The following is a 57671-nucleotide window of genomic DNA, read 5'->3' as shown; positions in this document are numbered from 1 at the left end:
GGTTGGCGACATCGTCCTGGGTCAAATCGTACACCGCGATTGAGTACATATCGCGCGTGCCCACCGGCTGATATTTTACGCCCGCTTCATATTGCTCTGAGGTGGTCGGTTTCAGCTGATTGCCCTGCGGATCGGTTAACGAGGCTGGCGTTATCGCCTGGCTCCAACTGACGTAAGGCGAGATGCCGTTCTCGAAGGCATACAGCAGCGCGGCGCGGCCGCTGATGTGATCGTCCTGACGACGGCTGGTGCCGTTTTCCGACACAATGCGGTCATAACGTCCCGACAAATCCAGATGCCAGCGATCAAGCTGCAACTCATCCTGCAGATATAAACCGGTTTGATAGTAGCGGCGCGTCTGCGATGTCCAGTCGAAGTCCGGCATGATGCCCACTTCTTCGCCGCTCCACGCATTCAGCGCGCTGGCGGCACCGCTGGCTTTGGTGATGTCATTTTTATAGCGATGGTATTCCGCGCCCAGCGTCACGCGATGCTGCACCGCGCCGGTAGCAAAATCGGCCTGCAAGCGGTTGTCATTCGCCCATGCGCTCAGTGATGAACGCTCGCCGGAGTAGTAGCGGTTCAGCAGGTCAGGATTCGTTGCGTTCCAGCCAATCTGATAAACCTGATCGAGATCGGTATTCGAGTGGCTGTAACTGCCGGTGGAGTACACCGACCAGACTTCGTTGAAGCGATGTGAGAAGTCATAGCTGTAAATCTGCTCGCGACGTTTGAACTGATCGAGCGAACTGTCGCCTTCGTAGAAACTGTCGCTCAACTTGCGGCCGTTATGGCTGTAAAGCGTGCCTTCCGCCGGTACCGAACCGTGATAGCCGCCTGAGGGATCTTTCTGCAGGTAGGCGCGCAGCACTAAGTTGGTATCTTCACTTGGCTGCCACATCAGCTGTGGCGAAATCGCATATTTCTCTTCGCGGGTGTGATCGTACTGCGTATCACTGTTGCGCGTGATGCCGGTTAAGCGAAATGCCCACTGATCGTTGATGGCGTTGGAGTAATCAAAGGCAGCGCTGTTGGTGGCGTTGGTGCCGCTCGACAGGCGGAAGTGGCCCTCTTCGGCAAACTGCGGACGCTTGCTCACCATGTTCACTAATCCGCCCGGCACCGTTTGGCCGTAAAGCGCGGAGGAGGGACCTTTGATCACATCAATGCGATCAAGGAACCAGTTGTCCACCTGCAGGATGTTGAAGCTGCCGCCGTCACTCATCACGCGCAGGCCATCGAGGAAGGTGTTGTCGACATCGCCGCCGTGGAAACCACGCAGCGCGATGGTGTCGTAACGCGTGGCGGCCCCGCCGAAGTTGGTGAACACCCCTGGCGTGTAACCCAGCGCCTGGTTGAGATCCTGCGCGCCCTGATCTTCCATCTGCTGACGTGTCACTACCGAGATTGACTGCGGCGTGGTAATCAGCGGTTGATCGCTTTTGCTGGCGCCGCTGCTGCGCGTGGCGAGATAGCCCTGCGTCGGCGAGGTGGCGCTCTCTTGCGGTTGCGCCGTGACGACAAGCGACTCTTCGGCGAAGCTTGCAGCGGGTAAAGCCAGCGCAAGCGTGCACAGAACGCGGCCACGGTTAAGGGTAAACAGCGAGGTCATGAGAGGTTCCTGATATTTAAATGGGAATAGCTATCGATATTAGATTGAGAATTATTATCTTTTGTGGCGAATGTTTCAAGATGTGAGGTTGTTGTAAATGGGGTGTGAGGAAAATACACAGGCAGGGCGGAATTCGATATGAGGCTGTAGGGTGCGCATTAATGCGCACACGGGTTAATGGTCGCCATAAATGGCGACCCTGCTACGGCTACGTATTGACCAGGAAAAACGTTACTTCGCGCTACTCAAAACCGGCATATTCGGGATATCGCCGGCGTTATTACAGGTTTTGTCTTTCGGACAGTACTTATCCAGCAGCTTCAGCGTCACGCCGTTGGTCCAGCCGAAGCCATCCTGCAGCGGATATTCGCCGCCGCCACCGCCACCCAACTGCGCGCCTTCAACCACATATTTCTCGACCAGCTTATGCTCCTTGTCGTAGGTGGCCTGCACGTTCTGCAGGAAGCGCTGACCAATCTGCTGCGCCAGTTTCGGCTGTTTGTAATGCTCAAGACCTTCCACCGCCACCCATTGCAGCGGCGCCCAGCCGTTTGGCGCATCCCATTGCTGGCCGTTATTCACCGTGGTGGTCACCAGACCGCCCGGTTTCAGTAGCTGTTTTTCAACAGCGGAAGCGGTGCGCTCAGCTTGCTTATCGCTCGCCACCTGCATATAGAGCGGGAACAGCGTGGCGGCGGTCAGCTGCGAATGAACCTGCTTCTTCTGGAAATCGTAATCGGCGTACCAGCCTTTTTTGTCATCCCAAAGATAGCGATTGATCGCCGCCTGACGTTTTTCGGCATCCGCCGCGAACTGTTTGGCTTTGTCATCCTGCTTATCCAGTTTGGACGCTTTAGACAATGTCTGTTCGAGGTGGAAAATCAGGCTGTTGAGATCGACCGGCGCCAGTTGCGTGGTACGAATCGACGCCAGATTGTGCGCATCAGTGAACCAGCGCGAACTGAAATCCCAGCCCGAAGCCGCGCCCGCACGCAGATCGCGATAGACCTGCTGCTTATTGCGCTCCGGCGCTTTATTCGCGGTGTTGACGTCATCCAGCCAGGATTCGGTACGCGGCGCATCGCGATCGTCCCAGTAACGGTTAAGCAGCGTACCGTCGCTGAGTTTAATCACGCGTTTGCTGGCCTGGCCGGCCGCCACTTTGTCGCTGTCCGCCATCCAGTAATCGTACTCTTTCTGCAGCTGCGGCAGGTATTGGCGATAGACATCGTCGCCTTTGTGCGTTGCCAGCAGGTCAACCATCAGGCTGAAGAACGGCGGCTGCGAGCGGCTGAGATAGTAGCTGCGGTTACCGTTGGGAATATGGCCATATTTGTCCAGCTCGGTGGCGAAGTTATCCACCATATCCTGCACGCGATCCCAGTGATCGCTCTCCGCCAGGCCGAGCATGGTGAAGTAGCTGTCCCAGTAATACACTTCGCGGAAGCGTCCGCCCGGCACCACATAAGGTTTTGGCAGCGGCAGCAGCGAATCGTACTGACTGGCACTTTGCGCGGTACGCGTCAGCACCGGCCATAAACCGTTGATGTGCTCACGCAGGCTTTGCCCGGCGGGCGGCACATATTTGTCACCCTCTTTTGGCAGCGTGAAGTTGCTGTCGACAAAATGCTTGAGATCGAAGTTGCGCTGGTTTTTTTGCATCTGCCAGTCGGCCAGAATCGACGAGGGATTGGATTTCGGCACCGCATCGGCGAAGGTTTTCTGATCCGGATAAAATTTAGCCTGCTGTACCGCATTGAACAACGGTCCCAGGCGCACATCCGGTGGCTGCGGTTGGTTGCTGAGCATGCGGCTTTGATCGTCGGCGTGTGCGGCGCTGGCACCGGCCAGCAACGCGGCGCTAAGTAAAAAGGTCAGACGCGCGGGCGTGAATACGGCATTTTTTATCATCGGTTTTTCTCCTTGTCCGAAAAGGTGGTGTGCTAACGCATTGACCACCCGACAACTTTAGTCGTAATCGCGCCGCTTAGCCTTGTACAGCGGTGGAAATGTGAAGCGCCCGGAATTAATCACGCGAGAAATTGCATCAAGGCTAAGGTTTTTGCTTGCCCTGTTCGGTTATTTGCCTGAGGCTGAAGCAAAAAAAGGAGAGTCGAATGGAGATTATCTGGTATCACCCGTCGCTGGCGCCGCAGGGCTGGCTGGAAGGCTTGCATCAGCGTTTACCTGAGGCACGCGTGCGTTACTGGCAGCCGGGCGACAATGCACCGGCCGATTACGCGGTGGTGCGTTCGCCGCCGGTTGAGATGCTGGCGGGCCGTCAGCTGAAAGGCGTGTTTGCTATGGGCGCGGGCGTGGACGAAATCCTCAAGCAGCTGCGTGACAACCCACAAATGTTGGCTGACAATGTGCCATTATTCCGTCTGGAAGATACCGGCATGGCGCGCCAGATGCAGGAATACGCCAACTGGTGCGTGCTGGGCTGGTTCCGCCGTTTCGAGGAGTATCGTCAACTGCAGCAGCAGGCGAACTGGCAGGAGCTGGATGGTGTCGATCGCGAAAATTTCACCATTGGCGTGCTCGGCGCGGGCGTGTTAGGCCGTAGCGTGCTGGAAAGTTTGCGTCAATGGGGCTTCCCGTTACGCAGCTGGAGCCGTTCGCCGAAGCACATCGACGGCGTGCAAAGCTTCCATGGCCGCGATCAGCTCAATGCCTTCCTTGATGGCACGCAGGTGCTGATCGATCTGCTGCCTACCACGCCGGTAACCACCAACCTCATCGATAGCCAACTGCTCAGCGCGTTGCCGCGCGGTGCCAGCTTCCTTAATCTGGCGCGCGGTGCGCATGTGGTGGAAGCCGATCTGCTGGCAGCGTTGAACAGCGGTCAACTGGCCGCCGCCGCGCTGGATGTGTTCCAGACCGAGCCGCTGCCGCCGCAGCATCCGTTGTGGTCTCATCCGCATGTCACAATCACGCCACATACTGCAGCGATTACCTTGCCAGCCGAGGCGATGGATTACATTGCGGATGCCATACTTGCTCTGGAGCAAGGTCAACAGCCGGGTGGTTTGGTCGATCGCCAGCGCGGTTATTAATTCACATTGGGTCAGGAGATGAAGATGTATCCCGTTGATTTACATATGCATACCGTTGCCAGCACGCATGCTTACAGCACGCTGCATGATTATGTGGCGCAGGCGAAACAGAATGGTTTGAAGCTGTTCGCGATTACCGATCACGGCCCGGACATGGCTGATGCGCCGCACTATTGGCACTTCGTCAACATGCGCATTTGGCCGCGGGTGATTGATGGCGTTGGCGTGCTGCGCGGTATTGAAGCCAACATCAAAAATCAGCAGGGCGAGATCGATTGCAGCGGCCCGATGCTGGATGCGCTGGATCTGATCGTCGCGGGCTTCCACGAACCGGTTTATGCACCGCGTGATAAAAAGCATCACACCGAAGCGATGATTGCGGCGATGGCGGGCGGTTTGGTGCATATCATTTCGCATCCGGGCAACCCGAAATTCCCGGTGGATATCCGCGCAATAGCCGAAGCCGCCGCGCATTATGATGTGGCGCTGGAGATCAACAACTCCTCCTTTACCCATTCGCGCCTCGGCAGCGAACCGAACTGTCGCGCCATTGCCGAAGCGGTGCGCGATGCGGGGGGGAAACTGGCATTTGGCTCCGATTCGCATACGGCGTTTACGCTGGGAAATTTCGAACACTGCCTGCGCATCACCAGCGAAGTGGATTTTCCTGAAGATCGCGTGTTAAATGTCACGCCGCGTCGCCTGCTCGATTTCCTCGAACAGCGCACCGGTAAAACGATTGCCGAATTTGCTGATTTTTAACTTTTTTGCCTCAAGGAATTCTGTTGCATGAATGAGTTTTCCATTCTCTGCCGCGTCATCGGCTCGCTGTTTAATCGCCAGCCGCAGGATCCGCTGCTGGTGCCACTGTTCACTCTGCTGCGTGAAGGCAAACTGCAACAGCAGTGGCCGCTGGAGCAGGATGAACTGTTGACGCGCCTGCAGCAGAATAGCGATCCGCAGGCGCTGGCCGCCGACTACAACGCGCTGTTTGTTGGCAGCGACTGCAGCGTGCCGCCGTACGCATCCCAATGGCCGAACGGGGTTGCTGAAGCAGACGTGCGTGCGTTTCTCAGCGCGCGCGGCATGCCGCTGAGCGAAGCGCCCGCCGATCACTTTGGCGTGCTGCTGCTGGCGGCATCGTGGCTGGAAGATCAGTCGGCGGAAGATGAATCCGCCGCGCAGCTGGCGCTGTTTGATGAGTATCTGCTGCCGTGGTGCGGCGCGTTCCTCGGCAAAGTGGAAGCGCACGCGACCACCGCGTTTTATCGCACGCTGGCAGCGCTGAGCCGTGAGGCGATTCAGGCGATGTACGACGAGCTGAACGAAGAGCAGGGCGACGAGGCCTAATCGTCACCAGCTGGCTGCGCTGCTGCCGAGCTTGACGCCCGGCGTCGCGCAGATCATTGGCGTGCCGGGCAAATACGCTGCGGCACGCAATCTCTCGGCAATTCCCCACTGATTAATCTCTATCGCGCTCAACGCGTCATCGTGCTGCGCGTGGATACCGTTTTGCACATTCTCGGGCGCGGCACCGAACTGCTGTAATAGCCGCGCAGTGCGTGCCAGCGAGAGGCGCGCCTGCCAGCCAACGCCATTGATCAACCGCTGACGTAAACCTTCCAGCACCGCCGCAGCCATCAGATAGCCAGTGGCGTGATCGAGCGCCTGCACCGGCAGCGGCGTTGGCTGGTTATTGCCGCTCCAGCGCATGCCTTGTTCGGCGATGCCGCAGCCCATCTGCACCAGGCTGTCGAAGCCGCGCCGGTTGCGCCACGGCCCGCTCCAGCCCCACGCATTGAGGCTGACATCCACTAAGCCCGGCGCCAGTTTGCGGCGCGTCTCAGCATCCAGCCCGAGTTTTTCCAGCGCATCAGCGCGATAACCGTGTACCAGCACATCGCTGTGCTGCAACAGCTGGCGCAGCTGCTCGCGCCCGGCGTGGGATTGGAGATCAAGCCGCGCACAGCGCTTGCCGCAGGTGATCTCCTCTTCCAGCGTCGGTTCATGCCAGTCGGGCGGATCGATACGCAGCACTTGCGCGCCGAGGCTGGCGAGAAAACGCGTCGCTACCGGACCGGCGATGATGCGCGTGAGGTCCAACACGCGCACGCCGAGCAGCGGGCGCGCGGGTGATAACGACCAGGCAGGCGCGGGTGCAGCGTCGGTGGCCTGTTGGGCAATCAACGCTTCCTGCTGCACGGCGCGGCCTTGCGGATGTTGCAGCCATTGCGCTTCGCTACGCATCTGCGCGGCGCAGCCGCCAGCATCAATCACCGCCTGTTCCAGCGTCGCGGCGGGCCAGCGTGCCACCGCATCGGCCAGCGCGGCACGATTGGCATGCTGGCCGAGCACGTGCTCCATCGCCGCACGATGATGAGCCGCATTGGTGTGCAGACGAATCCAGCCGTCGGCGCTGGCGTAATCACCGGCAAATTCATCCCATAGCGCGGCAGGCGGTCGATTAAGCGGAATCAGGCTGTGCTGAAACCAGCGCGAGGCGAGACGAACATTGATGCTGACCGGCGCGGCCTGGCCGAGCAGATCGCTCAACGCCTGGCTGGCAAGACCAATGCTGGTGGCCGCCAGTTCGCTGACGGCGAAGGCAGAAGAAAAGGTGTCGGGCTGGAGAAAAGTAGGCGAGGGAAGCGGGTCCGCGCCTCGCAATCCCTGCCACATTTGCTGCCACAGTGCGGCAGCACGTTGAGAATCCATGTTGAGTCTCCGGAAAACGCGCGAGACTCAAGCATAGCAGAGCGGATTAACGGCGGCGCAAGCGCGGGAAACGCGCGTGCATCCGCAGGTTGCGCAGGTTGATTACCGCAATGGCGGTGCCCAGCACCACCAATGAGGCGCCGAGAATCTTAAAGCTGTTCATGCTGTCACCTAAGACAAAAACGCCCATCAACACCGCCAGTACCGGTGTCAGCAGCGAATAAGGCATGATCAGGTTGACGTTGTACTTCTTCAGCAGCGCGTACCACAGCGTGTACGCCACAATTGACGAGGCGAGGGCGCTATACAGAATACCAAACCAGCCGCGCCAGCCCGCATGGCTCAATGCGTAAAACTGATTGGATTCGGTCAGCCACGAAGCGGCACCGACAATCGGCACCGCAAGGAAGGAGATCCAGCCGGTCAGCGTCAGCGGTTTTATCGGCGGTGATTTTTTCACAATCATATTGCTGATTGCCCAGCCAAACGCGCTGCACAGCAGAATACACAGCACCCACCAGGCCGGAATAGTCGGGCTGCCCGACAGCACCGCGACGCCGCTCAGCGAAATGGCGATGCCGATCAGTTGCACCAGGCGTAATTTCTCTTTCAAAATCACCATCGCCAGCAGCATGGCAATCGGCGTGCCGAGCTGAACCACGATGGCGCCGGTGCCGGCATCGGTGTAGCGCATGCCGACAAACAGCAGCGAGAAATGCATAAAACCGAAGGTGAATGCCAGCGTTAACAGCCACGGCAATTGTGCGCGCGTGATGCGGCAAAACGGCACCAGCACAACCGCTACCACTACAAAGCGCATCCAGGTGAGAAACAGCGGCGGAAGTTCCAGCAATCCCCACTTCACCGCCACGTTGTTGAAAGCCCAGATGGAAACCACCATCAGAACCATTAAAAAATGCCGCACTGCCACAAGGTCTTCCTTAAGCATCAACAAGGATTATCACCGGCTAATGATGGCATGAAGCCGTCGACTTCGGACATGTCTGACAAAACTTTTTTCGCATAAGCATTAGCTTATGCAGGAAAAAAATAAGACATGTCGTTGATTTACTGTCAAAGTGGATGTCCGAAAGGCGACCATAACGAGGACCGTATTCGGCATGACACACACCCGCGCTTTACCTCTTGCTCTGATTCAACTCGAAGTCCCGCCGCCGCAGGTTGTGGCACAAATTGGTGAACAACCCCGCTGGTTTATCGACGCGCTGCAATTGCAGCCCGATGACTATGTGATTGTGCGTCCGCATCTGGGTGATGATTTACCGGCCTTTGACCGCGTCAGCGGCGCGATCCTCAGTGGTTCGTGGGCGATGGTTACCGATCACGCCGACTGGAGCGAACGCACCGCCGCCTGGATTCGGGGCGCGCTGGAAGCGGATCTGCCGCTGCTTGGAGTCTGTTACGGACATCAATTGATGGCGTATGCGCTGGGTGGCAAAGTGGGCGATAACCCGCATGGCTGGGAGCGTGGACTGAAACCGCTGACGCGCAGCGCGCAGGCGCACAACGATCCGTGGCTGGCTGCGTTACCAGGCGAATTTCAGGCGTGGTTATCGCATCGGCAATCGGTGTTAACACCGCCGCAGCATGCGCAGGTGCTGGCGAGTTCGGCGCAGGATGGCTGTCAGATTCTGCGTTATTCGCCGCAGGCGCTGTCGGTGCAGTTCCACCCGGAATTTACCCGCGACATTATGAGCGCCTGTTTACCGGCGGGCGTGAGTGAGGATGATACGCAATTGGTGGGGGAAGATTGGTCGCGCGAACTGTTGCGCCGCTTCTGGCTGCAAACGCGGCCGCAGCCGCGCGCACAGGCTCAGGGCGCGTAGTTACGCGTGCAGCGATAAACCCACGCGGGTGGCATGTTTTTCAGCACCCGCTGGCGTTCCCAGGTGAAGTAGCGTGACAAATTTGGCTGGGTGAACGAGGTGTATTGAAACTGCACGAATACGCCGCGTGGACCCAGCGCATCATGCACCGCGCTGAGAATGTTGTCGCGCGTGGCGGGCGGCAATGACAGCAGCGGCAAGCCAGAGAAAATCACATCATATTCCCCCGCAAGATATTCCGCCGAGCAGGCGCGCACCTGCATACGCGCATCGGGCAATCCCCGCAGGCTTTTCACCAGTTCCGGGCTGATTTCGAATACATCAAGCTGTGCTTGCGGTGACATACGCGACAGCACGTGGCGTGTGAGTACGCCGTCACCGGCGCCGAGTTCGGCGATACGCAGGCTGTTATCCCAATTCACCGCATCGCACATGGTGCGGCACAGCGCGGCGGAAGAGGGCGTGATGCTGCCCATTTTGCGCGGGTTACGGATGAATTGCTGAACAAAGTTCGCTTTGGCGCGCATTAACGTCAGGGCTGAAGCCAACATCTGTTTCTCCTGGTTAGTATCCTGCTTCATATTGACCACATATTTCGGCCATGTTCCGCTTTTTGCGACATAACCGGGAAAACTCGGAATTATCTGTAGCGGCTTACGCACGCCACATTTCCTTCGATGCGGTCACAGTTTCCCCTTCTACGATCTGACAGGCTGGCGTTGATCGCTCAATGTTAATAACAGGTTTCATAGTTGTTAATCGCCACTCTGTCCGCAAGGAGAAACACCATGCGTTACGCTGCCCCGGGAGAACAAGGTTCTCTCATTACTTTGCAATCGCGTTATGGCAACTTTATCAACGGCGAATTTGTTGCGCCGGTGAACGGTAATTACTTCGTCAACACCTCACCGATTAATGCTTCCACCATTGGCGAGTTCCCACGCTCGGATCGTGCCGATATCGATAACGCCGTGGCTGCCGCCCAGGCCGCTGCCGATGCGTGGGGCAAAACCTCACCGCAGGCGCGCTCGCTGGTGCTGCTGAAAATTGCCGACCGGCTGGAAGAGAATCTGGAATACATCGCGGTCAACGAAACCTGGGATAACGGCAAGCCGGTGCGTGAAACGCTGGCAGCGGATCTGCCGCTGGCGGTCGATCACTTCCGCTATTTCGCTGGTTGCGTGCGTGCGCAGGAAGGCACCGCTGCTGAAATCGATGAGTTCACCGCTGCCTATCATTTCCACGAACCGCTGGGTGTGGTCGGGCAAATTATTCCGTGGAACTTCCCGCTGCTGATGGCGGCATGGAAATTGGCACCGGCACTGGGCGCAGGCAACTGCGTGGTGCTGAAACCGGCCGAGCAAACGCCGCTGTCGATTACGCTGTTTATGGAAGTGATCAAAGATCTGTTGCCGCCGGGCGTGATTAATGTGGTGCACGGCTACGGTAAAGAGGCGGGCGAAGCGCTGGCGTCACATTCGGGCATCGCCAAAATCGCCTTTACCGGTTCCACCGCCACCGGCGGCCATATTCTGGAGCTGGCGGCGAAAAGTCTGATTCCGTCCACCGTTGAATTGGGCGGGAAATCGCCGAATATCTTCTTTGAAGACATCATGGATGCCGAAGAGAGTTTCATTGAGAAAGCGGCTGAAGGCGTGGTGCTGGGCTTCCTTAATCAGGGTGAAGTTTGTACCTGTCCGTCACGCGCGCTGGTGCAGGAATCAATCTTTGAGCCGTTTATGGCGGCGGTGATGAAGCGTATCAAATCCATCAAACGTGGCGATCCGCTTGATACCGAAACCATGATTGGCGCGCAGGCGTCGCAGCAGCAGTTCGATAAAATTCTCTCCTATCTGGAGATTGCGCAGCAAGAGGGCGCGCAGGTGCTGCACGGCGGCGGCGTCGAGAAAGTGGGCGAGGAGTTGGCCAGCGGCTACTACATCCAGCCAACGCTGTTGAAAGGCGATAACAGCATGCGCGTGTTCCAGGAAGAGATCTTTGGCCCGGTGGTTGGCGTGCTGACCTTCAAAGATGAAGCGGAAGCGCTGGCTATCGCCAATGACTCGATTTACGGGCTTGGCGCCGGCGTCTGGACGCGCGATATCAACCGCGCCTATCGCATGGGCCGCGCGATCAAAGCCGGTCGCGTGTGGACCAACTGTTATCACCTCTATCCGGCACATGCGGCGTTTGGCGGCTATAAGAAATCGGGGATTGGCCGCGAAACCCACAAAATGATGCTCGACCATTATCAGCAGACTAAAAACCTACTGGTGAGCTACAGCACGCAACCGCTTGGTTTCTTCTAACTAATAACGGCAGCGGAACAATACCGCTGCCGATTCATCTCCTCGTCATCTCGTGACTGCAGGATAAGATTACTGCACAAGAATCTTCTGATCGAAGTGGCGTGTTTAAGCCATGTCTTGTGGTGTTTAAAGGGGGCGGTTGGGCAGAATGGTCCACCTATTTTCAAGGAGAACCCATGAACACGTTGTACAACTATCTCGAACAGCAAGACGATCTGCTGGACGCTGTGGAACAAAATATTATTACCGTGAACCTGCCGGGTCGTCAGGCGATCTACGTAATTGGTCAGAACGATGCTGACTTGCTGATCGAAGTTAAAGCACGCGAAGCGGCGGCTGCGCAACGAATGGAAACGCTGCGTCAACTGGAGAGTCAGTTTCGTTTTTAACTGTGTTGCACTACCTTATTCGATGACCAATTCGCCAGAAATATCGCAATAAAAAAGCCGCTATCACACGATAACGGCTTTTTTGCGTTGCGATGCGTAGATTACTTCACGCAGGCGGCACAGTTGTTATGAATCTGCTGGAAGAAGTCGTTGCCTTTGTCATCCACCAGAATGAACGCCGGGAAGTTCTCCACTTCAATTTTCCAGATCGCTTCCATGCCGAGTTCGGCATACTCCACGCATTCCAGACTCTTAATACTCTGCTGTGCCAGCACCGCTGCCGGGCCGCCGATGCTGCCCAGGTAGAAGCCGCCGTGTTTATGACACGCATCGGTAACCTGCTTGCTGCGGTTGCCCTTCGCCAGCATCACCATGCTGCCGCCGTTGGCCTGCAGCAGATCAACATAAGAATCCATACGACCTGCGGTAGTTGGGCCGAGTGAACCGGAGGCATAACCTTCTGGCGTCTTCGCCGGACCTGCGTAATAGACCGGATGATCTTTGATGTACTGCGGCAAACCTTCGCCGTTATCAATGCGCTCTTTCAGCTTGGCGTGCGCAATATCACGCGCCACGATGATGGTGCCGTTCAGTGACAAGCGAGTTGAGACCGGATAAGCCGACAGCAGCGCCAGGATCTCGCTCATTGGCTGGTTCAGATCGACATGCACCACTTCGCCTTCGCCCTGCTGACGCAGTTCTTCAGGAATGTAGCGGCCCGGATTGTCTTCCATCTTCTCAATCCAGATACCTTCGCGGTTGATCTTAGCTTTGATGTTACGGTCCGCAGAGCAAGATACGCCCATACCTACCGGGCAGGATGCGCCATGACGCGGCAGGCGCACCACGCGGATATCGTGCGCAAAGTATTTACCGCCAAACTGCGCGCCGAGGCCCAGCTCCTGCGAGGCTTTCAGCAGTTCTTCTTCCAGCTGAATGTCACGGAAAGCCTGACCGTGTTCATTACCTTCGGTCGGCAGCGAATCGTAATAGTGGGTTGAGGCCAGTTTGACCGTTTTTAGCGTGGCTTCTGCTGAAGTACCGCCAATCACAAACGCGATGTGGTAGGGCGGGCACGCTGCAGTACCCAGCGACATCATCTTATCGACCAGATAATTCTTCAACTTGGCTGGCGTAATCAGCGCTTTGGTTTCCTGATACAGATAGGTTTTATTGGCGGAGCCGCCACCTTTGGCAATGCACAGGAATTTGTATTCGTCGCCATCAACGCTGTACAGGTCGATCTGCGCCGGCAGATTGGTGCCGGTATTCACCTCTTTATACATATCCAGCGCAGCATTCTGTGAATAGCGCAGGTTATCTTCAATAAAGGTGTTATAGACGCCTTGCGACAGCGCCGCTTCATCGCCGCCGCCGGTCCAGACGCGCTGGCCTTTTTTGCCCATGATGATAGCGGTGCCGGTATCCTGACAGGTTGGCAGCACGCCTTTGGCGGCGATTTCAGAGTTGCGCAGGAACTGCAGGGCAACGTATTTGTCGTTCTTGCTGGCTTCGTCGTCGGCAAGAATTGACGCGACCTGCGCCTGATGCGAGGCGCGCAGCATGAAGGAAGCATCGTGGAATGCCTGCTTCGCCAGCAGCGTCAGCGCTTTGGGATCGACTTTCAGGACTTCTTCGCCATCGAAGTTGGCCACCGAGACGTAATCCGTGCTCAGCAGGTAGTATTCGGTATCATCTTTGGCGAGAGGAAAGGGATTCTGATAATAGAAGGGTTTGTTCGACATGTTGGCTCACTTAGCTTCGTGTTACCCGCCAGCATGACGGGCGACAAATTAGGCAGTCTGTTATTCGATTTTCTCTCGCCAGCCCTCCGCAGGGGCTGACTGGCGAGCATCATAACATTTTCACGGTAATGCGCGGCTCCGTTTTTAACATCGAAGCAACATCATCAGAACATCATCACCATCCATGGATAGGCGACAACCATCAGAAGAACCAGGAACAGCGCGCCGAAGATGGTGCCCAGGCGCCAGTAATCTTTGGTTGGCAGATAGCCGCTACCGTAATAAATCGGGCTTGGGCCGGTGCCGTACGGGGTGATAATGCCCATCACACCCAGAGAAACACACATCATTAAGCAGAATACCGGCATGTTGATGCCCGGGATTGAGGCGGCGATAGTCAGCATGGCTGGCAGCAGCGCGGTGGTGTGCGCGGTGGTACTGGCGAACAGGTAATGCAGCAGGTAGAAGGCGATTAACAGCACTACGGCAGAAACCTGAGGATCGTAACCGTGCAGCAGCATCGCGCCTTCTTTACCCAGCCAGGCGATGAAGCCGACGCGCGCTAAACCATCTGCCAGCGCAACCAGCGTGGCGAACCAGGCAAAGGTGTTCCATGCGGCTTTATTGCTGGTGATGTCATTCCAGTTCAGTACACCGGTCCACAGCATCAGCACGATGACTAACAGCGCGGCCATTGCCGGTTCAATCCAGGCGGTGGCGAAGATCCACATCATCAGCGCCGCAACCACAAAGCCCAGCAGCAGGATTTCATTACGTTTCAATTTACCGAGTTTTGCCAGCTCAGCAGTGGCCCAGCGCGGCACTTCGTCATTCACCTTCACTTCTGGCGGATAGAGCCAGTAAGCCAGCAGCGGCATGGTGAGAATCAGCAGCACGCCGAGCGGCAGGAAGGCGAGGAACCACATGCCCCATGAAATTTCAAAGCCCACCACGCTTTTTACCAGCGCCAGCGCCAGCAGGTTCGGTGCCAGAGCTGAAAGGAACATTGAACTGGTGATACAGGCGGCGGTGATGGCGACCCACATCAGGTAAGAACCAATCTTACGCGCGCTTGGGTCGTTGGGTTTTGAACCGTACAGCGGCGGCAGGTTAGCAATGATTGGATAGATGGTACCGCCACTGCGCGCGGTGTTGGATGGCGTAAACGGTGCCAGCAACAGGTCAGCGAAGGTAATGGCGTAACCCAGCGTCAGGCTGCGACGGCCAAGATACTTCACCAGAATCAGCGCCAGGCGACGACCGAACTGAGTTTTATCGTAGCCGGCGGCAAACATAAAGGCACCGAAGATCAGCCAGACCGTGGAGTTGCCGAAGCCGCTTACCGCCCATTTGAACGACTGCGCAGCGGTTTTGAACTTGGGATCCGCCAGTTCTGCCGGGCTAAACAGCACCCACTGGCTGAACAGCGCAATCACCACCACGCCGGTTAAACCGATAACGGCGCCCGGCAGCGGTTCGAAAATCAGTCCCACAATAACCCCGACAAAAATGGCGAAGAAGTGCCATGCGTAAGGTTCCAATCCCGCAGGAGTCGGCACCAGCAGCAACAGCACAGCCACAATAATTGGCAGGCACAACATTATCAGGCGGTTCTTTTTCTTCCCTGGTGCCGCGGGAGGCGCAGTAAGGGATTCACTCTGGGTTGTTTGTGTGTTCATAGTTTTGTCTGCAAGTTATGGAGAATGCGTATATACGCCCCGAACCAAGCTGGTTTTTTTAGTTGCAAAACTCTTTTAACAGATTAGTCGTGACATTTAAAACTGAGTTTTAATAAATCGCTATTAGCAAAATTCGATGCGCGAATTATCTATTGGATGTGCCTATGATGCGATTAATTAAAATATCTATTTTGATCCAGATCAATAAAATTTATTCGTGGTTTTTTTGCTTTAAGCATGCATGCCTTAATAAACGAACCATTAGGTGAAAATTAACTGTGTGAGGTGAATAAAACGGCACAAATCAAGCAAAAAAAAGAGAAAGGAGACGATTTATCTTTATGATAAGGCTGGATTTGTTTTAAATGTAAGGAAAAAGTTGATTTTTGTCAAGTCTTGGTTAAAACTTAGCTCAGCGCAACTTTCAGCAATGGGTATCAAATATTATTTCCATGCGTAAAACTTATATAACTAACGAATAAGGTTATGTAAGTAAATAAAATGGTATATTTACGCCATGAAATCGGACCACTCAAATAATTATAAATTTCTCCGAATCGCCAAAGAATTGAATACAAAGTTTCTTAATTCTGGAGTTGCTCATCATGAATACGCTCACCCCGATTCTTAATCCGCTTACGCTACCGAAAGGTGCGGTCCTTAAAAACCGATTGGTTATGGCGCCGATGACCACCTGTACCGGTTATTACGATGGCGGTGTTACCAGTGACCTTGTCGAATATTATCGCGTGCGTGCCGGCAGCATCGGTACCGTCATTGTAGAGTGCTGCTTTATTGATAACCGTGGACCTGCATTCCCAGGTGCGCTCGGTATCGACAGCGACAATAAAATCCCCGGTCTGGCGAAAATTGCCCACGCCATCAAATCGCAAGGCTCCAAAGCGGTTCTGCAGATCTATCACGGCGGCCGCATGGTGGAACCGGCGCTGATCGGCGGTAAAACCCCGGTCGCACCAAGCGCCATCGCCGCACCGCGTGACGGTGCTACCAAACCTCAGGCGCTGACCGCAGAAGAAGTGGATGTGATGATCACCAAGTTTGGTGATGCGGTGAACCGTGCGATCAAAGCCGGCTTTGACGGCGTGGAGATCCACGGCGCCAACACTTATCTGATCCAGCAGTTTTACTCGCCAAACTCCAACCAGCGCGACGACAAATGGGGCGGCAGCCGCGACAATCGCGCGCGTTTCCCACTGGAAGTGCTGGAAATCACCCACAAGATGGCGGACCGCTTTGCTGCGGCAGACTTCATCATCGGTTATCGCTTCTCACCGGAAGAATTGGAAGTGCCGGGCATCCGCTGGGACGACACGCTTTACCTGCTGGAGAAACTGGCGGAACGCGGTCTCGATTACGTGCACTTCTCGGTGGGACAGCTGCTGCGTCCGTCGATTGTCGATACCCAAGACCCAACGCCGCTGATCACCAAATACCTGGCGCAACGCTCTCCTAATCTGGCGAAAGTGCCGGTGATTGGCGTTGGCGGCATCGTCAATAAAGAAGATGCCGAGAACGCGCTGGAGCACGGTTTCGATTTAGTAGCAGTCGGTAAAGCCTGCATCGCTTATCCGGACTGGACCGATCGCGTCATCAAAAATCAGCACATGGAGCTGTATATCGACAGCACCAAGCGCGAAGAGTTGACCATTCCTGAACCGCTGTGGCGCTTCTCGCTGGTGGACGCGATGATCCGTGACACCAGCGATACCGGCCGTAAATACAAAGCGGGCGTCTATCAGGCGAAAGTGGAAGCCGAAGCGCTGAAGCTGAAAATCAACGTCACGCTCGACACCGACCGTATCACCGATATCTCGCTGGTGCCGGATCCAAGCCTCGACGTCGACTTCACCAGCACCTTCGAAAGCCTGCGTGAACGCATTCTGGTGGCGAACAGCCCGCACGTGGATGCCATCACTGGCGCTACTACGCAGAGTGAAGCGCTGAAAAAAGCGGTATCGCGTGCCATGACCACCTCAAGCAAAGAGTATGTGATTGAAGAGGGCGGTAACCCGAACGCACCGGTCAATTACGATGTGGTGGTGGTGGGCACCGGCGGCGCCGGTCTGGCGGCGGCGATTCAGGCGCATGACGATGGCGCACGCGTGGTGATCATCGAGAAGATGCCCACCATCGGCGGTAACACCATCAAAGCCTCGGTCGGCATGAACGCGGCAGAAACCCGTTATCAGAAGCTGAAAGGCATCGAAGACAGCAAAGAGCTGTTCTACGAAGAGACGCTGAAAGGCGGCAAATTCAAAAACAATCCGGTGTTGCTACGCGAGTTTGTTGAGCAGGCGCCCGAAGCGATTGAGTGGCTGGCAGCGAAAGAGATCGAGCTGTGTGATATCACCATCACCGGCGGCATGAGCATCGACCGTACGCACCGTCCGGAAGATCGTTCTGCAGTCGGCGGCTTCCTGATCAGCGGCCTGGTGAAAAACGTTAACCAGCGCAATATCGAAGTGCTGCTGGAAACCTCGGTAGCGGAAATTCTGGTGGAAAACGGCGCGGTCACCGGCGTGAAAGTGGTGGATGAGTACAACGACAGCCGCATTATCAATGCCAAAAGCGTGATTGTGGCGACTGGCGGCTTCAGTGCCAACCGCGAAATGGTGGTGAAATACCGCCCTGAGCTGGACGGTTTTGTTACCACCAACCACAAAGGCGCCACCGGCAGCGGCATCGCCATGCTGCAACACATCGGTGCGGATACCGTGGATATGGGCGAAATTCAGATTCACCCAACGGTTGAGCAAACCACCTCGTACCTGATTTCCGAAGCGATGCGCGGCGGCGGGGCGATTCTGGTGAGCCAGGCGGGCAAGCGTTTCTACAACGAAATGGAAACCCGCGACAAAGTGTCCGCTGAGATCATCGCACTGCCAGAGAAGAGTGCGTGGATCGTGTTTGACGAGCAGGTACGCGCCAACAACAAAGCGGCTGACGAATACATCGCCAAAGGTTTTGTCATCAGCGCACCAACGCCACACGAGCTGGCGGTGAAACTCAACATGGATCAGGAAGCGCTGCAAACCACGCTGGGTCGTTACAACGAGTTTGTGGCGAAGCAGGATGACGAAGACTTTGGTCGTAAAACCGCGCTGCGTCACCCGCTGAATAAAGGTCCGTACTTTGCGATTCGTATCGCACCGGGCGTGCACCACACCATGGGTGGAGTGACCATCAACACCGATACTGCGGTGCTGGATGCGCAGAAAGCGGTGATTCCTGGCGCATGGGCGGCGGGTGAAGTGGTCGGCGGCATCCACGGCGCCAACCGCATCGGCGGTAACGCGGTGGCCGACATCATCATCTTCGGTATCAAAGCCGGTCATAACGCGGCTAAACTGGCGTTAGGACACTAAGCTGTAAAGATGCCCGCCTTGTGCGGGCATCGTTTTATTTAGAGGCATGCAATGACCGCTGGCGTTTTTTCTTACTCTGCCGTTCTAATGGGTTCACCCATTCTGCTCAAATTGTTCGATGACAATCCCACGCTTGCCCGCCACGTCTTTCAACTGATCAAACAGCAGGAAAATCTGTTCACCGTAAATCGCGCTGAATCCGAAGTGATGTCGATCAACCACGCCGCTGGCCGTCATCCGGTAATCGTTAGCGAGCCCGTGTTTGCCTTGATCAGCGTGGCGCACGCGGTGAGTTTGCTGCCGGAGAGCGCATTCAATTTCACCATCGGCCCGGTGGTGAAGCGCTGGAAAATCGGCTTCCAGGGGCGCGCCGTGCCGCCTGCGCTGGAAATCGCCTCACTGCTGAAACTTACCGATCCGCATCAGGTGCTGCTCAATCCCGCCGATCGCTCAGTGTTTTTGCAACAGCCGGGCATGGAGATCGATCTCGGCGCCATCGCCAAAGGCTACATCGCCGATCGTGTGCAGGCGTTTTTGCGCCAGCAGGGCGTGCAGCAGGCGCTGATCAATCTGGGTGGCAATGTGCAGACGCTGGGATCGCCGCCGCACGAGCCGCAAGGTTGGGGCATTGGCCTGAAAAAGCCCTTTGGACGCGATGATGAGCTGTTAGGCGTGCTGCAGGTGCAGGGAAAATCGGTGGTAACGTCGGGGATTTATGAGCGCTACTTCGAACTGGATGGCCGCTGCTGGCACCATATTTTTGATCCGCAAACTGGCTATCCACTGGATAACGAACTGCTGAGCGTGACGGTGATTTCCGATCGCTCAATTGATGGTGATATCTACACCACGCTGCTCTACGGCATGGGCGTGGAGCAAGGGCTGGCTTATCTCGCTGACCAGCCCGACATCGACGCGGTTTTCGTTACGCGCGATCGGCAGATCATCTGCTCCTCGCCGCATCATTTCCACTTCCAGCAGCTCGATTTCGACTGGCAGCTGCGTTACTGACAGTATTGCTGCAGCAGCGAATGGTATTCCGGCTGCAGGCGATAGCGGTACACCGGACGACCGGTCGCGCCGTAGTGAATGCTGGTAAACAGAATATTAATCTGCGCCAGCCAAATCAGGTATTTACGGCAGGATACGCGCGAGATGTTCACTTCAGCCGCCAGTTCGTCGGTGGAGAATTCGTGTCCCGGATGCGCATCAATCCACTGACACAGTGTTCGCAGTGTTTGCGGCGTTAAGCCTTTTGGCAGGCGCTTGTTGTCGTGCTGCGTCGCCGGGCTGCCGTGAATCAGCAGATCCACATCCGCTTGCTGATAGTAATGCTGATTGTCCATCAGCGACTTCTTCTGCCGCCAGCCGGTCAGCGCCTCTTCAAAACGCGGGAACTGGAATGGTTTGATCAGGTAATCCACCACGCCGTAGTGCAGCGAGGTTTTAATATTCTCCGCATCGGCGGCAGACGAAATGATGATCACTTCTACCGCGCTCTGCGCCGTGCGCAGCTCCGGCAACAGATCGAGGCCATTCTCCTGCTGCATATAGATATCCAGCAGCACCAGATCGACCGCGGTATCGCTGTTGAACAGGATCTCTTTTGCCTGTTTCAAGGTTGAGGCGGTGCCACAACAGTGAAAGCCCTGAATTTGGCCGATATACGCGCGATTAAGCTCGGCGACCATGGCGTCATCATCGACCACTAACACATTGATCATGCGGATTGGTTTCCTCCATCCCAGGGAAGTTGGACTAAAAATTGGGTAAACACGCCGGGTTCTGACTCGACACTCACGCTGCCACCGATATTTTCGGTTTGCTGCTGCAGCAGAAACAGCCCGACACCACGGTTTTCACCTTTGGTGGAGAAGCCTTTTTCGAAAATGGTACTGAGATGATCGGCTTCAATGCCCGGACCATCATCACTCACTTCACAGGTCAGCCAACCGTTTTGGTAGTGCAGCATTATGTGAATCTCGCCTTCTACCTGCTCGCTCATTGCATCCAGCGCATTCTCAATCAGATTGCCGATCACCGTAATCAGCGCCGCCATCTGCTGCTCATTGCCGCTGTCGGGCAGGAAGCTGGCATCGCTGATGGTCAGGCGATGGCCGCCATCCGATGCGCGATTGATTTTGCTCAGCAAGAAACCGGCAATCACCGGCGACTTAATCTTATCGAGCAGGAAACCGATCTCCGTCTGGTAATTATTGGCGGTTTTGAGAATGTAGCTTTCCACCTGCGTGTAGTTTTTCATGTGCAGCAGGCCGAGAATCACATGCAGCTTGTTCATAAACTCGTGTGAGCGCTCACGCAGCGCATCGACGTAGTTTACCATGCCCGTCAGGCGCTGCATCAGTTGACTGATTTCCGTCTTGTCCCTGAAGGTACAAACCGCGCCGATAATTCGTCCCTGGCTGCGCACCGGCACGGTATTACTTAGCAACACGCGGCCATTCACATTTAACTCTTCATCACGCCGTGCGCGCCCGCTGTGCAGCACATCCTGCAGATGATGGTTGATCACCGAGGCATCGTAGATGCGGTCGCCACTGATGGTGCCCATCGAATCATTCAGCAGCGAGCGCGCCGCCTGATTGACCAGCGTCATCTGCGCCTGATCGTCCATTGCCACTACGCCTTCTTTCAGCGAGTTGAGAATCGCCTGGCGCTGTTCAAACAGGGTAGAAATTTCGTAGGGTTCAAGGCCAAACAGGATGCGCTTTAGCACGCGCACCAGCACAAAGGTGCCGATAGCGCCTGCAAAGGTGCCAATCAGGATAGTCCACAAGATGCTCCAGCGGCTTTGGTTTATCTGATCGGTAACGGCACTGAGTGAAATGCCCACTACCACGACACCAATCTGCTTATGCTGCGCATTATAGACCGGCGTATAGACGCGCATTGCCCGGCCCAGCACGCCTTGATTGACGGAGACATTTTCATGACCGCGTATCGCGGGCTCAATATCTGTGCCAATAAAGTGCTGGCCGATGAGTTCAGGATTCAGGTGCGAATAACGGATGGTATCCATGTTGGTCACCACCACAAACAGCAGGTTATTGCTCTCCTGCACGGCTTTAGCAATAGGTTGGATGCTGGTGGCATTTGGCGGCAATATCAGCGCGCGCTGAATTTCAGGAAATTTGGCCAACGTGCGCGCCACCGCCATCGCTTTGTCCTCCAGCTGCGCGCGGGTCGCGGCGCCAATCTGGAAGAAATAGAACATATGCACGCTGAGCAGCACCAGCACAATCACCGCGCTGAGCATCAGAGTGACCAGCGTATTGAGCTTCATCGGCTGCTTGCGCGCCGGAGACGTTTGCTTTGGTGGGGTCATAACGAACCTGAGGATAAATGGAGGTGAATATTATGGCTAAGCGACTGAAGAAGTAAATGGATTCTCATAGCATAAAAAATCGTGCGTAATGGTTATTGAGAGTGCTCTTGTAGGTTTGAACGGGTGGTACTGTTATTTTCTGTCAACTAATTCAGGAGATGGATAGTAGTTTACGGATAAATGACAAATTTCAATTTGCTGTGTTAACCCCATTTTTGTAGTCATTAATATATCCAATAATAGCTTTAATGCCTTCTTTGAAGCGTCATAACCGTTCTCGCCTGAACAAGATGATGAATTAAAAGAAAGGGGTTATCGCTTAACTTGAAAACTATTCATCAAAATTAAACAGTTAAGAAATTAGGTGCTAATGGATGAGTAACACTCAGAATAAATTATCGAAAGCTCGCCCACCAAGGGTACAAATTAGCTACGATGTGGAGACGGGCGGTGCACAAGAAAGTAAAGAGTTGCCGCTGGTTATAGGTGTAATGGGAGAGTTTTCACAAGCTGATACTCCGTTACGCGATCGTCAATTTACTAAAGTTGATAAGGACAACTTTAATGAGGTGATGAAAGGTATGTCACCAAAAACGGAAATGTTGGTAGAAAGCGTTTTGCCTGAAAATGAGGGTAAATTGGCAATTGAGCTAACGTTTAACTCCCTGGAAGATTTCTCGCCGGACAATATTGTTTCTCAGGTCGAGCCTCTTCGTAAACTACTTGCACTAAGAGAACAATTAAGCGATTTGCGCAATCGAGCAGCCAGCAATGAACGACTCAAAGAGCAATTAGTTGATTTACTCAATCAGCAAGCTGAGAAAGTAGATTTAAATACAGGAGGTGCGGAATGAGTGAAATGCTTCTCGCTGCAGATGATCGCAGCACCGCAGTATCTTCGGATTATCTTGATGCCATTATTGATAATACTAATGCCATTCGGAAAGAGACTGATCGTCCGAAGGTTAAAAGCCAATTAGATAGTTTTCTGGCTGAAGTTGCAACCGGCGCTGTTGTGATATCCCACGATCTGGTTGGGAGCATTGAACAACGTATTGCTGCTATTGATGAGTTACTCTCTAAACAAGTTAGTCATATTATGCATGCGCCAGAGTTTCAAAAGCTAGAATCTTCATGGCGTGGGTTGCATAAGTTAGTGCAAAGCAGCGTAACAGAAAATACACATGTCAGATTGTTCAATTGCAATAAAAAAGAGTTATTAAAGGACTTTAAATCAGCAGCTGATTTTGATCAGTCTGTACTATTCAAAGCCGTCTACGAAAGTGAGTATGGTACCTTTGGTGGATTGCCTTACTCTGCCTTTGTTGGTGATTTTGAGTTCGATAATACAGCTGAAGATATTATGTTGCTGGAGCAAATATCACATGTGGCTGCGGCAGCACATGCCCCCTTCCTCAGTGCGGCAAATCCAGGCCTCTTCGGTATGAACAGTTACAATGAAATGCCAAGGCCGCGCGATTTAAGTAAGTTATTTGAGACTTCAGATTACGCACGCTGGAAATCATTCCGCCAAACTGATGATTCACGCTATGTTGGATTAACGCTGCCACGAGTGATTGGCCGTCTGCCATACGGTGCCAAAACCATCACTATCGATAGTTTTAACTTCGAAGAAACGCATAACGAAAAAAATATCAATGAAAGCTATCTCTGGGTAAATGCTGCCTATGAGCTGGCAGGCCGTATGGTCGAAGCCTTTGAAGAGTATGGCTGGTGTGCTGCCATTCGTGGCGTTGAGGGTGGAGGTTTAGTTAAATCACTGCCTGCTCATAGCTACCGTGCCATGAATGGTGAGAGTGTTTTGCAGTGTCCGACAGAAGTCGCTATTTCAGACCGGCGTGAAAAAGAGCTCGCGGAACTGGGCTTTATTCCACTTATTTATTGCAAGGGCACCGACTATGCAGCATTTTTTGCCGTGCAATCAGTTAATAAACCGCGCAAGTACGATTCAGATTTAGCCAATGCCAATGCTCGCTTATCGAGCCAACTACAATACATTATGACCACCTCGCGGTTTGCTCATTATCTCAAAGCCATTGTACGTGACAAGATTGGCAGCTTTATGTCGAAAGATGAGTGCCAGCGCTATTTGCAAAAATGGATTAGTCAATATGTCACGGCTTCTGATGATGTGGGACCGGCAACTAAAGCCAAAAAACCACTACGCGAAGCGCGCGTTGATGTATTTGAAATTCCAGGCGCTCCTGGTAATTATCGTGCAGTCGCTTATTTGAAACCTCATTTCCAGTTAGAGGGCCTGACCCTTTCTTTACGTCTGGTGGCAGAATTGCCTGCATCAACCGGCGCTTAATTTTATAATAAGGAGTTATTTTTATGTCGACTAATACACTTTTTTTACATATCAAGGGTTTTACTGGCAACACACCGCCGAAAGATATTAAAGAGTGGATGCCACTTGAAGGAGCTTCAATGAACGTATTTAGCTCCGCTCGTATTGATGGCAGCAGTGGTAAAGTTAGTAATGATGGCGCTCCACATTTTGAAAATATTCCAATGACAAAGCGTGTGGATGAGCGTACACCTGCCATGACGGCTAAAATCGCTGAAGCAACAGAAATAGAAGAAGTGGTCATCAAGGTTATGACGAAGCTAGGCAGCGAAGATAAAGAATTGGTATGCTGGACCTTTAAAAAATGTCTGTTTGTTGCGCAAAATATTTCAGTGCAAAATAATGGTGGCGTTCCTTCTGAAGACCTTAGTATGACATATGGCTCAGTGCATTATAAAGTGTCAGTGCCTGTCGACGCTAAGAAAAATAAAGAGGGTGAGATGTCATGGAGCAACGTGGAAAATACTAAGCTTTAATTCCACCTTACAGGCACAGTTCGCTGTGCCTTGTTTATTAAAATATGAAATCATTATTGCAATGCTTGTCTGATGACATTCCTGAACAACCTGATGCGGCATGGGAAATACAAAGCAACTGGATATACGATGAACTCCGGATGCTTTTTGATTCCCGTCCACGCATGTCAGGCGCGAAGGATAATGACATACTCAAAGGCACTATATTAAATTATGGCCTGGATGAGAGCACACTCATTTGTGATAAAAAACAAACCAAAATTGAGATGGTGCAACAGCAAATCCTGGAGTTATTAGAACGCTTTGAAAGCCGACTCTCCGATGTTTCTGTTCACATTAAATCGACCCGCTCTCCGCTGGTAGAGTTTGTCATTCAGGCAAAATGGCAACATGAAACTTTGAAATACCTGCTTGTATGGGATGATGCGATGAGCATTTTTTATCTGAACGAAATGGCCTGATATTTATCATGATGAGAAAGTTGCTCTCATATTATCAGAAGGAACTCGAAACGCTACGCGAGCATGGCAAGGCATTTAGTCAGCTATTCCCGAAAGTGGCACGTCGGCTTGGGTTTTCTGAAGGCCGAACTGAAGATCCGCACATTGAGCGCTTGATCGAGTCATTCGCGTTATTGACTGCGCAAATTCATCAACGACTTGATGATGATATGCAGCAAGTCACGCATGGATTAATGCAAACGCTGGCGCCGCAGCTGGCACGCACTTTTCCATCGGTTTGTATTGTTCAGTTGCAACCACAACGCAAAGCCAGTGGGATGAGTGCCGTAAAAAGTCTCAAGGCAAGGTTAGCGCTCTCCTCACATCCCATCGATGGTCAGGTGTGTCAGTTTGAAACGCTTTATCCCGTTGCGCTTTGGCCTGCGGATTTGACTAGCGTGGAGCTCGCATTGGATGCTAACGATTCCTTGTGGGAATTATCGCTGCATTTTTCAGTCTGGCCAGGTGCTACAGTCGAAGACAAGGCAGTGCGTCTGCATTTGCATGGTAGCGCCAATCATGTCAACACAATGTATGCCCTTATTGGTTCTGAACTACGCCAACTCACGGTCATACATAATGGTCAGCATATTGATCTGCCGGTAAAGATGGTACGCGAAGTAGGGTTTGCTGATGATGAGGCTCTATTTAATCGCGATTCTCGAGTTGCTGCCACACACAGTCTGCTGCACGACTATTTGGTGTTTCCTGCGAAGTTTCACTTCATTGATATCTCATTACCTGAGGGGTTTACCGCTACGGCTGAAACGCCGTTTACCCTTCACCTGCAATTTAATCGTTGTACCTTGACGCAAAAACTTGACGAACTTTGTATGCCAGTCCGTCAGGATTTCTTTCGCCTCAACTGTACTCCTGCCATTAATCTCTATTCACGTCGTGCGGAGCCAATCAACCTGCGTCCGCACATTGCAGAATATCCGGTGGTTGTGGATGTGCGAGAGCAGGGCGCGAGTTTCACCTGGTCGATTGATCGGGTTTACATCCAGCGTACACAAAACCATCAGACCACTTCGATACCCGTCTATGCCTTATTAGGATTGGATCAGGCAAATGTTGATGCTCAAAACGGTTTGTTTTGGCAACAACTGCAGCAAGAGGCTAGTAACCTTGAGGTAAGCAGGCAGCAGTGCCGCATTGCCTTTGCCGATCGTGGTGGAGATACCTTGTTACCTGAAGGCGACGTCGCACTCTTGGACGTCACCTGCCATAACGGCAATCTCCCATGTCAAATGGCAAATGGTGATCCGCGCGGGGATTTTACTGCCGAATTACCGTTAGCAGGCGTGACAATACATGCATTAACACGACCCACTCATCAACTTGCGGCCCCTGGCCACTCTAGCCTGCGTTGGCGTTTATTGTCTCAATTGACGCTTAATCACATCACCTTAAGCGGACCACAAGGTTGCAAGGTGTTGAAAGAGACGCTGGCGCTCTATGACTTCAGCCATAACCGGGCGATGGAACCTTTGGTTAATCATATTTGCTCGTTAGAAGTGAACACAGTAAATGCGCGCCTGGTGGCCAGCGATCCGCACTCGCTTGCTCGTGGCATTGAAATTGAGCTGACTTTTGCCGCCGATGCAGCCACTGAGAGTGAATACTTCCTGTTTTGCCGTTTTCTTGACCATTTTCTCGGCCTCTATGCTCCAGTGAATAGCTTTTCACGGCTGGTAACACAAATCAGCAGTGAACAGAGCACGCGTTATGTCTGGCCGGTACGAGCGGGGAGGCTTTCATGGATTTGAATCGCCATGCGCACCAACAGGATTTTTATCAACAGGTCAGAGCCCTGCTAAAACAGCGCGCGCTGACAGTGCCGTCAAACAAAGCGCAACTGCTTGATGAAGCCATGAGCTTTATTTCGCCGTTGTCACTCGATGCGCCGGTCGAGGATATTGGCAGTCTTACTGTGCGGCAAGATGGTCGCCTGGAAGTTGAGGTGATGACGCAGGGGCTAACTGGCGCCGTTGGTGCGTTGCCAGCGGTGTATACGGAATGGCTTACCGAGCGTCACTACCGTTATGGCGATCGAGCGGGTAAGGCTTTTTTCGATATGTTTACCCATCGCTTGCAGTGTCTGCGCTATCTGGCCTGGGAGAAATATCACTATTACGCTTTTGCCGAATTACGTGAAGCGATGCCTTTGGCTGAGGCAACACAGGCACTTTGTGGCGTATTGCATGAACCCTCAGTGCTCAGCAATGGCCGCTACGCCTCGCTACTGGCACCGGCTGTCCGCTCGATGGTTAATCTGGAGGCGTTACTCAAGCATGCCTTTGCAGTGCCAGTGAGAATTACTCCTTTCCAGCGCCAGTGGCGTCATGTCGATATTAACGAATGTTGTCAGCTTGGTAATGTTGAACGTTCATTGGCGGATGCCCCTATGCTCGGCCAGCAGTGTTGGGAGCAGCAAAATACTTTTCGCCTGCAGCTCGGGCCATTGAATGCACATCAGGCTATGCGCTTTTTCCCTGGTGAGCGTGAGCTCGTCACATTGAGCAACTTGGTGCATACCTATCTCGGCCCAGGACTGGAGTTTGATATCGAACTGGAGATAACCCAGAACGAAAGCCGCGCGACCCAACTTAACAATAGTCAATTAGGGCGTAATGCCTGCCTGGGAGATAAGCCAGGCCCGGATGTACGTCGCTTGTGTATTCCCAAGGAGTTAACCCGTTGTCTACATTAATGAATCAACAAAAACGCTTTATCGGTTGGGAAGGGCCGGTGGCTAATGAGTGGGTTTTAATCTCTCTGGAAGGTGAAGAGGCGATTTCCGAACCCTTTTGCTGGCACGCTTGCTTCACGACGCCGGCAGGTATTGATCCAGCTGCCTGGTTAGGTAAAACAATTGCCTGCCGCATTGGTGAAGACGATACCCAGCGCTTTGTTCATGGCGTGTTGATGCATCTGGAGCAGCAGCACGATCGTGATGGTAAGCACTATTTTCGCGCCACAATTGAACCGCAACTGGTCCGAACCCGACACTGTCAGAATATGCGTGTATTTCAGCGAACTAACGTACCTGATTTGGTACAGACAATGTTGAAAGAACATGAAATTACCGATGTAAGTTTGAGTTTGAGTGACAGCTATCCGGAACAGGAGTATTTCATTCAATACCGCGAAAGTGACTTCGACTTTATCCATCGTCTATTGGAAAGCGCGGGAATCAATTACTTCTTTGTGCATCAGAAAGACAAGCACCAGTTGGTCCTGGCCGATCACGAAAAAGCCTGGCCCGTCTCCGCTGTCGCCACACTGCCGTTCCATCCAGTGGCAGGCGTGCAAGAACATGCCGGCGTGAGTGGCTGGACGGTACAACAGAGCGTTACCACGCCGGTAACATCCCCTTTGAGTAATGCAGCGCAATGGCCGATCGCGGGTTTCTCTCACTTGGATGCCAACGGTGAGCAAGAAAAAGCGCGGCAAAAACAGCTGGGCCAATTACACCAGCAACGTAGCGAACTCAACCAAAAAACCTTCAAAGGTGAGATGAATGCGTTCTGGCTAGCGGCGGGCGAGCATTTCGACCTGAGTGCACATCCTACAGCCAGTGCTCGCTATGGCATCCAACGCATCAATCTCAGCGCATCCAGTAATCTGACGTCAACGAGTGAGTTCACCTGCTCAGTTGTTTGTTGGCCACTGTCACAGCCATTGCGACCAGCAAAAGTGACATCAGTGCCTTCAATTACCGGCATGTTAACCGCCACGGTTGTTGGCCCTGATTCTGAGGAGGTGCATACCGATGAACAAGGCCGTATCAAAATTCAGTTCCCATGGGATGAAGAAAATGGCCGCGATGACAGTAGCTCATGTTGGATTCGCATTGCCCAACCTTGGGCTGGAAGCAAGTTTGGTGCCATGTTTCTGCCACGTATTGGCAGTGAAGTGTTGGTGAGTTTCCTGCAGGGACATCCTGACTATCCCATTGTCATCGGCTCAGTCTATAGCGATCTCAATCCGCTGCCCTTTGCCTTACCCGATGAGAAATTGCACAGCGGCTTTGTTTCCCGCAGCAGTCCGAAAGGAGAGATTACCGAAGGACATCGCATTGTATTTGACGACAAAAAGGATGCGGAAAAGCTAATTGTTAGCTCGCAAAAAGATTGGCATCTGAAGGTATTAAACGATAGCGAAACAGAGATTGGTAACGATCTCACGTTAACGGTTGCCGCAAACCGACGCAGCGAAATTACCAAAGGTAATGATCTTCTGACGCTGAAAGAGGGGAATCGTGAAGAACTGCTTGAGAAGGGGAATTATCGGCTCTCCCTCAGTGACGGCGACTATGCCTGCAACGTGAAGGGAAACCAAACCATTACGGTTAAAGCGGGCGATCAGAAAACCACGATTACCGGAGGCGGTAGTCAATTTAAGGCAGATAAGGCTTGTGTAATCGAATCCGGTGAGTCGATTACGTTCAAAGTAGGCAGTAATGAAATTGCCTTAACGTCGTCGGGCATCACCCTCAAAGTGGGCGGCACGGAAATGTCACTCACTGCCTCTGAGGTTAATCTAAAAGCAGCCACACTGGCGCTACAGGCACAGGCGGAAGTTAAGGTGGCAGGTGCCAAAGTGGATGTGAAAGGCAACGCCATAGTCACCATTGATGGTGGTTTGGTCAAAATTGGCTAAGGAGGGATAAGAAGATGAGCCAGCCTGCAGCAAGAGTCGGCGATATGCATATCTGCCCAATGATGATTCCTGGCCCGGTACCGGTTCCTCATGTTGGCGGGCCTATCAGTGGGCCAGGCATCGCGAAGGTGTTGATTGGCGGCCTACCCGCCGCCACGGTCGGTGATATGGCTGTTTGTAGCGGCCCGCCCGACACTGTCGCTAAAGGCAGCAGCAAAGTGTTGATTGGTGGCAAGCCCGCTGCACGCATGGGGGATTTGTGTGCCCACGGCGGTTCTATTGTGGCGGGATGCCCAAAGGTTTTAATTGGATAACAAGCAATGAACAGAGAGATAAAATTTAATATTGAAGCGCTATTGCAACCCATTTCCGGTACCAATGCTGCGGGTGAAGAGCTCGAAAATGAGATGATTTATGAGCGAATTCGTCAGGCCCGCATTAGCGATCCAGATTTTCTGCCGCAGGATGAGTGGTCCAGCGCACCTCGTAAAGCCGATTGGGGCTTGGTCGCCAGACTTAGTGAAGAGGTGCTGATCAATCAAAGTAAGGATTTACAGATCGCTTGTTGGCTGGCGGAAGCCTGGGTTCATTTACATCAGAGTGCAGGTTTGCGCGCGGGTATGGAATTGATCGATGGTTTTCTACGTCAGTGCTGGCCCCAGTCATGGCCCGCATTAACCGAAGATGGCGCCACGTTTCGCCACGGCATGTTGATCCGTCTTGATCGTGACCTAAGTCAGATACTGAAACTTAAGCCCTGGCTCCATGCGATGCAAAGCAGCCTCTTATGGTGGCAGCAGGTACTCAGTTTCGAGCATCAGGGGCATCAGTCTGTGGAGGATGAGCAGCAAGAAGATTACAGCATGGCTGCCTTTATCCAATGGGCCAGTAAGCAGGATGCCTGTGAAGTTGCGCGCGTTATGGCTGATGTGGAAGCCAGCCAGCAATTAATTGTGCAGGCTGAGCACAGTTACACAGTCCTTAAGTCTGAGTCTGAGGGGGCATTATTTGCCCAGAGTCACGAGATATTAGGCGACGTGTATGATTTTCTCATGCGCATTCATAGCCATACCAGTTCACAACAGGATGAAGTCATGAACCTGAATGTGTTGAACGAGCCAGCCTCAACAGAGCCACAATCCGTCAGGCAGCCACAAGTGATGTCCCGCGATTTAGCTATTACTCAAATGTTGACGATTGCACATTTCTTCCGTCAAACCGAGCCATCCAGCCCAGTACCGATGTTAATGGAGCGCGCAGCTCGTTGGGCAAATATGCCGTTAAGCGAATGGCTCGTAGAGATGGTAGGCGATGAAAGAAGCCTGCAGGAGATCAATTTTGTTTTACATGGACCGTCACGATGAGAAGCAAAACCCTTTGGGTATTAGCCGCAACGCTATTAGTTCTATTGATTTCGGGCTGCAGCCACGACCCGCAAGCCAAAGAACAAGCCATTGTAAACGTGCCTTCATCTTATGCTGAAGGCGCTATTAGTCTGCATCTCATCGCTGAACCGCAGATGAACGCGTGGCAGGAGATGCCCAATAGCGTCACGGTGATAGTCATTCAGGCCGCGTCCAGCAGCCAGTTAGAGGCAGTGCTCCAGAGTAGCAGTGAGATACGCGCATTATTTCATGGTGCTGCTGCACATCCGCATCTCATAAAAACGGACCGTTATACCTTAATGCCAGGGCAGCAACACACACTGCATATCGACAGGGCAGAAAAGGTTCGCCAGGTCGCTATTATCGCCGGATATTACCCCTTCCCATCTGAAGGACATATCGCACGATTTGCAATTCCCGTGGATGCAACACAACCATTCTGGTGGCGCTCTGACTGGCAAGCAACATTGTCACCATTATCACTTTCAATCACTTTGGGTAAAAGCAGTATTGTGAGAATCAATGGTGCGGAAAATTTAAATAAAAAAGCACCAGAGACGACTAGGGGAAATTAAATGCTACCGGAACAGCAAGCTATTTACTGGTATTCAGGACTCTATTTACAACCGCAGCATTTTCAGGCTGCTGAGTTATATCAAGGTTGGCAGCATAGCCGTCATTTTACTTTGGCGAACGCCTGGAACGAAGGCGTCATCGATTATCGTCTCAATGACGATGCATTAATTGACTTTACCGCAGAAATTAAGCAGCTACGCATTATCCTTCCTGATGGAACTTATCTGGAATATCCAGGGAATTGCCAGATTGAAAAAAGAAATTTTCGTCAAGCATGGAAATATCGCGATCGTCCCTTTGCGTTATGGCTGGCGCTGCGCAAATTTGAACCACAACGACAAAATGTAAGCATGGCAACCGATGACCAGCCCGCCGCCACCCGTTGGGTAAATTGCCGTGACGAACACATGATGAAGGATGTGTATCACCAGGGGCCAGAAACCAGCGTGCCGCACATCACGTATAACCTCCGCCTGATGTGGGATGAGGAGCAGCAGGAAGCGGTTGATTACCAATGTTTTCCTTTAGCTCGTTTCCATTTTGATGGTCAAAGTGTGATGCATGATGGTGATTTTATCCCCGCCTCAGTGACATTGGATGGGGCTTCCGCGCTGCGTAAGCGCATTGATCACCTCTATTATGAGCTGAGCAATAGAGCGCGTAGCCTCGAAGAGTTTAAACGTACCGAGCGCTTAGTCGGCAGCGAGGAACGATCTGAATCGCTCGTTCAATTACTGGTGATGCGTTCACTCAATCGGGTTTTACCCCTGCTGGCACTCTATCGACAGGCTCCGCGCATTCATCCTTCGCAAGTGTATGCACAACTTGCGCAACTGATTGGCGAGCTCTCTTCCTTTAATGACGACTGTAACTTTAGTGGCGAATGGAGTCACGGTGATGATGCATTACGATCCTATGATCATCAGGATTTAGCGGGCTGTTTTGACAGCGTCCGACGTGTATTGATGGCATTGCTCGATAGTCTGGCACTGGAGGAAAATGCTTACATCCCGCTGCAACGTGACGAGCAGGAAGTGTATTGCTCGCCACTGGATCGTCAGCAAATTGAACAGGCTGAAGCACTCTACTTACTGGTGCGTTCACCGCAATGGGGAGCTAACAGCGATATTTCCGCAGCAGTGCAAGCCATGAAGCTGGCATCACGATCTACCCTGGAAGCGTTGATCCAGCATGCATTACCTGGTGTTAAATTGACCTTGTGTCATCAGCCGCCACGCGGCATGCCAAAACGGGCAGATTCGCGCTATTTACTCATCGAATGTCAAAGTGAGCTATGGCACCGCATCGTAGTAGAGCGTCAGTTGGGTTTTTTCTGGTCGCAGGCACCCACCGATCTGCAGGTACAGCTAGTCTGTAAGGTGGCCAAATGATGCATCTGATTAACAGTTATCAACCCCTGGTGCGTTGGGTTTGTCAATTTAATCAGCCAGAGGTGATGGCACTTGAATTTGCAACGTTTCGCCAGCAAACCGAAGCGCATTTTGCTGATGCACTCTGCACTGCTCATGAATCAGGCCTCGGCGATGAGGATTTAGACAACGCGCGATTTGCCATGGTGGTGTGGTTTGATGAGATGGTATTGCGTTCATCTTTAACCGTTAAGCAGCAGTGGCGCAATACGTTACTGCAAACACAGTGGTACAACACAGTCATTGGTGGTGAGGAATTTTTTTCTCGTCTCGATGGGCTTACCGAAAAGCAAAAAAACGTGCGGATGGTTTATTTGTACTGTCTGTTAATGGGATTCCACGGTAAATATCATTATCAGGATGCCAGCCAACTGGTTGAGAGAATCCGTAATGAACGCCAGTTCTTACCTGCTGAATGGTCAGACTGGCCAAATAATGCTGCTATCACCCCATTAAATGATCGCAACGACAATAACATCTTTGAGGGTTATCGCCGTCTGCTGAGAAATAAATACGCCCTGATAATCATTCCCGGCATCTGCTACGCCATGAGTGGTTTATTACTTAGCTTTAGTTGAATAAAAAATGTTTAAGAAGTTACTCTGCTTTGCTGGATGGACGTTATTACTTAGCGCGCTGTTAATTCTGGCTGTGCTCATTACCATCTGGTTTGACGAAAATCTCTGGCTGGCTATTGTCATCTGGCTAGCGTTAATTGCCACTGTTTTTCTGTTTCGTATTATCTGGAGTGGTATTGCAAAAGTCTGGCGAAAGGAATATCTACGCCATCTTTATGCGCCCCTGCATTTTACACGGGCAGAACATGTTTTATTTGAGCACTGGCGAAGTGGTGCCAACATTATTCGACGACTGAGCCGTAAACGTCGTGCTTTACCGTGGTTCGTTTGCATTGGCGAGCGCTGCGGTAAAACCACGTTGTTGGCGAATGCCGGCTTACCGACTTCATTTCGCCAGTCAGGAACCGAGACTATCGTTCCGACACGCACCTTGAGATGGTGGTTCTTTCGCCAGCTGGCTCTGGTTGATGTGGCGAGTAATCTGGTCTCTGGTAAACCGGCGGCGCAAGCTGCCTGGAAAAAATTGGTTAACTGGAGTGGACGCTTAACAGCACCATCCGGAATTGTCGTGGGTATCTCATGCCATGATCTGATGCATCTTTCCCCATTACAATTGCATCAGCAAGCACGCAAATTACGCACTCATCTGGAATCGCTGATGGTGGAGTGTGGTCGCAAATTACCGATATTTATTATCATGACGCGTGGCGACGAAATTCCGGGTCTCCTTGCGTGGGCGAATCAGCTTTCATCTGCACAACGTCAGCAAGCACTGGGTTATCGTTGGTCTTATGCGCCGGTGGTGGATCGCCAGGATGAAATGCTGCTTGAACCTTTATTTACAAGACTGCAGCAGGGGATTGAACTCAGTCACGTCAGCATGTTGCAGGGTGCGATCCCCGACAATAACACCGCAACCATATTGGATTTTCAGCAGCATCTTCTCCAGTTACAACCTGCATTGCACGGCTGGCTTGCGGCATTAAATGAACCGGATGCGCTATTCCCTGGCGGCCAGTTGACGGGTATCTGGCTTACTGCGCAGCAACATCCCGCTTCACAGGCACTGGAAAGTCTTTTTGTTCAGGAGCTTTTGGTTGAAGTGCTACCCGTTTGCCATCAACAGCAGCAGCATCAGGCATTAAGCGCGCACAAGCAGTGGCTGATGGAGTGGCGTAAGCCACTGATTGCCGGCGTGCTTGCTAGCTGGATGCTTCTCACTGCGGGGTTAAGCTTGCCGCTGATGGTGTCAACGAACAGTCATGATGTGGAGACGCTGACGCAGCGTCTGGAGGTTAATGAGCGCTGGATGGCGCATCCGTTCCGCTACATGCCTTATTTACCGCTGTTGCGTAGCCGTCATAGCGCGCTGGAAGAGGCGTTAATGAAAGCCAGTAGTGTCACCTTCACTAACGCGCGAATGCAAATGAAGAGATGGCGAGCTGCGTTTCTTGAAGCTGAACCGGCACAGCAACGGCAAATGATTTTACAACTGGCACAAACCATCAGACTTCGTCAGTCGATGTTACAGGGCGAATCCCTCAGCGAGTTGGCGCAGCGTCCCGCGACGCCTGAAGGCTTAGTGTTGATCAAGGCGCGAGCTGGTATGCAGGAATTAACCGTGCTGGCACTGGAGCGTGCTTCTCTGCGCACGGGGCGCGTCAAGCCGGAGATCCAGGCAATGCAACAACTGTTGGTTGAACTGGTCAGCAGCGATAGCCAATGGCGCTGGCTTATTGCGCCGAATGAAAAACTGCAACCCCTCACACTCCAGCAATTTATGCCAGAGAATTTAGGTTCAGCCTCGCTGAATGGAATCTGGCTGCCAGCAGGAACTCCTTTTTTAGAATCCGTGGTGGAGCAAATTCAGCAAGCTTCAGGAGAAGAGGCGACTTTGCCGGTTTTTCAGGCGTTCTGGCAGCACTATCCCGCATTACGCCAGGATGCATGGTTAATGTTTTTGCTTGAGATGAGCCGTGCTAATGCGCTCCAGCCAGGACAAAAAGCGCGTACCTCAGAGTTGATGGCTCTGGCTAAAGGTGAGGATTCCGCCAGCAAGTTAGTGCGGCAGCTTGATGCAGCACTAGCGGATATCAATAAAAAACAGGCGAAATCCTGGCTGGTGGAGTTGCGTCGTGTGGCGGGATTGCAGCGAGCGCCGTCGGCATTACCGCTGCTACAAAAGCTAAATGATCGTGAACAGCAATTGCGAAGCGCCTTACGCCGCGCCATTTTGCGCTCTCCGCGTGATGCCAGCATTAACACGGACGACATTGATCATTGGCAGCAGTGGCGTGAGGCATTGGCGCAGATGATCAATCGCGCGGTGTCGGATGCTGGACATGCTCCATTTATCGCACGCACCCGTTCTGGCGATCAGATTAATGAGCAAGGGCAAGCGATGATGCAACTGCAACATCGTTGGCTGCAGTTACGCGATCGTCTGGCGAACAGGGGGAGTGACGCCGGGCAGGGGGCAGTCTGGACATTACTGGAACGCCAACTCACTACGCTCACTACCCACGCATTAGCCAGTTCGGCATGCTGGCTGGAAGATCAGTGGCAGAGCAGAGTCATCGCGCCACTGGGTAAACAGGCAAAAATGCGTAATGCAGCACAGCAGCAGGAGAAAGTGCGCCACTATCTGGCTGACTTTATACAAAGTGCCGCTGCCCCTTTACTCATTAGCACGCCGGCGGGGATCAGACCGCTAAGCCTGTTAGGTCAATCTTTGCCTGTCACTCCGGATTTTATGCAGATGGTCAATCACATCTTAGATCCTGACGATTTACTCTCTACGCCCGAACGCGAGGTCACCCGCGATCACGATGCCATAACACATATCAGTGAGCAGCTTGCTCGCCACGAGAAACAGCGCACAGCGCTTGAGCAAAAGTCGTTAAATGTCGAAATCACCAGCCTGCCAGCCACCGTGCCCGGCGGTGCGAGATTGCTGCCTGTGGGCACGCGTGTGGAATTACATTGCTCCCGCCAATCCGCGCAGTTGGAAAGCAATAACTTGCAGGATAAAGCCGTTTTTAATTGGACGCCTAACCAATGTAATGCCGTGAGTTTAACCGTGCGCTTTCCCGGCGTGGAACTGAAGCATCGCTACGTCGGCGACAGCGCATGGAGTGATTTTTTGAGTGATTTCTCTACCGGAGAACGCTTGTTCAAGTTGGATGAATTCTCGGCCGACAACCTCGCAACACTGCGCGATCTCAACATCCCGCAGGTTCTGGTGCGTTACCGCGTGCAGGGTGCTAAGGCGGTAATAGCGCGCTGGCAGCAGTGGCAAAACCTCAATGATGAAATTGATCAACTTCAGAACGAACGAGACGAGCTGGCAGCACGACAAAAGGCGCGTCAGCAAACAGGCCATTTCCAGGGAAAACTGACTGCCTTGCCGACTTCAATAGCAATGTGCAGCAATTAAGGAGCATTTATGCAGAGTAATTTAAAAAACATCGTTCAGTTACTGACGCCAGCAGCGCGTAAATCATTGGATAACGCGATTGCTCAGGCCGTAGCACGCACTCACCATGAAATCGAAGTCGAGCATTTGATCGTCGCGCTCATTAGCGATCATTCTGAGCTTCTGCATTCTCTGGTGCTTGAAAGTGGTCTTGCCGCCGATAGTTTGCTGATTAACGCACGCAGCAGCCTCGATCACTGTCGAAGCGGCAATACACGAGGCCCGGTTTTTTCGCCGACTCTGGTGAATTTTCTTGAGGCCACATGGTTACACGCCAGTGTTAACTGGTTGCAACCCGTTATCTCGCCTGCCGCGTTACTGGCGGGAATGTTGCAACAGCGATCAACATTCATCCCTTCACTTCAACAAGCTCTTGATTGTGATGTCAACGTAGCCGATGCATGGCTATGCCAGCAAACCCCTGAGGTGGCTGATAACTGCAACCGGGATAAAGTCGAGAGTAATAGTGCGCTGGCTAAATTCACTCATCATCTCACCGAACAGGCGCGTCAGGGAAAGCTTGATCCGGTTTTAGGGCGCGAACATGAAATTCGCCAGATGATCGATGTGCTGCTACGTCGTCGACAAAACAATCCCGTGCTGACCGGCGAACCTGGCGTAGGTAAAACGGCGCTGGCGGAAGGGCTTGCTCAACGCGTTATCAGTGGTGCGGTGCCGCCCGCGCTGCTTACTACCGAAATTTTCACCCTGGATATGGGCTTACTGCAGGCAGGCGCAAGCGTTAAAGGTGAGTTTGAGCAGCGCTTGCAAAATCTGCTTAAAGAGATTCAGCGCTATCCCCAACCCATCATCCTGTTTATCGATGAAGCGCATACCTTGATTGGTGCGGGAGGCAGTGCCGGACAAAATGATGCCGCGAACTTGTTGAAGCCCGCACTGGCGCGTGGCGAATTGCGCGTGGTGGCAGCAACAACCTGGGCAGAATATAAAAAATATTTCGAAAAAGATGCCGCACTGGCACGTCGCTTCCAGGTGGTTGGTGTCGCTGAACCCGATGAAGAGGCGGCGATAGCGATGCTGCGCGCCATGGCGCCGATGATGGCGCATCACCATCAGGTCACTATTCAGCAACAGGCGTTAACCGCCGCGGTCCGTTTGTCTTCACGCTACATTGCAGGACGTCAGTTACCCGATAAAGCCGTTTCATTACTTGATACCGCATGCGCGCGGGTAGCCGTATCACAATCTCATCAGCCAAAAGAGATTGAAGATCTCCATGTATTACTGAACAACTTGCAAACGGAACAACTGGGTTTACAGGCGGAAGGCGGCCACGAAATACGACTGGCATGGATAGCGGAGCGTGAAGCGGCGTTGCTAACCGATTTGGCCCGGCTGGAACCGCAATGGCATCAGCAACAGGCGCTCGTGCAGCAAATTCACCAGTGTGATGATGCTCAGCAACGTCTGGCGCTACGTGCGCAGCTTAAGTCAGCACAACAGCAACAGGCGCTGGTGTTTGATTGTGTCGATGAAGTTTGTATTGCTGATGTACTGGCTGGCTGGACCGGCATTCCACTGGGACGAATGCTGGAAAAAAGAGCAGAACAAGCAGACGAGTTGCTGCCACGTTTGCAGCAGCGGGTTATTGGCCAGGATGAGGCGCTGGCGGCTATCGCGCAGCAGGTGCGCATTGCCCAGGCAGGCATTAACGATCCGCACAAACCGACGGGCGTATTTATGCTGGCGGGACCTTCTGGCGTGGGTAAAACGGAAACTGCGCTGGCGCTGGCTGAATTGGTGTGTGGCGGTGAACGCGGTTTAATCACCATCAACATGTCGGAGTATCAGGAAGCACACAGCGTATCCGGTCTGAAAGGATCGCCACCCGGATATGTTGGTTACGGACAAGGCGGGGTGTTAACGGAAGCTGTTCGTCGCCAGCCTTACAGCGTAGTGCTGCTCGATGAAGTGGAGAAGGCGCACCCGGATGTCATGGAGCTGTTCTATCAGGTATTTGATAAGGGCTGGATGGAAGATGCTGAAGGCCAGCGCATCAACTTCCGTAATACCTTAATTATTCTTACCAGCAACCTCGCCAGTGAAAAACTCATCAACGGGTGTGAAAAGGATATGGTAAGCCTCAGTGAGCTTATTCGTCCTGATTTTGATCGCGTATTCCGACCTGCACTCATGGGACGTATGCAGCTGATTCCGTATCGACCTCTACTTTCTTCAACCTTGCATCAGATAATTCGTCTCAAGTTAGACAAACTGGTTGCACGACTTGCGCTTACTCAATCACAGCACGTTTTACGTTACAGCAACAGTGTTGTAACGCTTTTGGCAGAGTCTTGCCAGACGGCACAAAGCGGTGCGCGTGACATTGATGCGGCGATCAATCGTTTGGTCATGCCCCTGCTAGCTGACACACTTTTGGGCAGTGCGGGCGATATGGCAAAAGTGCTGAATCTAAGTGTCATGAAGGGGCGTTTGGCGTGGGTTAAAAAGCGCAATAAGGAGCAAGCATGATCGGAGAGGCTTTGCGCTTCAATTCTATTCCTCCGCGTCAGAATACGGCTTTTCTGTTGCTCAGCAGTGAAATGGCTACGTTGGCACGACAGCCAAACACTCAAGCTGATTGGCCAGCTTTGGAGCGGCTGTGCCAGCGTGTATTTCGTACGCAAGGTTACGATCTGCAAACTGGCGTCTGGTTTTGCTTAATCTCATTGCGCTTACATGGCTGGCAAGGCGTGGCGGAAGGGTTAACAATGCTGAGTACCGCTCTGAGCGTCGAGAGCCCACAGCCAAGTGACCCAAGTTTGCAACGTGAAATCCTGACGTGGGCGGCCTCACATCTCGTCACCCCGATTTATACATTGGCGCCAGGCAATGCGGGCAGTGATGATCTGGCGCGAGCCGCCGCCTCGTTGCAGGTGTTGAGCCGCATGGCGAAAATACGCGAAGTACGTGGTCATGAGGTGTTAGATAATCTCTGCTATTTCCTTGAGGTGCGGGCACGTTCCCCGCACAGCATCGTGCTCGATTGGGATCAGGCGCAGCCCGCTCAAGTGGTGTGCAAAACCCCTGCCCTGAAACCCGTTTTAAATGAAGAGAAGACCACGGACCAACAAAGGCCAATGATCGCTTCACCCCCTAAATCTACCCAGCGACCAGGCTGGCATTGGCTGGTTCTAAGCACGCTTGGTGGCGCTGCTGTGACGTTATTAGTGTGCGCTGGAGCGTGGCTAATGCTACGGCCCGCAGTGATGCCATCGCAATTAGCCCCTTTTATGTTGTTGCATCAGTTAGATGAAGCCCTTGTGAAGGCAAAATCCAGCCAGCACAAGCCCAGTGAAAAACAGTGGCGTGAGATTGAAGTGCAGTTGCAACAGTTGGCGCAGCGTCCTGTTACCTGGTTGCTGGCGGAGGGCAACCAGTTGGTGCGTCATTTTAATCAGCTGCAACCGGAAAATCCTATCGCGCAGAACTGGTATAACCTGCTTACGCAAGAGACGCAGCACAGTAATATTGTTCAAAATTGGCAGGATATACATCAACGATTGGACGCATTGGATAAGCGGTTAATCGATTCTGAAAAGAAACAGCGTAACCATCTGACGATCTCCGAATTAAAAACCGAAATCTATGCTTTACGTTCAGATCTACAACGCATGGGAATACCTATTTCAGTATTGATGCATGAATTAGACAGCCCTGCGTTGTCTGAAAAAAAGCAGGTTGAATTACGATCTATAATTCAAGAACGTTTTGATAACCTTGCTAAAAATTTCATTTCAAAATAAGGATATTATATCTATGGGTTTATTTAACAGAATCTCCACATCTGATTCCTTAGAAAAAGCACTTAAGAAGAAGAGAGGCAATGATACATTATCGGATAAAACCGTAAAAAAACTGACCGAAAAAATACAATCTGCAAGTAGAGACGCGCGGTTAGTTGGCTACAATCAAGTATTGATTGACGGTAAATATAGTAAAGTTCAAGATAAAATTAAGGATGTTTTTCGAGATGCATTACTTAATGATTCATTGGATTTTATTGGTAAACAAATTGACAATAACTTACAGCCTGATCTTGATACTAATTTTATCGATGAGATTTATCTTCCTTTAATTATCGATAGCATAAGAAAAAAACGGCAGGGTGCTAATTTATATTATTTTGATGATTTAAACTGTTTATTCTCAAAGGCACTAGCTGGCCAGATTGGAAACCGTGCTCAAGCCGTGGTGCACATGCGTAAAAAAGCTGATATTTCGCAGCCACATTTTTCGGCAGTTGAATACATTAAAGATAAAGGAAAAGACTTCTTTATCTTTTATGAGCCTGCACATCTTTCTGGTGGCAATGAAGCCGGAGTTGATTATGGTTTCAATAGATTAAATGAAATATTCAAAGTGTTAAGTAAGAGATACAGTAATCTACGGGTGGGCTTCGTGGAAGTTGGCATACAGTCTTCCGAAGCTGACTGTGGTATTTTTTCATTGGCTTTTGCAAACACTCTTTCAAAATTACCGCATATTAGTCAATTTGCGATAGGAAAACTGGTCTACCCTACAATTACTCAATTTTATCATGTGAATTCTAATGCGAGAAAAGAACGTCATAAAATTGGCGTGAGTCTGGAACCAACGCTAATAAAGCATGCTCACTCAATCAATAAGTTGCGTTTGAATATAGAGAGAAACAATGGAATGGATAAAGATTTAAAGCAAGAGGTTTATAATCGCGCTACTAAATATGCGGTGACTAGAGATGAGAGGACCTATTCAAATTCAATTGAGCTAAAGCGTCAGGCATTTTTTAATAAGCATTTAAAATCTAGATTAGATAATTAATATATTTAAACTTCTTTTATCTCATGGCAGGCAATAGTCTGCCATTTTTAAACTTGGATTTATAATTGGATTGCGCACATCTCAAAATGTTACTTAACATCCGGTTGGGAGGAAATGAAACAATCCAGGGCTTGTCATTATTAATCGATAGTGTTCACCTGTCTTTTTCAATTAAAATTCTTGTTCAGGGTAAGCGTATTTTTTTTGCATAATCTGATCCGGAGTTTTTGTAGTGAGTTCAATTTTTGAATGTGCCAAATATATAGCCGATATGTTATTTTTCTGTTCTTGGTTAATCATGAAAAACTCTCACTATGGACTATGTAGCCATAGTGAAACAATGGTCTAAAAATCCATTGCTTGCTATAAACCCACTCTTGAAAGATTAAATTGAAGCGCGAAATTTTCGTATTATGGTACTTTCTGCGATGCACCGCAGAACATCGTTAAGATTTCAGCCGATGCGCAAAACTCTTACGCACCTTCTGCAGTTTCGGTGGGATCACCGCCATGCAGTAGCCGTTGCGCTGACCTGCGCCTTCCCAATAATCCTGATGATAACCTCCCGCCGCATACCACTCTTTCAGTGGCTCGATGGTGGTAACCACCGGATCGCTCAGGCCTTCCTGCGCACGCGCAATTGCTTCGGTTTCCTGCTCAGCATTCACCGGGAAAATGGCCAAATGATACTGGCACGTCGCATCCAGGTAGTTATTTGGATTTTTCTTTCCTGAAAATTTACGCAGTATCTTAAGTTGCGATGAATTAATTCTTAACGCAAAACATTACTTTGGTGAAAACATTAACATTAATTCAATTATACCTCACAACTTTTTTTTATAATATAAAAATTATATAATTAAATCGGTGCTGAATTACTTGGGAGAAGGGTTGTTAATATGTGATTAGATCTTTATTATGTGCGCTTTTAACTATGTTTCACCCTAGCGCTTTCAATGATTTGAGAGTGCTCTCATAGAACTTTTTATTTTTCAGAGTACATTCGATATATCAAATGATTATGACGATTAGCGTCATTTTGCTATGCCGGGTTTTATAACCGAGCTATTTTTTAGCTGCTTACATTCCCATCCTTTATAAATGAGGTAATGAACATGGGTTTTTTTAATAAGATATCGAGCAGAGATACTTTAGACGAAGCGTTGGCGAAAAAGTCTGGTCAATCCACGATATCTAATAAAACCGTAAATAAGATAAAGGAGAAAATCAAGGGTGAAAATACCCTTATAGCGAAGCAAGCTGCTTATTACTCTGTGCGTGATAATCCCGAATTTAAAAGTACACATCAGAGTATTGTGGATGTTTTCCGAGATGCAATGCTTAATGATAGCCTCAACCTGATTGAGTCCAAGCTCGCCGCTAATGAACAGCCAGACATGGACATCAATTTTATTGATGAAATATATCTACCAGAGATAATTGAAGGTATTAAAAGTAAAAGAAAGGTTGTGAACCTGTATTACTTCGGCAGTATCGATGAACTTCTTTCAAAAGCCTTAAAGGGTGGTATTGGAACCCGAGCTCAGGCTGTCGTATTAATGCGGCGCAGAGGTGATATCTCACAACACCATTTCGCTGCTGTTGATTTTATTAAAAAAGACAACAAGAACTTTTTTATTTTTTATGAATCCGCATTTATCTCTGGAAGTCCCGATAACGGGTCAGATTACGGGTTTAGAGAGCTAAAAAAACAGCTCACAACATTAACTGCCAAAAATCATACATTACGTGTGGCTTATGTTGAGGTTGGCGTTCAAGCCTCCCCTGCTGATTGTGGGATTTTTGCTTTATCGTTTGTAAGCACCTTATCCAAAAAGCCTCATACGAGCTTGAGTATGTTGAAAATGATCAAGGAGGATCAACTGGTCACACAAATCTATCAGGGTGATTCTTATGCCAGAGCTGCACCTTGGAAAAAATGTGTTGGTTTACCTATTGAATTTCTAAAGCATGGGCACTCTGTTACTCGGTTAATGAAGAACCTTGAACAGGAGGAGAATGTAAATTATGCAATTAAAGTTGGAGAGAAGGCTTTAAGCCGTACCGTTACTCGTGGAAATTTGAGCTATTCGAACTCTATTGAGTTAAAAAGGCAGGCGTTTTATAAAAAGCTTAATAGAAATGGTTGATGATGGTTTTTCAGAGTTATTATGGCCAAAATAATTTAAAATAGAAATTATAATATTTCTATTTTAAATGTTCACTATTTGAGAGTGCTCTCATATAGTCACATGAGGTTAGTAGTCATAATAGCGAAACTTGAATTAATCCAATCTCAGTCTTTGTGAAGAGCTTGAATTAATATCGAGTTCATTTCAATTAATTCGGAGTTATTAAATGACTTTTAAAAAAGCAATTATTGCAATGGCTTTCTCTGCGGCAACGGCAACGACTGCGCATGCAGCCATTAGCACTAATGCGCCAAGCGCGAATAGCGGCACTGTGACATTTGAAGGTTTGATTATTGATGCGCCGTGCTCTATTGCGCCAGGTGAAGATGATCAAACCGTTGATCTTGGGCAGGTGGCTAATGCCGGACTGATGGCAAACAATAATACTGGTGAATCCTCTCCGGTTAGTTTTGATATTCAATTGGATAATTGCATTATTACAACCAAAGATAGTGTTGATGTAATCTTCACCGGTGGTGCTTCTCAGTACGACGCTGAAAGTCTGGCGCTGAACGGCAGTGCTGAGGGGGCGTATATTCTGATGACTGATGCAAGTGGTCAGAAAGTAAAACTGAATACGGCGACCAGTACCCAAACGTTGGTTGACGGACAAAACCGTTTGCAGTTCTCTGCTCGCCTGAAGGGCGGTGGTGCTTCAGCTACAGTGGTGCCAGGCAGTTATTCATCTGTTGCTGGTTTCCAGCTGAACTATCAGTAAATAAGCACCAGGTAATTTCCTGGCTAAAGCAGGAAATTACCTGCTTAATGGCAGGTGAAAACATGCGGGTCTATTTATTCAGAAAAAGCATCCCAAAATTTCTGATGCTTATATTAATGTCCGTTGCGCCGAAAGCCTTTTCTGATGGTGTACTAAATGCTCGCGTAAATATGAGCGGGGAGATCCTTCATTCTGCCTGTACTATCGATTTGGATGATGATTATCAACAAATTTTAGTAGAGAAAAATGCAGTTACAGCGAGCGGGGATAACTATCATATTAGCGTTAAGTTAATTGGATGCGTCGCACCTCAAACGGAGCATCATCATGCTCAGTTTAGTTTCGAACCCGCATCATTTGCACAGGTATCTCGAAGTGCCCGGTTCCTAAACGGTTTGAAACACGTTAATTCAAAAATAATTTATCAACCCATGTTTTCCGGCCATACCACTTCATTTTCGTCAACAAAAAAAGAGCATTTCTTTCATCTCAATATCCTGAGTGAAAAAGAAGAGGGCGAGTCTGGACGCTCCCATTCGTCATTGCGGTTAGGAATTGATTACTATTGAGGTGTCAGATGCGAATATTTCAACGATCGGCGTTAAGTCTTTTTTGTCAGATCGCGTTGCGCACCAGCCTGATTTTAACACTGCCCGTTACGATTCAGGCACAGGATGTTGCGTTTAATACCGCAATCCTCGATTTGAAAGACCGCGATAATATTGATTTAAGTCAATTCTCCCGTAAGGGTTATATAATGCCGGGCGATTACTCTCTGGCGATAAAAATAAATGATGCCACGTTACCTGAGCAAAGTTTGGCCTATTACGCACCAGATGATGAGCCTGAAGGCAGTCAGGTTTGCTTAACACCGGTAATAGTCGCGCAGCTAGGACTCAAGCCTTCTCTGAATTCTGAGCTGCAGTGGTGGCATGAAAATGAGTGTCTGCAATTATCCAGCCTGGCAGGTATGGAAGCCCGCACCGATCTTGGGAGCAGCACACTCTATTTGAGCATTCCACAAGCCTATCTCGAATATCAGCATGCCGATTGGGATCCACCTTCACGCTGGGAAAATGGTATCCCAGGTCTGATTCTTGATTACAACCTGAATTTACAGAATCAGCGGCAAAACAATGCTTCAGGTGAGAGTGGCAGCTATCTAACCGGTAATGGAACAGCCGGTGCTAATGTGGGTGCATGGCGTCTGCGTGCCGACTGGCAGGCACGCCATGACTGGCGCAAAAACTATCAGTCGCATTCTAAAAATGTTGAATGGAATCGCATCTATGCGTTTCGCGCTTTGAAAGAGTACCAGGCAAAACTTACGGTAGGTGAGGATTATCTCAACTCGGCCATTTTTGACAACTTCCGTTTCGTCGGCGGCAGCCTGGTTTCTGACGATCAAATGTTGCCGCCTAATCTCCGCGGCTATGCGCCGGAAGTGGCCGGTGTAGCGCAAACTAATGCCAAAGTGGTGATCAGTCAGCAAGGTCGTGTCATTCAGGAAACACAGGTTGCTGCTGGGCCGTTCCGTATTCAGGATCTCAGCAGCGCGGTATCGGGTCTGCTGGATGTGCGTGTTGAAGAACAGGATGGGCAAGTACATGAGTTCCAGGTGGATACGGCTTCCATTCCGTATTTAACCCGTCCGGGCATGGTACGTTTCAAAACCGCAGTAGGGCAGGCAAGTGATTACGATCGCCGTCGCAGCGGTTCTCCTTTTGCCACGGGTGAGTTCTCATGGGGGGTCAGTAATGGCTGGTCATTGTATGGCGGAGTCTTAGGCAATGATAATTATCAAGCCATAGCTGCAGGTATTGGGCGTGATCTCCTCGGTTTTGGCGCGATCTCGGCTGATATTACGCAATCATCTGCTCGCTTTGCCAATCAGCCCATGCTGCGAGGACGCTCTTATCGCTTGAGTTACTCCAAGCGTTTTCTCGACACCGGCAGCAACCTGACGTTTGCAGGTTACCGCTTTGCAGAAAGCGACTTCCTGAATATGAACGATTTTCTGGATATGCAAGCTAACCGTACCTGGAATCGACGTGGTCGAAGCAAAGAGATGTACACCGCAACATTCAATCAACAGATTGAATCACTTGGGCTGCATGCTTACTTCAATTACAGCCATCAGACTTACTGGGATGCGCCAGACAGTGATTACTATAACCTAACGTTGTCGAGCGCTTTCTCGCTGGGCAACTGGCGCAATCTTTCACTTTCATTAACCGGGTACCGTTCCAATACCCGTAGCGGACAGGATGAAGGGGCGTATTTATCGCTCTCCATTCCATGGGGGCAATCTGGGCGTGTTAGTTACAACGGCGCCACCAGCAGCAGTGATACGCGTAACAACCTGAGTTATTACGATCGCCTTGGCGATAACAGTAGTTATCAGGTGAGCGCTGGCAGTTCTGACCATGGTTCTGAAATGAGTGGTTATTACACGCTGGATGGCGCTCTCGCCAATGTGAAAGCGAGCGGAAGCCACCATGAAGGTCGCTATTCCGCGCTTGGCCTGTCGCTGCAGGGCGGCATGACTTTGACCACTCAGGGTGGAGCACTGCATCGTGCAACGCAGATGGGTGGCACACGTGTGTTAGTGGATACTGATGGCATTGCCGATGTGCCGGTGGGGAATGGTTCACGAGCAACTCGCACCAACCTGTTTGGTAAAGCTGTGGTGAGCGATCTCAGCAATTATTACCGCACCAGCGTCAAGATTGATGTGGATAAGCTAAATGACAACGTTGAAGCCATACGATCGGTTGCCCAAACAACGTTGACCGAGGGAGCTATTGGCTTCCGACGTTTTGATGTCATTGCCGGTGAAAAAGCAATGGCGATTATCCGGCTGGCTGATGGTTCATTCCCGCCTTTTGGCGCGACAGTGCAGAATCAAAAACAGCAGGAAACAGGGATAGTGAATGATGAGGGGAACGTTTACCTCAGTGGTATCCAGCAAGGCGGTACGATGTCGGTCCGCTGGAATGGAGACATTCAGTGCCATATGACCATGCCGCATAAATTACCGGCTGATATGAGCGAAATCTTGTTCCTGCCTTGCGAGCGCACGGCGGAACCACAAAGTTAATTAAAAGGTGTAATGATGAAATTAAATGCATTAGCCGGCCTGTTTGTGGCCAGCATCGGTATCTTTAGCCATACATCTGTTCAGGCTGCGATTGGTCTGGACCGTACTCGCGTAGTGTATAACGGCGGTGAAAAATCTATCAGTCTCAATGTAAACAACAATAATGCGAAATTGCCCTATTTGGCTCAGGCGTGGCTGGAAGATGAGCAGGGTAAAAAGATGGAGGGGAACACCTCGCCATTGATGGTGCTGCCGCCTATTCAGCGTGTGGAACCGAAAGGTAAAGGCCAGGTGAAGATCCAGTCTAATGCGTTGACTGCCAAACTGCCGCAGGATCGTGAATCACTGTTCTATTTCAATATGCGTGAAATTCCGCCTAAGTCAGAAAAATCCAACGTGCTGCAAATTGCGTTACAAACGCGTATCAAGCTGTTTTATCGTCCTGCGCTGCTAGCGGCTCAGGCGTCAAACAAACAGAACGCGCCTTTCCAGGAAAAAATCACCCTCAGCAAAAAGGGCGATCGTTATCAGGTTAACAACCCAACGCCGTATTACGTCACCTTAATTGGTGCCAGCGCGAAAGCGGGAGAGAAGTCAGTCAGTGGGTTTGAAGCAGTAATGCTGGCACCGAACAGTCATATCACACTGGGAGGTTCTGCTGCCGCATTAGGTAATGCTCCGGTGCTGACCTATATCAACGATTATGGCGGTCAGCCACAGCTCATTTTCGGCTGCCAGGCGCAGCAGTGCGTAGTGAAATCATCAATCGCGAAATAATGGCTATTTGGCTTAAGAGTGAGGGAAGTAGGATGCAACTATCGGCTTTATTTTCAGGTGCTGGCTTGGGTTTAGCCTGTGTATTGCTGACCCACAGCCCGGCGAATGCGTCATCTGCTTCTGCGCAGATCAACTTCTCGGGGACGTTGGTCTACCCCGTTCCATGTACCTTTAATTCTGCCCAGTTGGATGTTGATCTCGGCGATATGGTGACCACTGAGATTGATGGTAATAACTATCGCGTTGACATCGATCCGGGGATGGATTGCACCAATGCAGCTAACGATCAGTTGCGTTTGCGTTTCACAGGATTGCCTGCCTCCGACCCGACGTTATTGCAAACCAATGTGAACGGCTTTGCCATGCAATTTAGCCAGGGCACAGGAAACACGAAATTGGATTTAAACAGCTGGCATAACTTTGACCGCAATGCGATTCCGGTATTGCATGTGGTGCCGGTGAAAGAGAGCTCGGCCGTGCTGACCCCCGGTGCAATAACGGCCTTGGCGACGCTGCAAATTGAGTATCAATAAAGATGTTTGGCTATGGCATATCAGTGAAAACAGTGCTGGCGTTAGTCGTTACGTTTCAATTCATATCCTTGCCGATTCAGGCACAAACCGCAGAAACGGATATAACGATATCAGGCCAATTATTTTACCCGCAGCCGTGCATTTTCAATGTCGATCCTATTCATGTCGATTTCGGTGACAACCTGCTGCATAACGATATTCATGGCAGCCGTTATGAACAACCTATTGATGCTCAGCTCGATTGTAGCGCTGCACCGGTGGATAGTTTGAAACTGCGTTTTACCGGCATTGGCGCCAGCTTTGATCAGGATGTGTTAGATACTAATCATACAGACCTGGGTATTGAATTACGTGCCCAGGGAACCAAGCTGCCGCTCAATAGTTGGCTGCCATTTGTTGGTGTACCGCCTGCGATGAGTGCGGTGCCGGTAAAACGTGTAGATAGTGAATTAAAACCTGGGGCATTTAACGCAGTGGCGACACTGGAAATAGATTACCAGTAAAGATGGAGGGTGTAATGAAGCTATTTTCCAGACTGATAACCACAATCTGTTTTTTAATACTGCCTTTTTGGGTTTTTGCAGGCGGGGTAGAGGTTTAAATGGAAATTAAATTGCTCTTTAAACCTATCCTGGAGTTTTAATATGTTTAAAGCATTAATTTTTACTGTTTTGATGTTGCCTTTATCGGCGCTCGCTGACGAATCCCTCAGCGCTCATATCACCGTGACCGGTCATTTTTATGTTGAGACAAGTTGCTCTCTGTCACAGCCGTCAACTATTGCATTTGGTGATGTAATTACTACAGAGGTTAATGAGGGCACTCGTGAAGAAAATCTGGGTTTAACGCTGACATGTCAGAATTTCAATCCGCTTCAGGATGTCATTCTGCAAATCGATGCAGTTGATGGTTATGCTAATATTATACCTGTGAGCGGTGCTAAAGGAATTCAGTTGGCACTAAAAAGAAATGGAGCCGACCAGAATCTGGCAACGCCTATTAAAATGACATCTAGTGGCCCATTAAACCTTTCAGTAACCATTGTAAAGAAAGCCGGAGAACCTTATGAGCCTGGAGATTTCACGGCTTCAGCAACTATTAAAGTTGATGTGATATAAGGAATAGTCAGTAGGGCTATTAATGCATATCATATGGCTTTTATGATAAAAATCCTTTATAGAAAAGTAGAGTTTTCATATGTCATTTGGATATTTTAAAAAATTAATCATTGCATCAATGATGGCGTTTCCACTTATAACTTCTGCGGCTTCTTTCACATCTTTCCATGTATTAAGTTGGATTGACGGCACTCCTTCGAGGCAGAATGCAAATGTAGATTTTGTTATCGATTTATTAAGTTTGCCTAACACAAGATTTTTCAACTACGCAACGATCGCGGGCGTATACTTTAAACGTGATGAATCATTTTGCAGCGTATCCAGTTGCGAGGGTGGCTTCACCTCTAGAATATATTTCCCCACTCCTTTCGTGGGTACCGGACTGACTCTTCATGACGCGATTGCACAGGGAAAAGCCCCCCGTTATCTTAGAGTAGTCAACAGATTAGAATTGCTGCGTCAACCTCAAAACAAATACGACGTATACATAATGCATGCTACTGGTGTCCACATGACGCCCGCATTTGGATCATTATTCATTGATACTCCGGCACTTCCTGCCGTGTGTACATTTGACACCGATTCGATTGTACACATTCATCCCCCTGCAATTGTCAGGATTGGCGAAAACGCACAAACGACTCCGATGACAACCAACATCCGCTTGTCATGCCAAAGCAATACGCATATAAAATTTTATATATTAGGTGGAGGCGAGGTCCCTACAAACATACCGGGAGTAGACGTGAAAATATTTATTGATGGAGAGTTAGGAAGTAAAACGTATTATTACAATCATCCGCCACTTATACCAATAACCACCAGCGTAAAATGGGGCCAGAATGCGAATGCGGGCGGAGAGTATCGCGCAACAGCAATTATGGTTACGGAATTTTTATGAATAGCTGGAACTAACGCCAGAATTAGATTCAGTTATCGTGCAATTTTATAACTTTTCAAAAGATGAATTGTATATAATAAAAATCGATGGCTATGTGGCAATATTATAACGTATATGTCAACTGGTCTAACATTGCGCTTTAGCGGTGCATCACATGATACACCGCAAATCATCTTTAAGACTTCACGCGATTCGCAAAACTCTTACGCAGCTTCTGCAGTTTCGGTGGGATTACCGCCATGCAGTAGCCGTTGCGCTGACCCGCGCCTTGCCAATAATCCTGATGATAACCTTCCGCCGCATACCACTCTTTCAGCGGCTCGATGGTGGTGACCACCGGATCGCTCAGGCCTTCCTGCGCGCGCGCAATCGCGGCAATCGCTTCGGCTTCCTGCTCAGCATTCGCCGGGAAAATAGCCGAACGATACTGGGTGCCCACATCGTTGCCCTGGCGGTTCAGCGTAGTGGGATCATGCGTGGCAAAGCTGATATCCAGCAGATCGCCATACTTCACCTGCTGCGGATCGAAACCAATGCGAATCGCTTCGGCATGGCCAGTCGCACCGCTGCACACCTGCTCGTAGGTTGGGTTCGGACGTGCGCCGCCGGTATAACCACTCTCGACTGACTCGACGCCAATCACATCTTTAAACACTGCTTCAGTACACCAGAAACAGCCACCAGCGATCACCGCATATTCGGTTGCCATTATATTTACTCCTGTCAGGGCGAAAGGTTAAAAGTGGGGGCAAGCCCATATCAATTCAAGCAGTTAAATTAACATTTCTGGCTTAAAGTCGCTGCGCTTGTCGAGCCGCAAGTTGCTCATCACGCTAAAGCGTCCTTCGCCGGTGTAGTGCAGCGTCGGTGGAAACTCCGGTGTTTCTGCCACATGCGCTTTGACGATCTCAAAGATAAAGAAGTTGTAGTTATCCACCATCGAATCGTCATACAGCTGGCACTCGAAGCTGGCAAAGCACTCGTCAATCAAAGGCGCATTGACCACGCTGGCCGGTTCGGGCGTCAGGTTAAAGGCATCAAACTTGTCGAGACGATCGCCGTGGCTGTTACCGATTGCCACCACGCTATCCACCAGATTGGCCGACGGCACGTTGATCACGCACTGGCCGCTCTGGCGAATCAGTTCATGGCTGTAATTGCCGCCGGCAATCATGCAGCCAACCAGCGACGGCGAGAACTCCAGAATGGTGTGCCAGCCGAGCGTCATGATGTCGCGGTGATCCTCAAACTGTGAACTCAGCAGCACCACCGGACCCGGCTCCAGATATTTGCGCGCTTTACTCACCGGAAAGTCGATTTTATGCATCGGGATTCTCCTGTTGTAGGTACAGATGTTCTAAGTGTAGCTGCCACCCTTTACTGGGCTGGCATTTCACGGCATGTTAATGCGTCATCTTATCTGGAGCTGTTTTATGGAATCTGCGTGCGCGTCCACATCTCGTCCTGTGTTGCATCTGTTGTGCGGTAAAATTGCAGCCGGAAAATCGACGCTGGCTCATCAACTGGCGCAGCAAACCGGTGCGGTGATCATTAGCGAAGATGCCTGGCTGGCGCATCTGTTTGCTGAAGAGATGCAGGATGTAGCGGATTACGTGCGCTGTGCCAGTAAGCTGCGTAACGCGATGACGCCGCATCTGATTTCGCTGTTGCAGTGCGGTGTCTCGGTGGTGCTGGATTTCCCCGCCAACACCGTGGCTCAACGCCAGTGGATGAAAGCGGTGATCCACAGCGCCGAGGCTGAACATCAACTGCATTTCCTTGATGTCTCCGATGAACTGTGCAAATCGCGGCTGCACGCGCGCAATGCATCCGGCCAGCACGACTTCGCCGCCACCGATGCGCAGTTTGCGCTGATCAGCAGCTACTTCGTTGCGCCACACAGCGAGGAAGGGTTTAACGTGGTTAATCACCGTTAATTAAGCAGGGAGGCAAAATGAATAATCCGCTGTGTCAGAAGCTGAACCTCACTTATCCGATCATTCAGGCGCCGATGGCCGGCGTCTCCACGCCGGAACTGGCGGCGGCGGTCAGTAACAGCGGCGCGCTGGGTTCGATTAGCGTGGGTGCCTCAACGCCGCAGCAGGCGGAGATGATGATCCGCAAAACGCTTTCGCTGACCTCCGCGCCGATTAACGTCAATGTGTTCTGCCATGCGCCGGTGCAGCGCAATCCGCAATTAGAACAGGCGTGGATCGCCCGCTTTCAGCCGGTGTTTGCTCGCTATGAAGCCACTCCGCCGGATGCGCTGTCGGAGATTTACCAAACGTTTGTCGATAACGACGCAATGCTGGAGGTGCTGCTGGAGAGCGCGCCCGCCGCTGTGAGTTTCCACTTTGGTTTGCCGTCCGCCGCTTTCGTGCAGCGTTTGAAAAGTCGCGGCATTATTACGTTAGCGAGCGCCACCAGTATCCGCGAAGCTCAGGCGATTGAAGCCGCCGACATCGATTTTATTGTGGCGCAGGGCATTGAGGCGGGCGGACATCGCGGGATATTCCAGCCTGCAGGCGACGATCAGCAGCTCAGCACCTTTACGCTGGTGCAGGCGATTCGCCACGCGTCGCGGCTGCCGGTGATTGCCGCCGGTGGCGTGATGGATGGCGCGGGCATTGCCGCCATGCTCAAGCTGGGCGCGGCGGGTGTACAACTGGGTACCGCGTTTATCTTGTGCCCGGAATCCGCTGCCAATGCGGCATATCGACAGGCGCTGAAAAGCGAGCAGGCCAACAGCACCGAGATGATCGCTGCTATCTCTGGCCGCTCGGCAAGATGTCTCACCAACGATTTTTGCCACCTGGCACGCGAATTTGCGCAGGAATCCATTCCACCTTATCCACTCACCTATGCATTAGGCAAAGCGCTTGCCGCCGCAGCGGCTGCCAAAGGCGTGCACGGCTTTGGCGCGCAGTGGGCCGGACAGGGCGCGGCGCTGGCACGGGAAATGCCGGCTAGCGAGTTAGTTAATATGCTGGTGGCGGAGTGGCAGGCGGCGTAAATTTCGCCGCCCATTAATCATCAAAGCGGTAGGCTTTCTCCATAATGCTGTTGGCCATCAGGGTTTTAATCCATTCAGTGGGTTCCCGTTTACCGCTGCGTTTGTGTGAATAGATTTTCACGGTGAACCTTGGCGCGGGAAACGGCAGCCTGAATGAGGTGACATCGGCAGCGTGTTTGATTTTATTGGCGACGAAGGAGGGGATCGCCATCAGCAATTCACTTTCCGCGATAATAAAGGGCGCGCTCAGCATGGATGGCGTTCTAATGGCAATGCGGCGCTTAAGACCCAGGCGCGCAAGATGGGAATCCAGCAATCCCTGCTTTTCATTCCACGGCGTCACGACCAGATGTCCGGCGGCAAGATAGTCATCAAGATTCAGGCTGCTGCGTCGCGTATTGGCAATCACAATAAACTCATCACTGAATAAATCAGTCTCTTCCAGATCGGGATGATGCATGCCGTCCGGCTCGCTAAAACTCAGCGCCATATCGATTTCACCAGCGAGTAATTCAATCAGCGCCGGATTATGTGGCAAATGGCAGAGTTCAAAACTCAGGTTGGGTGCCGTATTGGTCAGCGCATTCATCAGGCCCGGAAACACGCAAAAAGCGGTGTAATCCGTTACCGCAATTCGAAAACAGTCATCGCTGGTCAGGGGATCAAATGGCTGCATTGGGCTGAGATGCCGATTTAACCCGCTTAGCGTTTCGGCAATATAGGGTGCCAGTTGGCAGGCATAGACGCTGGGACACATTTTGTGGCCTTCGCGGTAGAACAGCGGATCTTTAAAAAAATCACGTAGTCGTGACAGCGCGTGGCTAAGTGCCGAGGTACTCAAACTGAGTTCAATCGCCGCCAGCCTGACCGAACGGTGCCTGAAAACTGCGTCGAAAACGGGGAGAAGATTTAAGTCCAGTCGACGCAGCACATGATGCATGAAATTCACCTATCATTGATTTTATTGCACTTATTTCATCGAACAATACCCATTATGCTGAGCAGCATCAATCTGATTAAGAAAGAAAATAATGCATGAAGATGACTATTCGACCAGCCAATCCTGAAGACGCGGACGCTATCTACAGCATGATTGCTGAGTTGTCGGTGTATGAGCATGGATTGCAGCAATCAGTGACGACTGCAGAAGAGATCAGAGCGATGCTTTTCAATCCCGACAGTAATAGCGAAGCGCTGATGTGCGAGATTGATGGCTCAACCGCCGGTTATGCGGTGATTACGCGTAGCTACTCGGCGTGGCTGGGACGTCGCGGGATGTATATGGAGGATTTGTACTTCTCGCCCAATTTTCGTGGCCTGGGCGCTGGCAAAGCGCTGCTGCAGTATGTCGCGCAGCACGCGGTCAATCACCAGTGCAATCGTATTGAGTGGAGTGCGTTAGATTGGGATCAGTCCGCCAGAGAGTTCTATCTCAGTATTGATGCGCTGCCGTTAAATGAGTGGGTGCGTTATCGACTCGACGGGGCGGCATTAGAGAAATTTGCTGCCGCCGCGCCGCAATCGGTGTTAGGGCTATAACGCATTTCGTAGGGTGCGCATTCATGCGCACCTTCATGCATATGCAATTTATTGCTTAACTGACCAGCATCTTGCTTTAAATCTGGTGCGAGCTCCGATACATCTGGCAAATGAGCCCTTATCTGTAACACGCACTGAAGCTTCGGAGCAGGCCGGGGCCTCTTTTGGGCAGGCAATCCGCAGCGCTGAACGAAGCGAGGAAGCCAGGAGAGCCCGCAGGACGCGGGCGAAAGGCGGAGCCGGGACAGGACGTCCCGTCTCCGCCGGTCCGTCAGGCAGACGAGCGAAGTGAAGGCACCGCGTAAGCGGCGCGAGGACCGCCGGACCAAAAGTGGCCCTGGCCAGCGCACTCGCCGTTGGCTTAACGGACAAGCATTGGTCGCCATTAATGGCGACCCTACGGAGTTACAGCGATTGCAGGAACGCTAGCAAATCCGCGTTGAGCTGATCGGTATGCGTCACCGCAAAGCCGTGCGGTGCGTTGTCATACACTTTCAGCTGCGCACCGGCGATCATTTCGGCGGCAACTTTCCCGGTGGTTTCGAACGGAACGACCTGGTCATTGCTGCCGTGAATCACCAGCGTCGGTACGTCGATTTTCGCCATATGAGGACGGAAATCGGTCTCCGAGAAGGCGGTAACACAATCAATCGTGCCTTTCAGCGAGGCCAGCAGGGCAATATTCAACGTCTGCGTCAGCACGCCTTGTGAAACTGTTTGACCGGCGTTAATGCCGTAGAACGGGGTCGCAAAATCACTGATGAACTGCGCGCGATCGTGACGTAAGCCCTGACGAATGCCTTCAAACACCGACAAATCGACGCCCGCCGGATAATCATCGGCCTTGCCGAAGATCGGTGTCACCGCGCCCAGCAGCACTAAGCTATCCACACGCGCAGTGCCGTAATTGTTGATGTAGCGCGTCACATCGCCGCCACCCATCGAGAAACCCACCAGCGTGACGTTTTGCAGATCCAGATGGGTAATCAGGTCGTTGATGTCCGACGCGAAGGTGTCATAGTTGTAGCCTTCCCACGGTTGATCGGAACGACCAAAGCCCCGGCGATCAAACGCGATAACGCGATAGCCTTTCTCCGCCAGGAAATTCAGCTGGCTGTCCCACATATCGCCGTCGAGCGGCCAGCCGTGACTGAACAGCACCGGCTTGCCGGTACCCCAATCTTTGAAATAGATCTGCGTCCCATCCTGAGTGTTGAATGTGCTCATGTTCCAGCCTTATTGATGTCGATAGATGACAGCGCCTTATTCAGGCGCCACGAGGTAACGAACTTCCGGAAGTGCTGTGCCTTGATGGAATCTCAGCACGCGATTCTGAATCTTTTGATCGTTCATGGTGTAACGCTCGCGCTGACGCAAATGCTCCATCCATGAGCCGACGACAAAGGTCTCGACAAA

Annotated in this window: 50 protein-coding genes and 1 pseudogene (2 of these 51 only partly in view); 36 read left to right on the top strand and 15 right to left on the bottom strand. The window is 51.3% G+C overall.

Annotated features, from left to right (window positions below; all coding sequences use genetic code 11):
- Positions 1–1612, bottom strand: the 5' portion of a protein-coding gene (locus PanJK_RS02485; RefSeq protein WP_265297053.1) for a TonB-dependent siderophore receptor. The gene continues 488 nt to the left of window position 1, outside the view; 1612 of the gene's 2100 nt are visible here — the first part of the coding sequence; it begins with the start codon at positions 1610–1612; its stop codon lies beyond the left edge, outside the window.
- A 231-nt stretch (positions 1613–1843) separates the two neighbouring features.
- Positions 1844–3523 (bottom strand): alpha,alpha-trehalase TreA, encoded by a 1680-nt coding sequence (treA, locus tag PanJK_RS02480; protein WP_265297052.1) that lies wholly within the window; start codon positions 3521–3523, stop codon positions 1844–1846.
- A 206-nt stretch (positions 3524–3729) separates the two neighbouring features.
- On the opposite strand from treA, the gene ghrA reads away from it, so the two are divergent.
- The 3 genes from ghrA to PanJK_RS02465 are packed head-to-tail and all read left to right on the top strand — an operon-like array spanning position 3730 to position 6018.
- Complete coding sequence (gene ghrA / locus PanJK_RS02475; protein ID WP_265297051.1) at positions 3730–4668, top strand: glyoxylate/hydroxypyruvate reductase GhrA; 939 nt, start codon at positions 3730–3732, stop codon at positions 4666–4668.
- A gap of 24 nt (positions 4669–4692) precedes the next feature.
- Positions 4693–5430, top strand: coding sequence for a phosphatase (locus PanJK_RS02470; RefSeq protein WP_256696244.1), 738 nt, complete (start codon positions 4693–4695; stop codon positions 5428–5430).
- Positions 5431–5457: 27 nt separating this feature from the next.
- On the top strand, positions 5458–6018 hold the full coding sequence (locus PanJK_RS02465) for a molecular chaperone (protein ID WP_008102748.1): 561 nt from the start codon (positions 5458–5460) through the stop codon (positions 6016–6018).
- 3 nt (positions 6019–6021) lie between these two features.
- On the opposite strand, the gene PanJK_RS02460 is transcribed toward PanJK_RS02465, so the two are convergent.
- Complete coding sequence (locus PanJK_RS02460; protein ID WP_265297050.1) at positions 6022–7383, bottom strand: CoA transferase; 1362 nt, start codon at positions 7381–7383, stop codon at positions 6022–6024.
- Between the two features lie 46 nt (positions 7384–7429).
- The gene (locus PanJK_RS02455) at positions 7430–8314 is read right to left on the bottom strand and encodes a DMT family transporter (RefSeq protein ID WP_256696247.1); all 885 of its coding nucleotides are present in this window, start codon (positions 8312–8314) and stop codon (positions 7430–7432) included.
- A gap of 190 nt (positions 8315–8504) precedes the next feature.
- On the opposite strand from PanJK_RS02455, the gene PanJK_RS02450 reads away from it, so the two are divergent.
- The gene (locus tag PanJK_RS02450) at positions 8505–9230 is read left to right on the top strand and encodes a glutamine amidotransferase (protein WP_265297048.1); all 726 of its coding nucleotides are present in this window, start codon (positions 8505–8507) and stop codon (positions 9228–9230) included.
- Here the strand turns inward: PanJK_RS02450 and PanJK_RS02445 are convergent.
- A complete protein-coding gene (locus PanJK_RS02445) occupies positions 9218–9781 on the bottom strand; it encodes a class I SAM-dependent methyltransferase (RefSeq protein ID WP_061716776.1) in 564 nt (187 codons plus the stop codon). The two genes, PanJK_RS02450 and PanJK_RS02445, sit on opposite strands and share 13 nt — an antisense overlap.
- A 237-nt stretch (positions 9782–10018) precedes the next feature.
- On the opposite strand from PanJK_RS02445, the gene PanJK_RS02440 reads away from it, so the two are divergent.
- Complete coding sequence (locus tag PanJK_RS02440; protein ID WP_256696249.1) at positions 10019–11539, top strand: aldehyde dehydrogenase family protein; 1521 nt, start codon at positions 10019–10021, stop codon at positions 11537–11539.
- A gap of 176 nt (positions 11540–11715) precedes the next feature.
- A complete protein-coding gene (locus tag PanJK_RS02435; RefSeq protein WP_265297047.1) occupies positions 11716–11928 on the top strand; it encodes a hypothetical protein in 213 nt (70 codons plus the stop codon).
- Positions 11929–12029: 101 nt separating this feature from the next.
- Here PanJK_RS02435 and fumA read toward each other — a convergent pair whose 3' ends face one another.
- Entirely contained in the window at positions 12030–13673 is a 1644-nt protein-coding gene (fumA, locus tag PanJK_RS02430) for a class I fumarate hydratase FumA (protein ID WP_008102761.1), read from the bottom strand.
- 164 nt (positions 13674–13837) lie between these two features.
- Complete coding sequence (locus PanJK_RS02425; RefSeq protein ID WP_293798172.1) at positions 13838–15352, bottom strand: anion permease; 1515 nt, start codon at positions 15350–15352, stop codon at positions 13838–13840.
- A gap of 605 nt (positions 15353–15957) precedes the next feature.
- Here PanJK_RS02425 and PanJK_RS02420 point away from each other — a divergent pair.
- The gene (locus PanJK_RS02420) at positions 15958–18738 is read left to right on the top strand and encodes a flavocytochrome c (RefSeq protein WP_265297046.1); all 2781 of its coding nucleotides are present in this window, start codon (positions 15958–15960) and stop codon (positions 18736–18738) included.
- A 51-nt stretch (positions 18739–18789) separates the two neighbouring features.
- Positions 18790–19749, top strand: coding sequence for an FAD:protein FMN transferase (locus PanJK_RS02415; protein ID WP_265297045.1), 960 nt, complete (start codon positions 18790–18792; stop codon positions 19747–19749).
- Here PanJK_RS02415 and dcuR read toward each other — a convergent pair.
- Both dcuR and PanJK_RS02405 read right to left on the bottom strand, forming a co-directional pair.
- Positions 19743–20462 (bottom strand): two-component system response regulator DcuR, encoded by a 720-nt coding sequence (dcuR, locus tag PanJK_RS02410; protein ID WP_008102769.1) that lies wholly within the window; start codon positions 20460–20462, stop codon positions 19743–19745. The two genes, PanJK_RS02415 and dcuR, sit on opposite strands and share 7 nt — an antisense overlap.
- Complete coding sequence (locus PanJK_RS02405; protein ID WP_265297043.1) at positions 20459–22084, bottom strand: sensor histidine kinase; 1626 nt, start codon at positions 22082–22084, stop codon at positions 20459–20461. Before PanJK_RS02405 ends, dcuR begins: the two co-directional genes overlap by 4 nt.
- A gap of 374 nt (positions 22085–22458) precedes the next feature.
- Between PanJK_RS02405 and tssB the strand changes: the two genes are divergently transcribed.
- From tssB to PanJK_RS02325, 16 genes are read left to right on the top strand one after another with little or no spacing between them, the layout of a single operon-like run.
- The gene (tssB, locus tag PanJK_RS02400) at positions 22459–22938 is read left to right on the top strand and encodes a type VI secretion system contractile sheath small subunit (RefSeq protein ID WP_137385600.1); all 480 of its coding nucleotides are present in this window, start codon (positions 22459–22461) and stop codon (positions 22936–22938) included.
- Complete coding sequence (tssC, locus tag PanJK_RS02395; RefSeq protein ID WP_265297042.1) at positions 22935–24416, top strand: type VI secretion system contractile sheath large subunit; 1482 nt, start codon at positions 22935–22937, stop codon at positions 24414–24416. The genes tssB and tssC overlap by 4 nt, the downstream gene beginning before the upstream one ends.
- Before the next feature lie 23 nt (positions 24417–24439).
- Positions 24440–24931, top strand: a complete 492-nt coding sequence (locus PanJK_RS02390; RefSeq protein ID WP_265297040.1) for a type VI secretion system tube protein Hcp — start codon at positions 24440–24442, stop codon at positions 24929–24931.
- A gap of 44 nt (positions 24932–24975) precedes the next feature.
- The gene (locus PanJK_RS02385) at positions 24976–25392 is read left to right on the top strand and encodes a GPW/gp25 family protein (protein WP_265297039.1); all 417 of its coding nucleotides are present in this window, start codon (positions 24976–24978) and stop codon (positions 25390–25392) included.
- Positions 25393–25400: 8 nt separating this feature from the next.
- Entirely contained in the window at positions 25401–27200 is a 1800-nt protein-coding gene (gene tssF / locus PanJK_RS02380; protein ID WP_265297038.1) for a type VI secretion system baseplate subunit TssF, read from the top strand.
- Positions 27191–28144 (top strand): type VI secretion system baseplate subunit TssG, encoded by a 954-nt coding sequence (gene tssG / locus PanJK_RS02375; RefSeq protein WP_265297037.1) that lies wholly within the window; start codon positions 27191–27193, stop codon positions 28142–28144. The genes tssF and tssG overlap by 10 nt, the downstream gene beginning before the upstream one ends.
- Complete coding sequence (locus PanJK_RS02370) at positions 28132–30096, top strand: type VI secretion system Vgr family protein (protein WP_265297036.1); 1965 nt, start codon at positions 28132–28134, stop codon at positions 30094–30096. The genes tssG and PanJK_RS02370 overlap by 13 nt, the downstream gene beginning before the upstream one ends.
- Positions 30097–30110: 14 nt before the next feature.
- A complete protein-coding gene (locus PanJK_RS02365; protein ID WP_265297035.1) occupies positions 30111–30410 on the top strand; it encodes a PAAR domain-containing protein in 300 nt (99 codons plus the stop codon).
- A gap of 6 nt (positions 30411–30416) precedes the next feature.
- Positions 30417–31460 (top strand): type VI secretion system protein TssA, encoded by a 1044-nt coding sequence (gene tssA / locus PanJK_RS02360; protein ID WP_265297033.1) that lies wholly within the window; start codon positions 30417–30419, stop codon positions 31458–31460.
- Positions 31457–32056 (top strand): type VI secretion system lipoprotein TssJ, encoded by a 600-nt coding sequence (gene tssJ, locus PanJK_RS02355; protein WP_137385608.1) that lies wholly within the window; start codon positions 31457–31459, stop codon positions 32054–32056. The genes tssA and tssJ overlap by 4 nt, the downstream gene beginning before the upstream one ends.
- Positions 32057–33448: a type VI secretion system baseplate subunit TssK gene (gene tssK, locus PanJK_RS02350; protein WP_265297031.1), complete on the top strand. Its 1392-nt coding sequence runs from the start codon at positions 32057–32059 to the stop codon at positions 33446–33448.
- Positions 33445–34065, top strand: coding sequence for a DotU family type IV/VI secretion system protein (locus PanJK_RS02345; protein WP_265297030.1), 621 nt, complete (start codon positions 33445–33447; stop codon positions 34063–34065). The genes tssK and PanJK_RS02345 overlap by 4 nt, the downstream gene beginning before the upstream one ends.
- Before the next feature lie 7 nt (positions 34066–34072).
- Positions 34073–37501: a type VI secretion protein IcmF/TssM N-terminal domain-containing protein gene (locus tag PanJK_RS02340; protein ID WP_265297029.1), complete on the top strand. Its 3429-nt coding sequence runs from the start codon at positions 34073–34075 to the stop codon at positions 37499–37501.
- A gap of 9 nt (positions 37502–37510) precedes the next feature.
- On the top strand, positions 37511–40033 hold the full coding sequence (gene tssH / locus PanJK_RS02335) for a type VI secretion system ATPase TssH (protein ID WP_265297027.1): 2523 nt from the start codon (positions 37511–37513) through the stop codon (positions 40031–40033).
- On the top strand, positions 40030–41307 hold the full coding sequence (locus PanJK_RS02330) for a VasL domain-containing protein (protein WP_265297026.1): 1278 nt from the start codon (positions 40030–40032) through the stop codon (positions 41305–41307). The genes tssH and PanJK_RS02330 overlap by 4 nt, the downstream gene beginning before the upstream one ends.
- Positions 41308–41320: 13 nt before the next feature.
- Positions 41321–42364 (top strand): YopJ family acetyltransferase, encoded by a 1044-nt coding sequence (locus PanJK_RS02325; protein ID WP_265297025.1) that lies wholly within the window; start codon positions 41321–41323, stop codon positions 42362–42364.
- A gap of 446 nt (positions 42365–42810) precedes the next feature.
- Here PanJK_RS02325 and PanJK_RS02320 read toward each other — a convergent pair.
- Positions 42811–43068, bottom strand: a pseudogene (locus tag PanJK_RS02320) (peptide-methionine (S)-S-oxide reductase); the annotation flags it as partial.
- Between the two features lie 411 nt (positions 43069–43479).
- Between PanJK_RS02320 and PanJK_RS02315 the strand changes: the two are divergent.
- From PanJK_RS02315 to PanJK_RS02275, 9 genes are all read left to right on the top strand, one after another.
- A complete protein-coding gene (locus PanJK_RS02315; protein ID WP_265297023.1) occupies positions 43480–44514 on the top strand; it encodes a YopJ family acetyltransferase in 1035 nt (344 codons plus the stop codon).
- Positions 44515–44722: 208 nt separating this feature from the next.
- A complete protein-coding gene (locus PanJK_RS02310) occupies positions 44723–45274 on the top strand; it encodes a fimbrial protein (RefSeq protein ID WP_265297021.1) in 552 nt (183 codons plus the stop codon).
- Between the two features lie 47 nt (positions 45275–45321).
- Positions 45322–45843: a hypothetical protein gene (locus PanJK_RS02305; RefSeq protein WP_265297020.1), complete on the top strand. Its 522-nt coding sequence runs from the start codon at positions 45322–45324 to the stop codon at positions 45841–45843.
- Between the two features lie 8 nt (positions 45844–45851).
- Positions 45852–48374, top strand: a complete 2523-nt coding sequence (locus PanJK_RS02300) for an outer membrane usher protein (RefSeq protein WP_265297019.1) — start codon at positions 45852–45854, stop codon at positions 48372–48374.
- Between the two features lie 15 nt (positions 48375–48389).
- Positions 48390–49151, top strand: coding sequence for a fimbria/pilus periplasmic chaperone (locus PanJK_RS02295; protein WP_265297018.1), 762 nt, complete (start codon positions 48390–48392; stop codon positions 49149–49151).
- A gap of 32 nt (positions 49152–49183) precedes the next feature.
- Entirely contained in the window at positions 49184–49684 is a 501-nt protein-coding gene (locus tag PanJK_RS02290) for a fimbrial protein (protein ID WP_265297017.1), read from the top strand.
- A gap of 2 nt (positions 49685–49686) precedes the next feature.
- Positions 49687–50187: a fimbrial protein gene (locus tag PanJK_RS02285; RefSeq protein ID WP_265297016.1), complete on the top strand. Its 501-nt coding sequence runs from the start codon at positions 49687–49689 to the stop codon at positions 50185–50187.
- Between the two features lie 141 nt (positions 50188–50328).
- Positions 50329–50802, top strand: coding sequence for a fimbrial protein (locus tag PanJK_RS02280; RefSeq protein ID WP_265297015.1), 474 nt, complete (start codon positions 50329–50331; stop codon positions 50800–50802).
- 79 nt (positions 50803–50881) lie between these two features.
- Complete coding sequence (locus tag PanJK_RS02275) at positions 50882–51703, top strand: hypothetical protein (RefSeq protein ID WP_265297014.1); 822 nt, start codon at positions 50882–50884, stop codon at positions 51701–51703.
- A 175-nt stretch (positions 51704–51878) separates the two neighbouring features.
- On the opposite strand, the gene msrA is transcribed toward PanJK_RS02275, so the two are convergent.
- Positions 51879–52412 carry a peptide-methionine (S)-S-oxide reductase MsrA gene (gene msrA / locus PanJK_RS02270; protein ID WP_265297013.1) on the bottom strand — a complete coding sequence of 178 codons (534 nt, stop codon included), beginning with the start codon at positions 52410–52412 and terminating at the stop codon, positions 51879–51881.
- A gap of 63 nt (positions 52413–52475) precedes the next feature.
- Positions 52476–53030, bottom strand: a complete 555-nt coding sequence (locus tag PanJK_RS02265) for a flavin reductase family protein (protein WP_265297012.1) — start codon at positions 53028–53030, stop codon at positions 52476–52478.
- A gap of 106 nt (positions 53031–53136) precedes the next feature.
- On the opposite strand from PanJK_RS02265, the gene PanJK_RS02260 reads away from it, so the two are divergent.
- Entirely contained in the window at positions 53137–53640 is a 504-nt protein-coding gene (locus tag PanJK_RS02260) for an AAA family ATPase (protein ID WP_265297011.1), read from the top strand.
- A 17-nt stretch (positions 53641–53657) separates the two neighbouring features.
- Positions 53658–54716 (top strand): NAD(P)H-dependent flavin oxidoreductase, encoded by a 1059-nt coding sequence (locus PanJK_RS02255; protein WP_265297010.1) that lies wholly within the window; start codon positions 53658–53660, stop codon positions 54714–54716.
- A gap of 13 nt (positions 54717–54729) precedes the next feature.
- Here PanJK_RS02255 and PanJK_RS02250 read toward each other — a convergent pair whose 3' ends face one another.
- Positions 54730–55656: a LysR family transcriptional regulator gene (locus tag PanJK_RS02250; RefSeq protein WP_265297009.1), complete on the bottom strand. Its 927-nt coding sequence runs from the start codon at positions 55654–55656 to the stop codon at positions 54730–54732.
- A gap of 95 nt (positions 55657–55751) precedes the next feature.
- Here PanJK_RS02250 and PanJK_RS02245 point away from each other — a divergent pair, with 95 nt between their 5' ends.
- Positions 55752–56255, top strand: a complete 504-nt coding sequence (locus tag PanJK_RS02245) for a GNAT family N-acetyltransferase (RefSeq protein ID WP_256696258.1) — start codon at positions 55752–55754, stop codon at positions 56253–56255.
- A 405-nt stretch (positions 56256–56660) separates the two neighbouring features.
- On the opposite strand, the gene PanJK_RS02240 is transcribed toward PanJK_RS02245, so the two are convergent.
- Both PanJK_RS02240 and PanJK_RS02235 read right to left on the bottom strand, forming a co-directional pair.
- Positions 56661–57482, bottom strand: coding sequence for an alpha/beta fold hydrolase (locus PanJK_RS02240; protein WP_265297008.1), 822 nt, complete (start codon positions 57480–57482; stop codon positions 56661–56663).
- Between the two features lie 36 nt (positions 57483–57518).
- Positions 57519–57671 carry the end of an MFS transporter gene (locus tag PanJK_RS02235; protein WP_256696260.1) on the bottom strand. It continues 1473 nt past the right edge of the window, so 153 of the gene's 1626 nt are visible here — the last part of the coding sequence; the start codon falls outside the window, past its right edge — the gene reads right to left on this strand; its stop codon occupies positions 57519–57521.

Source organism: Pantoea sp. JK, from assembly GCF_026130245.1.
Taxonomy (GTDB): Bacteria; Pseudomonadota; Gammaproteobacteria; order Enterobacterales; family Enterobacteriaceae; genus Pantoea; species Pantoea trifolii.
The sequence above is the reverse complement of the archived record's forward strand: the minus strand, read 5'-3'. Positions and strand labels throughout refer to the sequence as shown.

Coding starts and splice junctions, on each gene's coding strand:
- PanJK_RS02365 (WP_265297035.1), top strand. CDS start 30,111: ATGAGCCAGCCTGCAGCAAGAGTCGGCGATATGCATATCTGCCCAATG.
- PanJK_RS02245 (WP_256696258.1), top strand. CDS start 55,752: ATGAAGATGACTATTCGACCAGCCAATCCTGAAGACGCGGACGCTATC.
- PanJK_RS02330 (WP_265297026.1), top strand. CDS start 40,030: ATGATCGGAGAGGCTTTGCGCTTCAATTCTATTCCTCCGCGTCAGAAT.
- treA (WP_265297052.1), bottom strand. CDS start 3,523: ATGATAAAAAATGCCGTATTCACGCCCGCGCGTCTGACCTTTTTACTT.
- PanJK_RS02390 (WP_265297040.1), top strand. CDS start 24,440: ATGTCGACTAATACACTTTTTTTACATATCAAGGGTTTTACTGGCAAC.
- tssC (WP_265297042.1), top strand. CDS start 22,935: ATGAGTGAAATGCTTCTCGCTGCAGATGATCGCAGCACCGCAGTATCT.
- PanJK_RS02465 (WP_008102748.1), top strand. CDS start 5,458: ATGAATGAGTTTTCCATTCTCTGCCGCGTCATCGGCTCGCTGTTTAAT.
- tssJ (WP_137385608.1), top strand. CDS start 31,457: ATGAGAAGCAAAACCCTTTGGGTATTAGCCGCAACGCTATTAGTTCTA.
- PanJK_RS02285 (WP_265297016.1), top strand. CDS start 49,687: ATGTTTGGCTATGGCATATCAGTGAAAACAGTGCTGGCGTTAGTCGTT.
- PanJK_RS02265 (WP_265297012.1), bottom strand. CDS start 53,030: ATGCATAAAATCGACTTTCCGGTGAGTAAAGCGCGCAAATATCTGGAG.
- ghrA (WP_265297051.1), top strand. CDS start 3,730: ATGGAGATTATCTGGTATCACCCGTCGCTGGCGCCGCAGGGCTGGCTG.
- PanJK_RS02420 (WP_265297046.1), top strand. CDS start 15,958: ATGAATACGCTCACCCCGATTCTTAATCCGCTTACGCTACCGAAAGGT.
- PanJK_RS02275 (WP_265297014.1), top strand. CDS start 50,882: ATGTCATTTGGATATTTTAAAAAATTAATCATTGCATCAATGATGGCG.
- PanJK_RS02385 (WP_265297039.1), top strand. CDS start 24,976: ATGAAATCATTATTGCAATGCTTGTCTGATGACATTCCTGAACAACCT.
- PanJK_RS02345 (WP_265297030.1), top strand. CDS start 33,445: ATGATGCATCTGATTAACAGTTATCAACCCCTGGTGCGTTGGGTTTGT.
- PanJK_RS02290 (WP_265297017.1), top strand. CDS start 49,184: ATGCAACTATCGGCTTTATTTTCAGGTGCTGGCTTGGGTTTAGCCTGT.
- PanJK_RS02300 (WP_265297019.1), top strand. CDS start 45,852: ATGCGAATATTTCAACGATCGGCGTTAAGTCTTTTTTGTCAGATCGCG.
- PanJK_RS02240 (WP_265297008.1), bottom strand. CDS start 57,482: ATGAGCACATTCAACACTCAGGATGGGACGCAGATCTATTTCAAAGAT.
- PanJK_RS02470 (WP_256696244.1), top strand. CDS start 4,693: ATGTATCCCGTTGATTTACATATGCATACCGTTGCCAGCACGCATGCT.
- PanJK_RS02310 (WP_265297021.1), top strand. CDS start 44,723: ATGACTTTTAAAAAAGCAATTATTGCAATGGCTTTCTCTGCGGCAACG.
- PanJK_RS02260 (WP_265297011.1), top strand. CDS start 53,137: ATGGAATCTGCGTGCGCGTCCACATCTCGTCCTGTGTTGCATCTGTTG.
- PanJK_RS02295 (WP_265297018.1), top strand. CDS start 48,390: ATGAAATTAAATGCATTAGCCGGCCTGTTTGTGGCCAGCATCGGTATC.
- PanJK_RS02445 (WP_061716776.1), bottom strand. CDS start 9,781: ATGTTGGCTTCAGCCCTGACGTTAATGCGCGCCAAAGCGAACTTTGTT.
- PanJK_RS02340 (WP_265297029.1), top strand. CDS start 34,073: ATGTTTAAGAAGTTACTCTGCTTTGCTGGATGGACGTTATTACTTAGC.
- PanJK_RS02435 (WP_265297047.1), top strand. CDS start 11,716: ATGAACACGTTGTACAACTATCTCGAACAGCAAGACGATCTGCTGGAC.
- PanJK_RS02440 (WP_256696249.1), top strand. CDS start 10,019: ATGCGTTACGCTGCCCCGGGAGAACAAGGTTCTCTCATTACTTTGCAA.
- PanJK_RS02325 (WP_265297025.1), top strand. CDS start 41,321: ATGGGTTTATTTAACAGAATCTCCACATCTGATTCCTTAGAAAAAGCA.
- tssK (WP_265297031.1), top strand. CDS start 32,057: ATGCTACCGGAACAGCAAGCTATTTACTGGTATTCAGGACTCTATTTA.
- tssF (WP_265297038.1), top strand. CDS start 25,401: ATGATGAGAAAGTTGCTCTCATATTATCAGAAGGAACTCGAAACGCTA.
- dcuR (WP_008102769.1), bottom strand. CDS start 20,462: ATGATCAATGTGTTAGTGGTCGATGATGACGCCATGGTCGCCGAGCTT.
- tssG (WP_265297037.1), top strand. CDS start 27,191: ATGGATTTGAATCGCCATGCGCACCAACAGGATTTTTATCAACAGGTC.
- PanJK_RS02405 (WP_265297043.1), bottom strand. CDS start 22,084: ATGACCCCACCAAAGCAAACGTCTCCGGCGCGCAAGCAGCCGATGAAG.
- tssB (WP_137385600.1), top strand. CDS start 22,459: ATGAGTAACACTCAGAATAAATTATCGAAAGCTCGCCCACCAAGGGTA.
- tssH (WP_265297027.1), top strand. CDS start 37,511: ATGCAGAGTAATTTAAAAAACATCGTTCAGTTACTGACGCCAGCAGCG.
- PanJK_RS02415 (WP_265297045.1), top strand. CDS start 18,790: ATGACCGCTGGCGTTTTTTCTTACTCTGCCGTTCTAATGGGTTCACCC.
- PanJK_RS02315 (WP_265297023.1), top strand. CDS start 43,480: ATGGGTTTTTTTAATAAGATATCGAGCAGAGATACTTTAGACGAAGCG.
- PanJK_RS02425 (WP_293798172.1), bottom strand. CDS start 15,352: ATGAACACACAAACAACCCAGAGTGAATCCCTTACTGCGCCTCCCGCG.
- PanJK_RS02450 (WP_265297048.1), top strand. CDS start 8,505: ATGACACACACCCGCGCTTTACCTCTTGCTCTGATTCAACTCGAAGTC.
- tssA (WP_265297033.1), top strand. CDS start 30,417: ATGAACAGAGAGATAAAATTTAATATTGAAGCGCTATTGCAACCCATT.
- PanJK_RS02255 (WP_265297010.1), top strand. CDS start 53,658: ATGAATAATCCGCTGTGTCAGAAGCTGAACCTCACTTATCCGATCATT.
- msrA (WP_265297013.1), bottom strand. CDS start 52,412: ATGGCAACCGAATATGCGGTGATCGCTGGTGGCTGTTTCTGGTGTACT.
- PanJK_RS02305 (WP_265297020.1), top strand. CDS start 45,322: ATGGCAGGTGAAAACATGCGGGTCTATTTATTCAGAAAAAGCATCCCA.
- PanJK_RS02250 (WP_265297009.1), bottom strand. CDS start 55,656: ATGCATCATGTGCTGCGTCGACTGGACTTAAATCTTCTCCCCGTTTTC.
- PanJK_RS02280 (WP_265297015.1), top strand. CDS start 50,329: ATGTTTAAAGCATTAATTTTTACTGTTTTGATGTTGCCTTTATCGGCG.
- fumA (WP_008102761.1), bottom strand. CDS start 13,673: ATGTCGAACAAACCCTTCTATTATCAGAATCCCTTTCCTCTCGCCAAA.
- PanJK_RS02460 (WP_265297050.1), bottom strand. CDS start 7,383: ATGGATTCTCAACGTGCTGCCGCACTGTGGCAGCAAATGTGGCAGGGA.